54 protein-coding genes and 3 tRNA genes are annotated in these 56439 nt (G+C 71.2%); 31 read left to right on the plus strand and 26 right to left on the minus strand.

The features are described 5' to 3' along the window. Positions 1–189 precede the first annotated feature (189 nt). Complete coding sequence (locus tag FV230_RS02000) at positions 190–2037, minus strand: chloride channel protein (protein WP_147841077.1); 1848 nt, start codon at positions 2035–2037, stop codon at positions 190–192. 131 nt (positions 2038–2168) lie between these two features. On the opposite strand from FV230_RS02000, the gene FV230_RS02005 reads away from it, so the two are divergent. Continuing rightward, a tRNA-His gene (locus tag FV230_RS02005) sits at positions 2169–2245 on the plus strand. A gap of 157 nt (positions 2246–2402) precedes the next feature. Here the strand turns inward: FV230_RS02005 and FV230_RS02010 are convergent. From FV230_RS02010 to FV230_RS02020, 3 genes are all read right to left on the minus strand, one after another. Then, the gene (locus tag FV230_RS02010) at positions 2403–3449 is read right to left on the minus strand and encodes a KpsF/GutQ family sugar-phosphate isomerase (protein ID WP_147841032.1); all 1047 of its coding nucleotides are present in this window, start codon (positions 3447–3449) and stop codon (positions 2403–2405) included. A gap of 151 nt (positions 3450–3600) precedes the next feature. Further along, positions 3601–5016 (minus strand): cytochrome P450, encoded by a 1416-nt coding sequence (locus tag FV230_RS02015; protein ID WP_147841033.1) that lies wholly within the window; start codon positions 5014–5016, stop codon positions 3601–3603. 152 nt (positions 5017–5168) lie between these two features. Beyond that, entirely contained in the window at positions 5169–6419 is a 1251-nt protein-coding gene (locus FV230_RS02020) for a nucleoside transporter C-terminal domain-containing protein (RefSeq protein WP_147841034.1), read from the minus strand. Positions 6420–6630: 211 nt separating this feature from the next. Between FV230_RS02020 and FV230_RS02025 the strand changes: the two genes are divergently transcribed. The 3 genes from FV230_RS02025 to FV230_RS02035 all read left to right on the plus strand — a co-directional run bounded on the left by FV230_RS02025 (position 6631) and on the right by FV230_RS02035 (position 8279). Further along, positions 6631–7509, plus strand: a complete 879-nt coding sequence (locus FV230_RS02025) for an alpha/beta hydrolase (RefSeq protein WP_147841035.1) — start codon at positions 6631–6633, stop codon at positions 7507–7509. A gap of 120 nt (positions 7510–7629) precedes the next feature. Continuing rightward, entirely contained in the window at positions 7630–7758 is a 129-nt protein-coding gene (locus FV230_RS02030; RefSeq protein WP_147726177.1) for a TFIIS helical bundle-like domain containing protein, read from the plus strand. 89 nt (positions 7759–7847) lie between these two features. Then, a complete protein-coding gene (locus FV230_RS02035; protein ID WP_147841036.1) occupies positions 7848–8279 on the plus strand; it encodes a CsbD family protein in 432 nt (143 codons plus the stop codon). A 76-nt stretch (positions 8280–8355) separates the two neighbouring features. On the opposite strand, the gene FV230_RS02040 is transcribed toward FV230_RS02035, so the two are convergent. The 4 genes from FV230_RS02040 to pdxY form a co-directional block, all read right to left on the minus strand. Continuing rightward, positions 8356–9141, minus strand: a complete 786-nt coding sequence (locus tag FV230_RS02040) for a 3-hydroxybutyrate dehydrogenase (protein ID WP_147726179.1) — start codon at positions 9139–9141, stop codon at positions 8356–8358. An 85-nt stretch (positions 9142–9226) separates the two neighbouring features. Then, the gene (locus FV230_RS02045) at positions 9227–9982 is read right to left on the minus strand and encodes an NUDIX hydrolase (protein WP_147841037.1); all 756 of its coding nucleotides are present in this window, start codon (positions 9980–9982) and stop codon (positions 9227–9229) included. After that, complete coding sequence (locus FV230_RS02050) at positions 9975–10859, minus strand: PhzF family phenazine biosynthesis protein (RefSeq protein ID WP_147841038.1); 885 nt, start codon at positions 10857–10859, stop codon at positions 9975–9977. The genes FV230_RS02045 and FV230_RS02050 overlap by 8 nt, the downstream gene beginning before the upstream one ends. 22 nt (positions 10860–10881) lie before the next feature. Then, the gene (pdxY, locus tag FV230_RS02055) at positions 10882–11730 is read right to left on the minus strand and encodes a pyridoxal kinase PdxY (RefSeq protein ID WP_147841039.1); all 849 of its coding nucleotides are present in this window, start codon (positions 11728–11730) and stop codon (positions 10882–10884) included. 93 nt (positions 11731–11823) lie between these two features. Here pdxY and FV230_RS02060 point away from each other — a divergent pair, with 93 nt between their 5' ends. The 6 genes from FV230_RS02060 (at position 11824) to FV230_RS02085 (ending at position 16463) form a co-directional block, all read left to right on the plus strand. Continuing rightward, complete coding sequence (locus FV230_RS02060; protein WP_147841040.1) at positions 11824–12345, plus strand: DedA family protein; 522 nt, start codon at positions 11824–11826, stop codon at positions 12343–12345. Then, positions 12345–13133, plus strand: a complete 789-nt coding sequence (locus FV230_RS02065; protein WP_147841041.1) for a cobalamin-binding protein — start codon at positions 12345–12347, stop codon at positions 13131–13133. The genes FV230_RS02060 and FV230_RS02065 overlap by 1 nt, the downstream gene beginning before the upstream one ends. Before the next feature lie 83 nt (positions 13134–13216). Beyond that, a complete protein-coding gene (locus FV230_RS02070) occupies positions 13217–13744 on the plus strand; it encodes an MmcB family DNA repair protein (protein WP_147841042.1) in 528 nt (175 codons plus the stop codon). Positions 13745–13887: 143 nt separating this feature from the next. Beyond that, positions 13888–14994: a branched-chain amino acid ABC transporter substrate-binding protein gene (locus FV230_RS02075; RefSeq protein ID WP_147841043.1), complete on the plus strand. Its 1107-nt coding sequence runs from the start codon at positions 13888–13890 to the stop codon at positions 14992–14994. A 235-nt stretch (positions 14995–15229) separates the two neighbouring features. Further along, positions 15230–15505: a translation initiation factor IF-1 gene (gene infA, locus FV230_RS02080; protein WP_147025743.1), complete on the plus strand. Its 276-nt coding sequence runs from the start codon at positions 15230–15232 to the stop codon at positions 15503–15505. A gap of 55 nt (positions 15506–15560) precedes the next feature. Further along, the gene (locus tag FV230_RS02085; protein WP_348642118.1) at positions 15561–16463 is read left to right on the plus strand and encodes a DMT family transporter; all 903 of its coding nucleotides are present in this window, start codon (positions 15561–15563) and stop codon (positions 16461–16463) included. 37 nt (positions 16464–16500) lie between these two features. On the opposite strand, the gene FV230_RS02090 is transcribed toward FV230_RS02085, so the two are convergent. Both FV230_RS02090 and FV230_RS02095 read right to left on the minus strand, forming a co-directional pair. After that, complete coding sequence (locus FV230_RS02090; protein WP_147841045.1) at positions 16501–16803, minus strand: hypothetical protein; 303 nt, start codon at positions 16801–16803, stop codon at positions 16501–16503. A gap of 174 nt (positions 16804–16977) precedes the next feature. After that, complete coding sequence (locus FV230_RS02095) at positions 16978–17727, minus strand: class I SAM-dependent methyltransferase (RefSeq protein ID WP_147841046.1); 750 nt, start codon at positions 17725–17727, stop codon at positions 16978–16980. Positions 17728–17855: 128 nt separating this feature from the next. Here FV230_RS02095 and FV230_RS02100 point away from each other — a divergent pair, with 128 nt between their 5' ends. Together FV230_RS02100 and FV230_RS02105 are read left to right on the plus strand one after the other, a co-directional pair. Next, positions 17856–18461 (plus strand): sulfite oxidase-like oxidoreductase, encoded by a 606-nt coding sequence (locus tag FV230_RS02100; protein ID WP_147841047.1) that lies wholly within the window; start codon positions 17856–17858, stop codon positions 18459–18461. Further along, positions 18454–19170 carry an FAD-binding oxidoreductase gene (locus FV230_RS02105; RefSeq protein WP_147841048.1) on the plus strand — a complete coding sequence of 239 codons (717 nt, stop codon included), beginning with the start codon at positions 18454–18456 and terminating at the stop codon, positions 19168–19170. Before FV230_RS02100 ends, FV230_RS02105 begins: the two co-directional genes overlap by 8 nt. 63 nt (positions 19171–19233) lie before the next feature. On the opposite strand, the gene FV230_RS02110 is transcribed toward FV230_RS02105, so the two are convergent. Further along, the gene (locus FV230_RS02110; protein ID WP_147841049.1) at positions 19234–20316 is read right to left on the minus strand and encodes a phytanoyl-CoA dioxygenase family protein; all 1083 of its coding nucleotides are present in this window, start codon (positions 20314–20316) and stop codon (positions 19234–19236) included. 240 nt (positions 20317–20556) lie between these two features. Continuing rightward, entirely contained in the window at positions 20557–21663 is a 1107-nt protein-coding gene (locus tag FV230_RS02115; RefSeq protein WP_246694689.1) for a calcium:proton antiporter, read from the minus strand. A 231-nt stretch (positions 21664–21894) separates the two neighbouring features. Here FV230_RS02115 and FV230_RS02120 point away from each other — a divergent pair, with 231 nt between their 5' ends. Then, complete coding sequence (locus FV230_RS02120) at positions 21895–23631, plus strand: DEAD/DEAH box helicase (RefSeq protein ID WP_147841051.1); 1737 nt, start codon at positions 21895–21897, stop codon at positions 23629–23631. Positions 23632–23679: 48 nt separating this feature from the next. Here FV230_RS02120 and FV230_RS31175 read toward each other — a convergent pair whose 3' ends face one another. Further along, positions 23680–24681, minus strand: a complete 1002-nt coding sequence (locus tag FV230_RS31175; RefSeq protein ID WP_147841052.1) for a hypothetical protein — start codon at positions 24679–24681, stop codon at positions 23680–23682. A 282-nt stretch (positions 24682–24963) separates the two neighbouring features. Then, positions 24964–25869, minus strand: a complete 906-nt coding sequence (locus FV230_RS30485; protein ID WP_246694690.1) for a hypothetical protein — start codon at positions 25867–25869, stop codon at positions 24964–24966. Positions 25870–26070: 201 nt separating this feature from the next. Here FV230_RS30485 and FV230_RS02135 point away from each other — a divergent pair, with 201 nt between their 5' ends. The 3 genes from FV230_RS02135 to FV230_RS02145 are packed head-to-tail and all read left to right on the plus strand — an operon-like array spanning position 26071 to position 28905. Then, entirely contained in the window at positions 26071–27456 is a 1386-nt protein-coding gene (locus FV230_RS02135) for an ATP-binding protein (protein ID WP_246694692.1), read from the plus strand. A gap of 46 nt (positions 27457–27502) precedes the next feature. Next, positions 27503–28177, plus strand: a complete 675-nt coding sequence (locus FV230_RS02140; protein WP_147726003.1) for a response regulator transcription factor — start codon at positions 27503–27505, stop codon at positions 28175–28177. Between the two features lie 47 nt (positions 28178–28224). Then, positions 28225–28905, plus strand: coding sequence for a TenA family protein (locus FV230_RS02145; protein WP_147841055.1), 681 nt, complete (start codon positions 28225–28227; stop codon positions 28903–28905). A 140-nt stretch (positions 28906–29045) separates the two neighbouring features. On the opposite strand, the gene FV230_RS02150 is transcribed toward FV230_RS02145, so the two are convergent. After that, a tRNA-Gly gene (locus FV230_RS02150) sits at positions 29046–29119 on the minus strand. A 289-nt stretch (positions 29120–29408) separates the two neighbouring features. Between FV230_RS02150 and FV230_RS02155 the strand changes: the two genes are divergently transcribed. The 3 genes from FV230_RS02155 (at position 29409) to FV230_RS02165 (ending at position 30427) form a co-directional block, all read left to right on the plus strand. Next, on the plus strand, positions 29409–30062 hold the full coding sequence (locus FV230_RS02155) for a Maf-like protein (RefSeq protein ID WP_147841056.1): 654 nt from the start codon (positions 29409–29411) through the stop codon (positions 30060–30062). After that, complete coding sequence (gene yacG / locus FV230_RS02160) at positions 30059–30253, plus strand: DNA gyrase inhibitor YacG (protein ID WP_147841057.1); 195 nt, start codon at positions 30059–30061, stop codon at positions 30251–30253. Before FV230_RS02155 ends, yacG begins: the two co-directional genes overlap by 4 nt. Before the next feature lie 98 nt (positions 30254–30351). Continuing rightward, positions 30352–30427, plus strand: a tRNA-Phe gene (locus FV230_RS02165). 72 nt (positions 30428–30499) lie between these two features. Here the strand turns inward: FV230_RS02165 and mobA are convergent. Together mobA and FV230_RS02175 are read right to left on the minus strand one after the other, a co-directional pair. Then, positions 30500–31126, minus strand: a complete 627-nt coding sequence (mobA, locus tag FV230_RS02170) for a molybdenum cofactor guanylyltransferase MobA (RefSeq protein WP_147841058.1) — start codon at positions 31124–31126, stop codon at positions 30500–30502. An 8-nt stretch (positions 31127–31134) separates the two neighbouring features. Next, positions 31135–32274, minus strand: coding sequence for an Mrp/NBP35 family ATP-binding protein (locus FV230_RS02175; RefSeq protein WP_147841059.1), 1140 nt, complete (start codon positions 32272–32274; stop codon positions 31135–31137). Positions 32275–32498: 224 nt separating this feature from the next. Here FV230_RS02175 and FV230_RS02180 point away from each other — a divergent pair, with 224 nt between their 5' ends. The 8 genes from FV230_RS02180 (at position 32499) to FV230_RS02215 (ending at position 42863) form a co-directional block, all read left to right on the plus strand. Next, complete coding sequence (locus tag FV230_RS02180; RefSeq protein WP_147841060.1) at positions 32499–33002, plus strand: pyridoxamine 5'-phosphate oxidase family protein; 504 nt, start codon at positions 32499–32501, stop codon at positions 33000–33002. A gap of 153 nt (positions 33003–33155) precedes the next feature. Beyond that, on the plus strand, positions 33156–34451 hold the full coding sequence (locus tag FV230_RS02185) for a nicotinate phosphoribosyltransferase (RefSeq protein ID WP_147841061.1): 1296 nt from the start codon (positions 33156–33158) through the stop codon (positions 34449–34451). Positions 34452–34629: 178 nt separating this feature from the next. Next, on the plus strand, positions 34630–36087 hold the full coding sequence (locus tag FV230_RS02190; RefSeq protein WP_147841062.1) for an MmgE/PrpD family protein: 1458 nt from the start codon (positions 34630–34632) through the stop codon (positions 36085–36087). 123 nt (positions 36088–36210) lie between these two features. After that, entirely contained in the window at positions 36211–38181 is a 1971-nt protein-coding gene (locus tag FV230_RS02195) for an AI-2E family transporter (protein ID WP_147841063.1), read from the plus strand. Between the two features lie 58 nt (positions 38182–38239). Continuing rightward, positions 38240–39028 carry a histidinol-phosphatase gene (hisN, locus tag FV230_RS02200; protein ID WP_147841064.1) on the plus strand — a complete coding sequence of 263 codons (789 nt, stop codon included), beginning with the start codon at positions 38240–38242 and terminating at the stop codon, positions 39026–39028. A gap of 103 nt (positions 39029–39131) precedes the next feature. Further along, a complete protein-coding gene (locus FV230_RS02205; RefSeq protein WP_147841065.1) occupies positions 39132–40253 on the plus strand; it encodes a hypothetical protein in 1122 nt (373 codons plus the stop codon). Between the two features lie 98 nt (positions 40254–40351). Next, positions 40352–41797 (plus strand): YcjX family protein, encoded by a 1446-nt coding sequence (locus FV230_RS02210; RefSeq protein ID WP_147841066.1) that lies wholly within the window; start codon positions 40352–40354, stop codon positions 41795–41797. Between the two features lie 34 nt (positions 41798–41831). Then, positions 41832–42863, plus strand: a complete 1032-nt coding sequence (locus tag FV230_RS02215; protein ID WP_147841067.1) for a TIGR01620 family protein — start codon at positions 41832–41834, stop codon at positions 42861–42863. A gap of 3 nt (positions 42864–42866) precedes the next feature. Here the strand turns inward: FV230_RS02215 and FV230_RS02220 are convergent, their stop codons facing one another. The 6 genes from FV230_RS02220 to FV230_RS02245 all read right to left on the minus strand — a co-directional run bounded on the left by FV230_RS02220 (position 42867) and on the right by FV230_RS02245 (position 45982). Next, positions 42867–43109: a hypothetical protein gene (locus FV230_RS02220; RefSeq protein ID WP_147841068.1), complete on the minus strand. Its 243-nt coding sequence runs from the start codon at positions 43107–43109 to the stop codon at positions 42867–42869. Positions 43110–43209: 100 nt separating this feature from the next. Next, positions 43210–43761, minus strand: coding sequence for an alpha/beta hydrolase (locus FV230_RS02225; RefSeq protein ID WP_147727462.1), 552 nt, complete (start codon positions 43759–43761; stop codon positions 43210–43212). Between the two features lie 95 nt (positions 43762–43856). Continuing rightward, positions 43857–44627, minus strand: a complete 771-nt coding sequence (locus FV230_RS02230; RefSeq protein WP_147841069.1) for a hypothetical protein — start codon at positions 44625–44627, stop codon at positions 43857–43859. A gap of 55 nt (positions 44628–44682) precedes the next feature. Continuing rightward, positions 44683–45054 (minus strand): DUF3618 domain-containing protein, encoded by a 372-nt coding sequence (locus FV230_RS02235; RefSeq protein ID WP_147727464.1) that lies wholly within the window; start codon positions 45052–45054, stop codon positions 44683–44685. Between the two features lie 5 nt (positions 45055–45059). Further along, entirely contained in the window at positions 45060–45491 is a 432-nt protein-coding gene (locus FV230_RS02240; RefSeq protein WP_147841070.1) for a phage holin family protein, read from the minus strand. Between the two features lie 11 nt (positions 45492–45502). Continuing rightward, positions 45503–45982 (minus strand): hypothetical protein, encoded by a 480-nt coding sequence (locus FV230_RS02245; RefSeq protein WP_147841071.1) that lies wholly within the window; start codon positions 45980–45982, stop codon positions 45503–45505. A 348-nt stretch (positions 45983–46330) separates the two neighbouring features. Here FV230_RS02245 and FV230_RS02250 point away from each other — a divergent pair, with 348 nt between their 5' ends. The 4 genes from FV230_RS02250 (at position 46331) to FV230_RS02265 (ending at position 52555) form a co-directional block, all read left to right on the plus strand. Next, a complete protein-coding gene (locus FV230_RS02250) occupies positions 46331–47752 on the plus strand; it encodes a trehalose-6-phosphate synthase (protein WP_147841072.1) in 1422 nt (473 codons plus the stop codon). A gap of 118 nt (positions 47753–47870) precedes the next feature. After that, positions 47871–49991: a glycogen debranching protein GlgX gene (gene glgX, locus FV230_RS02255; RefSeq protein WP_147841078.1), complete on the plus strand. Its 2121-nt coding sequence runs from the start codon at positions 47871–47873 to the stop codon at positions 49989–49991. 73 nt (positions 49992–50064) lie between these two features. Then, complete coding sequence (locus FV230_RS02260) at positions 50065–51375, plus strand: glycosyltransferase family 2 protein (RefSeq protein WP_246694691.1); 1311 nt, start codon at positions 50065–50067, stop codon at positions 51373–51375. 31 nt (positions 51376–51406) lie between these two features. After that, positions 51407–52555, plus strand: coding sequence for a glycosyltransferase family 4 protein (locus tag FV230_RS02265; protein ID WP_147841073.1), 1149 nt, complete (start codon positions 51407–51409; stop codon positions 52553–52555). A 10-nt stretch (positions 52556–52565) separates the two neighbouring features. Here FV230_RS02265 and FV230_RS02270 read toward each other — a convergent pair whose 3' ends face one another. The 3 genes from FV230_RS02270 to FV230_RS02280 form a co-directional block, all read right to left on the minus strand. Beyond that, on the minus strand, positions 52566–53420 hold the full coding sequence (locus FV230_RS02270; protein ID WP_147841074.1) for a class I SAM-dependent methyltransferase: 855 nt from the start codon (positions 53418–53420) through the stop codon (positions 52566–52568). Between the two features lie 145 nt (positions 53421–53565). Then, positions 53566–55308, minus strand: coding sequence for a hypothetical protein (locus tag FV230_RS02275; RefSeq protein ID WP_147841075.1), 1743 nt, complete (start codon positions 55306–55308; stop codon positions 53566–53568). Positions 55309–55406: 98 nt separating this feature from the next. After that, entirely contained in the window at positions 55407–56003 is a 597-nt protein-coding gene (locus FV230_RS02280) for an urease accessory protein UreE (RefSeq protein ID WP_147841076.1), read from the minus strand. Positions 56004–56439: the final 436 nt, after the last annotated feature.

Genomic DNA, 56439 nt, shown 5'->3' on the forward strand with positions numbered 1-56439 from the left:
GTGCGCACGATGACCCTGCCCGACAGCTATCAGGACCACGACAGCCCGGACAAGATGTACGCCGAGGCCGGCCTCGACGCCGCCAGCATCGTCCGGAAGGTCGAGGACATCCTCCCCGAGCGGAAGGCCCGCCCGAGCAACGTCGTCAGCGTCGGGCGCCGCCCGCGCTGAGCGCCGGTCGGCCGTCGATCAGTCCGTCTCGCCCTGCATCGCGCGGCGCTGGCGGTCGAGCTCGTCGCTGTAGCGCTTCAAGGTGTGGCTCTCCGTGAGCATGCCGATGACCTGCCGGTCGCGGATCGAGTCGACCACGGCGAGCGCCTCGCTCTCGGTGCGGTCGAAGGCCGCCGAGGCTTCCTTGGCGTTCAGCTCGGGCGTCAGGATGTCGTCGGGGTGGTGCAGCACGTCGGCGAGCGTCGCCGGCGTCTCGCTCGCGTCGCGCGCGGCGGCATGGGCCTCGGGCACCAGGACGATGCCGGCGTAGCGGCCTGCCTCGTCCACCACGATCACCCGCGAGGGCGATCCGAGCGGGTGCGCCCGCAGGAAGGTCGCCATCGGCGTATCGAGGGGGATGGTGCGCACGTCCTTGCGCATCAGCCGACCGACCGTCAGGCTGCGGATCCAGCCGACGTCGTGGGCGCTGCGGATGCTCTCGCCGCGCAGGTGGAAGCGCCAGGTGGCGAAGGAGTAGCCGAAGGTCTTCCGCACGGTGAGCGACGAGGCGATCACCGCGACGAGGACGAGGCCGGTGATCGGCAGGCTGCCGGTCACTTCCAGCGCCAGGAACGTCATGGTGAGCGGGCCGCCGATGACGGCGACCGCGAGTGCGCTCATGCCGATCACCGCATAGGCGAGCGGCGTCAGCCCGAAGGCGGCGAGCCCCGGAATCACCGCCGGCGCGACCATCGCGAACAGCTTGCCGGCGAGCGCACCGAGGAACAGCGAGGCGAAGAACAGGCCTCCGCGGAACCCCGACCCGATCGAGATCGCCGAGGCCGTCGCCTTGCCGACGAACAGCAGAACGAGCGCCGCCGTGCCGTAGCCCTCGGCCCCGTCCGCGAAGTGGACGTGGAGAGCGCCGTGCCCGCCGGACAGCACCTGCGGGCCGATCGCGAGCGCCAGCGCGCCGACGCAAAGGCCCCCGAGCGCGGGTCCGGCCACCCGCGGGATCCGCGTCGCCGCCACGCCCTGCTCGACCAGCGTGACGCCGCGCATGATCAGGATGCCGAGGCCGGCGCAGAACAGGCCGAGGACGAGGCTCGGCAGGGTGTCGGCGCCGGTCACCGCGGCCGTCGTCACCGCCTGGACGTTGTCGAGGGCGACCAGAGGCTGGGCCGCGACCAGGCTCCGCGAGACCAGGCTGCCGCACAAGGCGGCCACCACCACCGGCGTCAGCGTCGCGATCGAGTAGGTGCCGATGATCAGCTCGAAGGCGTAGAACGCGCCGGTCAGCGGCGCCCCGAAGGCGGCGGCGATCGCCGCGGCCGATCCGCAGCCGACCAGCGTGCGCAGGTCGTTGCGCCGCATCTCGAAGGCGATGCCGAGGCGCGAGGCGAGGCCGCCGCAGATCTGCGTATAGCCCGCCTCGAGCCCGACCGAGGCGCCGCTTCCGTTCGAGATGACGTTCTGCACGGCGACGTAGACGCTGTCGCGCAGCGACATCCGGCCGCCATGGAGCGCGTTGGCCTCGATCGGATCGATCACCGGCCGCCTCCGCCGCCCGCGGATCGCGTTGGCTGCGAGGATCACGAGGCCGAGCAGGATGCCGCCGAGGCAGGGGCCGACGAGCAGGGCGAGCGGCGTCACGGCGTCGGCCGCGCTGAGGCGGGTCCCGTGCGGCAGGCGGTACAGCGCCTCGCGAAGGCCCTGCGTCGCGACGTTCATCCCCGCCACCGCCGCGCCGGCGACGCATCCGGTCAGGCCGGAGAGCACCACGAGCCCGACCTCGCTGCGGCGGACGAGGACGCGGAGCCGGCCGGGCGCCTGGACCAGGGTCGCGCGGTCCCAGCGGCGGCGCGGGGTCTCGGCGGTCTGGCTCATCGCGGCGCGGGCGTGGGACGACAGGTCACGCCCGATCCTTACGGGTTCGCGCACGCCTCAGTCCACAGGCGCAGGCGTGGTGTCGAACCCGCTTGAAATGCCGCCGCCGCCACGATACACCCCGCCGCAGTGCCGCCGTAGCTCAGTTGGTTAGAGCGCTTGATTGTGGATCAAGAGGTCCCCCGTTCGAGCCGGGGCGGTGGTACCATCGATTTCGACGGGCGATGCGAGGGGTTGGCGAAGCGCCGGCCCCTTTTTCGTTTGTGGATGATCGGGTCCGCATTCCCCCCGCCCCTTGCTCAAGCCCGACTGCGCTTTCGCAGACGAAGCTTCGAGCCGCATCCGCGAGGGTGCGGCCGCGGGGGTCACACCACGCCGGCGCGGAGCAGGTCGTGGATGTGCAGGATGCCGGCGGGGCGGCCGGCTTCGACCACGAAGATCGCCGTGATGCGCTTGCGGTTCATCACCTCCAGGGCGGCGCTCGCCAGGAGGTCGGCCTCGACCACCACCGGGGCGGCCGTCATCACCTGCTGAACGGTGGTGTCGAGGATCGCCGGGCCCATGTGGCGGCGCAAGTCGCCGTCGGTGACGATGCCGATCAGGTGCCCGTCCGCGTCGACGACGCCGACGCAACCGTAGCGGCGCCGGGTGATCTCGATCAGGACGTCGGACATCACCATCGTGTCGGGCACGAGCGGCACCTCGTCGCCGGTGTGCATGAGCTGGCGCACGGTCTTCAGGTGTGCGGCGAGGGTGCCGCCGGGATGGAGCGTCTTGAAGCGCGCCGAGGTGAAGCCGCGCTGCTCGACGAGCGCCACCGCGAGGGCGTCGCCGAGCGCCAGCTGGATCAGGCTCGAGGTGGTGGGCGCGAGGTCGTGGGGGCAGGATTCGCGCACCTTCGGCAGGGCGAGCAGCACGTCCGCCGCGCGGCCGAGCGTGCTGTCGGCGTTGCAGGTGATCGCGATCAGGGGGATCGAGAAGCGGCGCGAGAAGCTGACGAGGTCGCCGAGCTCCACCGTCTCGCCCGACCACGACAGTGCGACGATCACGTCGTCGGCGGCGATCATGCCCAGGTCGCCGTGGCTCGCCTCGGTGGGGTGGACGAAGAAGGCGTGCGTGCCGGTGGAGGCCAGCGTCGCGGCGAGCTTGCGCCCGACATGGCCGCTCTTGCCGATGCCGCAGACGATGACGCGGCCCTTCACCGATAGGATGGTCTCGACCGCCCGCTCGAACGCGACGCCGAGGTCGCCGTCCAGAAGCGCGATGACCTCATCGAGCGCCGACATGCCGAGGCGGAGGCTGCGCACCGCGATGGCGCGCGGATCGCCCTCGCCTGCGGCGACCGCATGAAGGCGCGGCGACGCCGCTTTGGAGGGCTTCTGCGCGATCGGGAACGCGGTGACGTGCGACATGGGGCATCCGCATAGGATCCCGGCATCGAGAACGCGCACCGGGCAGGCTGGAACGGCATCGTGCCCGGTCGTCGGGCGACGCTACGCCTAGGTTCGGGCCGTGGTTTAAATGTGACGGCGCGATGTCGCAGCGGGCCGGCACGGGGGGCCGTCAGCGCGGCACCAGGTGGAAGTCCGGTGCGTGCTCGGGCTGGGTCGTCACGACGGCCGCCGGCAGCACCGGGCGGGTATCGGCGAGCGAGATCCTGAACCGGCCGACGATGCGGGCGAGCGCCAGCACCGCCTCGGTGAGGGCGAAATGCGCGCCGATGCAGACCCGCGGGCCGACGCCGAAGGGGAGATAGGCGTAGCGCGGGATCGCCGGGGCGCCGGGCAGGAAGCGGCCCGGATCGAAGGCGTGCGGGTCGTCCCAGAGGCGGCGGTGCCGGTGCAGCACCCAGGGCGAGATCATCACGATGTCGCCGGCCGCGATCTCCACGCCGGCGACGCGGTCGGCTTCGAGCGCGCGTCGCACGATGACGAAGGCCGGCGGATAGAGCCGCATCGTCTCGTCGATCACCGCGCGGGTCAGCGGCAGGCGCCCGTCCTGCGCGCAGCCGGCCGGGGCGGCGAGGTCCGCGCCCTGCACCTCGCGCGCCACCTGCTCCTGCAGCTCGGGCGCCAGCGCCAGCATGTAGGCGGCCCAGAACAGGAGCACCGCGGTGGTCTCGTGCCCGGCCAGGATCATGGTCGCGACCTGGTCGCGGACCTCGGCGTAGCTGAAGGCCGCCCCGGTCTCGGGATTGCGGGCGGCCATCAGCAGGTCGAGCAGGTCGCGATGGGTGCGCGGGGTCCCGTCGGCGGCCCGCGCTTCGATGATCTGGCCGAGGAAGGGCGTCCAGCGCTTCCGGAACCGGGCGCGCGGAAAGTCGAGGGGCGCCCGCCAGGTCGGCGGCATCAGGATGTCGAGGAGGTGGGGCCGGCCGAGGCGCTCGGAATACTCGGCGATGAAGCCGCGCAGCGCGTCCCCGTGCCGATCCATCGCTACCGAGAACATGCTGCGCCCGGCGATCTCGAGGGCCAGCCGGTGAAGGGCGGCGAACAGGGCGACGGGGCCGCGCGCGGCGGCGACGTCGAACTCGCCGAGCGCGTCGCCGATCGCGCGGTCGATCAGCGGGACGAGACCGTCGATCGCCTTCGGGGTGAAGGCCGGCGCCAGCGAGCGCCGCTGATGGCGCCAGGACGCGCCCTCGCTGATCAGGACGCCGTCGCCGAGGATCGGGCGCAGGATCCGCACGGAGCCGGCGGTGCGGGCATAGTTCGCCTGGTTGTCGACGAGCACCCGGCGGATCGCATCCGGATCGCTCAGGGTGAAGCTCGACCGCCCGAGCAGGCTGCGGCGGGTGATCAGATCGTCGTAGGCCCGGCGCGGCCAGCCGACGAGGGCGTTGGTGCGCAGCGCGCCGAGATAGGAGAGGATCGGCGGCTCGCGCTCCGGCGGAACCCGGAACGGCGGCACGATCCGCGGCGTCGCGGCGCGCGCGCCATCGGAGGCCTGCGCCGCCGTAGGGTCGAGAACCGTCGTCATGTCCGTCCTCCGCCGATGGCGACGCGCCCCGGTCCACCGTCCGCGACCCGTTCGCCGGGGCCGATCCCGCGCGAGGGACCGGTCGCCGACGTCGGGTCTTCGGGCGCCGTTCTACACGTTCGCGGCCGCCGGCGTGAGGCCGGCAAACCGCCTCACGCGGCGATGAACAGGCCGGCGATGGCCGCGCTCGTCAGGTTCGACAGGGTGCCCGCGAGGATGGCGCGCAGGCCGTAGCGGGCGATCTCGGACCGGCGCTCGGGCACGAGGCTGGAGAAGCTCGCGAGCTGGATCGCGATCGACGACAGGTTGGCGAAGCCGCAGAGCGCGAAGCAGACGATCGCCTGGCTGCGTGAATCGATGGCGCCGCCCTTCAGCACCGGCGAAAGGTTGGCGTAGGCGAAGAACTCGTTGAAGGCGAGCTTCTGCCCGATCGCGCCGCCGACCAGCGTCGCGTGCTCCCACGGCACGCCGAGGAGCCAGGCGAGCGGTGCCAGCGCGAACCCGAGGATGCCCTGGATCGAGGCCGCCGGATATCCGGCGAGGCCGCCCAGGTAGCCGACGATGCCGTCGGCGAGCGCGATCAGGCCGACGAAGGCGATCAGCATCGCGCCGACCGCGACGGCGACGGCGAGCCCCTTCTGCGTGCCGTCGGCCGCGGCCTCGATCAGGTTGGCCGCGCGCGTCTTGCCGAACTCGACCCGGGTGGTGGCGATCCGCGTCGGCTCGGTCGAGGGCACCAGCAGCTTGGCGAAGAGCAGCCCGCCGGGGATCGCCATCAGCGAGGCGGCGAGCAGGTAGGTCATCGGCACGCCGAGCGCCGCGTAGCCGGCCAGGATCGAGCCCGCGGTGGAGGCGGCGCCGCTCGTCATCACTGCGAACAGCTCGGCCCCGGTCAGGAGCGCGAGGAACGGGCGCAGCGCCACCGCGATCTCGCTCTGCCCGATGGCGATGGTGATCACCGCCGAGAACGACTCGATCGGGCTGGTGCCGACCAGCCTGCGCAGGCCGGCGCCGACGATGCGGGCGGCGGCCTGCATGATCCCGACGTGATACAGCACGCCGATCAGCGCCGAGACGTAGAGGATCTGCGGCAGCACCCGAAGCGCCAGGATGAAGCCGCTGCCGCCGAACAGCTCGAACATCCGCGGCTCGACGAGGCCGCCGAACAGGAATGCGGTGCCGCGGTCGCCGTAACCGAGCACGGTCTGGACGAAGCCGGCCGCGGCAGAGAGGCCGGACTGGCCGGACGGGACGAACAGGATCAGCGCGCCGAGGCCGACCTGTAGACCGAGCGCGGCGAGCACCACGCGGGGCCGGATCGCACGCCGGTTCGTCGAGAGTAGGACGGCGACGGCGAGCAGCAGAAGGATGCTGAGGCCGGCATGCAGGAGGCGGTCGAACATCGGATCTCGGAACTCGGCTGGCTGATCGGGACGGCCATGGAAGCTTCGGGCCAAGCTTTTCCCGGCGCGATCGACACGCGGTCGTTTCCCCGCGGGTGCTGGATCGATCCCGGATCGGAACGTGACCCCGGCTGTTCATCGCCGGGGCCCGGACCATATCGTGCCGGGCGCCGTCCCGTGGCCCAATCGAAGATCCGGAGCAGACGACATCATGGCGAGCCTGCGTGCGCATCTCGCGTCCTACATGGTCAGGCGCAACGTCCGGAACCGCCTCGGCGCGATGGACGACGTGGGCAAGATCCGGGCGGTCTTCGGCGGCCGGACGTTCCCGGATCCGTCCGGCGCGACCTACGAGGCCGGCGCCGTCGGCGGGATACCCGGCGAATGGGTCAGGCCGGTCCGCCCCGAGGGACCGGAGCGGCGGCTGCTCTACCTGCACGGCGGCGGCTTCGTCGCCTGCTCGCCGAAATCGCATCGCCCGGTGACGGGCGCGCTGGCCGAGCGCGGCTTCACGATCTTCGCCGCCGATTACCGGCTCGCACCGGAGCACCCGTTTCCGGCCGGCGTCGAGGATGCGTGCGCGGCCTGGAACGCCCTCGCCGCGCTCGGGCCGGCGGCGATCGCCGGCGATTCCGCCGGCGGCAACCTGGCGCTCGTCGCGATGCTGGCGGCCCGCGACCGCGGGCTGCCTCTTCCGACGGCCGCCGCCCTGTTCTCGCCGGTCACCGACTTCCTCGCCGAGGACGGCTCGCGCGTCAGCAATGCCCGGCGCGACGCGATGTTCGACCCGCGGGCGCTGATCAACCTCGGGCCGATGTATCTCGGCGGGGCCGATCCCGCCGACCCGCGGATCTCGCCGCTCTTCGCGGATCTCGCCGGCCTGCCGCCGCTGCTGTTCCACGTCGGCGAGCGGGAGGTGCTGCGCGACGATTCGGTGCGGATGGCCGAGAAGGCGCGGGCGGCCAGCGTCACCGTGTCCCTGACGGTGTTCCCGGTGGTCGCCCATGTCTGGCAGTTCGCGCACAGCATGTTGCCGGAGGCGCGCCGCTCCCTCGATGCGGCGGCGGAGTTCCTGCAAAGCCACCAGTAGCTCCAGCAAGACGCCGGTCCGCGCCGCGACCGCCTCCGTTGCGACGGAACGGGCTGCGGCGATCGGCCGTTGAGAGGTCAAGCTGCGCCGCCCGGCGGCGCCCATCGCGCGGAGAGAACCATGAGCCTGATCGGACGCATCGTCACGAAGCTTCTCGGGAACGAGGATCGCCAGGTCGTTCGCGACGACCGCAACGCGAGCTCCGCCTCGCCGATCGGGCGCCTCGTGACCAAGATCCTCGGCAAGTAGCCGGCACCCCGCTCGGGCGGGCACGGATCGACGGGCGGCGTGGGTCACGCCGCCATCAAACGCGCAGAACTGACGGGTAGGAGATGACCATGGTCGATACGGATCGCATCGTCGGCGGTGCCAAGGAGCTTGGCGGCAAGATTCAGGGTGCGGCCGGCGACTTCGTCGGGTCCAACCGCGACTCGGCGGAAGGCCGCCTTCGCGAGGCCGGCGGCAAGACGCAGGAGGCCTACGGTCAGGCCAAGGACACCGTGCGCAACGTCGCCGACGAGGCCGGCGACCGCGCCCAGGAGGCCTACGGGCAGGCCAAGGACGCCTACGGGCAGGCACGCAGCAAGCTGCGCGACGTCGCCGACAACGTCACGGACTACGCCTCGGACGCCTACGACCGCCGCGGCGACTACCTGCGCGACGGCCGCCAGGCGGTCAGCTCGCGGGTCGAGGAGAATCCGCTGATCGCGCTGGTGCTCGCCGGCGCCGTCGGTTACGGCCTTGCCCTGCTGCTGCACGGGCGTCGCTAAACGCAGCCCGCGTTGCAAAATCCTGCGCCATCGAAGCACCCCGCCGGTTGACCGGCGGGGTGCTTTCGCCTGCGGGCTACTGCGCTGTCCAGCCGCCATCCATGGCGATGTTGGTGCCGGTGATCTGGCTGGCGGCGTCCGAGCACAGGAACAGGGCGAGCGCGGCGACCTGGTCGACGGTGACGAACTCCTTCGTCGGTTGCGCCTTCAGCAGCACCTCGTCAATCACCTGCTCCTTGGTCAGCCCACGCGCCTTCATCGTATCGGGGATCTGCGCCTCGACGAGCGGCGTCCAGACGTAGCCGGGCGAGATGCAGTTCACCGTGATCTTGTGCGTGGCAAGCTCCAGCCCCGCGGTCTTGGTCAGGCCGGCGATGCCGTGCTTGGCCGCGACGTAGGCCGACTTGTACGGCGAGGCGACCAGCGAGTGGGCCGAGGCGGTGTTGATGATCCGCCCCCAGCCGCGCGCCTTCATCCCCGGGATCGCCGCCTGCATCGCGTAGAAGGCCGAGGACAGGTTGATCGCGATGATCTGCTCCCACTTCGCGCCCGGGAACTCCTCGATCGCCGACACGAACTGGATGCCGGCGTTGTTGACGAGCACGTCGACGGAGCCGAAGCGGGCTTCCGCCTCGCGCACCATCTCGCCGATCTCGGTCGGCTTCGTCATGTCGGCGGCCGAATGATGCGCCCGCACGCCGAACTCGGATTCGATCCCGGCGCGCGCCGTCTCGATCGCGTCGGCCTCCCCGAAACCGTTCAGCACCACGTTTGCCCCGTCCCGCGCCAGGGCTCGCGCGATGCACAGCCCGATCCCGCTGGTCGAGCCGGTGACGATCGCGGTCTTGGATTTCAGGGTCATGCGGAACTCCGGGATGGCGACGAAACGGCTAAGAAAGCCTGCCCGATGCACCGCCGGTTGTCGACGCATCCGGGTCACGGACGGATCAGGGCGTCACCTCGGCGGCGCCGGTCTCGGCCTCGAAGGCGCTGGCGAGGTAGGCGCGCACGAAGCCGGGCATCGCCGCCTCGATGTCGGCGGCCTCGCGCACCGCCACGATCCCGGCGAGCTCGGGCTCGTCCTCGCCCAGCGCGTGGATCTCCATGCGTTCGATCAGGGCGGCGGCGTCCTCGGCGAAGCGGACGGGCCGCAGGAAGGCGAGCTGGCCCTCGCCGCGCAGGCAGACCCAGTCCTCGGTCGCCCCGTCGGGCACCCGGAGGCCGGTCTCCTCCAGAAGCTCGCGCGCGGCGCTCCCCGAGAAGTCGACCGCCTCGCCGCGCACGTCGTCGAGGTCCGGCGTGCCGCAGGGAAAGTAGATCTGCCCGGCATTGGCCGTATGCACGCCCATCCGCCCGAGCAGGACCGCGCCGTCGGCGCTCCACGGCACGATCGCCGCGAAGGCGTTGGCGACGTGCCCGTCCGGCGATCCGCCGTCGCGATAGGCCAGGAAGCGCGAATACGGCGTCTCGAACAGGTCCAGGCGGCAGCTGTCGCCGTCGATCGCGCAGCCGCAGGCCACCAGCACCGGCCCGTCGAACAGGGCGGGCTGCGCCGCCCGCCGCCGCATCCAGTTCTGCTCGATGCGCTCGGCGTTGTCGCGCGCCCAGGCCCAATCGTAGGTCACCAGCCGGGCTTCGAGGCGCGCGAGGCGGACGACCTCGAAACCGTACGGCCGTGAGTCCGGCGTCGCCGCATCAGACATGGAGCACGCCTTCCGACACGATCACCGCCGCCCCGCCGATCTCGACCGAGCGCAGGCCGCCGGCCTCGACCACGACCTGCAGCGCGATCGCGCTCGGGCGGCCCATCGCGACCCCTTGCGTGATCGCGACGTCGTGCGTGCCGTCGCCGAGCGGCTCGAACTGCATCAGCACGCCGGCGAAGGCGGCGGCCGCGGAGCCCGTCGCCGGGTCCTCGGCCACGCCGAGGGCGGGGGCGAACATCCGGGCCTGGAAGGCGAGACCGGTCTCCGCCGTGTCCGGCGCGTAGAGCAGGAAGCCGTCCGAAGTGCCGGCCAGCGTGCCCGGTCGCGCCGCGTCGAGACGGTCCGGTGAGGCGACCGGAACGAAGGTGAAGCTCGGGCCGACGCCGTGCCGGCTCGGCCGGTGCCGCCCGAAGCCGATATCGTCGGGCGCCAGCCCGAACGCGGCCGCGAGAGCGGCGGCGTCGGCAGCCTCGCCGAGGTAGTCCGGCAGGATCGGGAGCCTGAAGCGGGCGCGGCCCCCTCCGTCGCCTGTTTCGACCACGCAGGGGATCGTGCCCACCGCCTCTTCCAGACCGAACGCGACGGCGTCGGCCCCCTCGGGCCGCGCCTCGCGCAGGGCCAGCAGGATTGCGGTGCCGATGGTCGGATGCCCGGCGAAGGGCAGCTCGCGAGTCGGCGTGAAGATCCGGAGCCTCGCCCGGTGCCGCGGCTCGTCCGGCGGCATCACGAACACCGTCTCCGACAGGTTGAACTCCCGGGCGATCGCCTGCATCGCCCCGTCGTCGAGCCCGTCGGCCTCAAGCACCACGGCGAGCGGGTTGCCGGCCAGGGCCTGCGTCGTGAACACATCCAGGGTGACGAAGCGGCGCGGCATCCAGAGGTTCCTTCTCTCGCTCTCAGACCGTCTCCACCGGAAACGTCTCGGTCGGCGCCACGAACTCGTCCTGCGCCGCCACGGTGAGGATCTCGCGCGAGCCTTCCGCCAGCGTGCGCCGCAGGACGCCGTAGACCGAGGCCGCCGCCATGCCGAGCGCCAGCGCCGCCGAGCCGGTGCGGGCGTAGTGGACGAGGAACAGCGCGGCGATGCAATCGCCTGCTCCGTTCACCGACAGGTCGAGGCGGGGCGTGCGCACCCGCCAGAACGTGCCGCCCTCCCCGGCCAGCAGGTCGATGGCGTCGGGCGGGGTCGCGTCGGTGACGAGCGAGGTGACGAGCACCACCCGCGGTCCGCGTTCCTGCAGGGCGGCGACCGCGCGCTTGGCCTGCGCCAACGTGCCGGTCGGCAGGCCGGTGAGCAGGTCGAGCTCGAACTGGTTCGGCGTCACGATGTCGGCGGCGGGCACCGCGCGCTCGGCCATGAACTCGGCGATGCCGGGGCGGACGTAGACGCCGCGGCCGGTGTCGCCGATCACTGGGTCGCAGGCGTAAAGCGCCCGGGCGTTCTCGGTCCGCACCGCATCGACCGCGCCGAGGATCGCGGTGCCGATGTCGGCCGAGCCCATGTATCCGGACAGGACGCCGTCGCAGGTGCCGAGCACCCCGCGCTCGCGGATGCCGGCCACCAGATCCTCGACCGCCGGTCCGTCGAAGACGCGTCCGCGCCAGGCCCCGTAGCCGGTGTGGTTGGAGAACTGCACCGTGTGGATCGGCCAGACCTCGACCCCGAGCCGCTGCATCGGAAACACCGCGGAGGCGTTGCCGACATGGCCGTAGGCGACGTGGGACTGGATCGACAGGATGTTCATCGCGATCTCCCCGGCACGCGTGGCCTCCGCGGCGTGTTACCGGCTTTCGGCATCCCGCGCACCCGGCACCCCCCATCCTCGACAAGGCGGACCATGGATTTCGAATCGCTGCGCGCCTCCGCCCTCGCCTTCGTCGAGGCGCACCGGGCGTGGACGCCGCTGATCGTCGGCGCGTTGGCCTTCTGCGAATCCATCGCCTTTCTGTCGCTGCTGGTGCCGGCCACCGTGATCCTGATCGGCATCGGCGCGATGATCGGGGCGACCGACATCGCGTTCTGGCCGGTGGTGGCCGCGGCGGCCGTCGGCGCAGCCCTCGGCGATTGGCTCTCCTACGAGTTCGGCCGGTCCTACGGCGAGGGCGCCAAGCGCCTGTGGCCGATGCGGCGCTACCCCGAGATGGTCGCCAAGGGCGAGGTCTTCCTGAAGCGCTGGGGCGCGGCGGCGGTGGCGCTTGGGCGGTTCTTCGGGCCCGCCCGCGCGGTGGTGCCGCTGATCGCCGGCATGTTCGGGGTCGCCCGGCTGCCGTTCCAGGTGGCCAACGTCCTCTCGGCCCTCGTCTGGGCCTTCGTGCTCCTGGCACCGGGTGCCGGGCTGCTGGCGTGGTTCCAGGGCTGATGCGCCGGTTTCCACCCGAGCGCATCATCTGCCTCACCGAGGAGACCGTCGAGACGCTGTACCTGCTCGGCCAGGAGCGCCGCATCGTCGGGGTGTCGGGCTATGCCGTGCGTCCGCCGCGGGTCCGGCGCGAGAAGCCGCGCGTGTCGGCCTTCACCAGCGCGGATCTGCCGAAGATCCTCGCGCTCGAGCCGGATCTCGTCCTCGCCTTCTCCGATCTCCAGGCGAACATCGCCGCCGACCTCGCCCGGGCCGGGATCGCCGTGCACCTGTTCAACCAGCGCGACGTCGCCGGCTGCCTCGCGATGATCCGCACGCTCGGCGCCCTCGTCGGCGTGCCGGACCGGGCCGACGCCCTGGCGCAGGGTTATGCCGACGCGTTGGCACGGGCGGCCGCCGAGGTCGCGGGCCGTCGGCGGCCCCGCGTCTATTTCGAGGAATGGGACGAGCCGATGATCTCCGGCATCGGCTGGGTCTCGGAGCTGATCGGCCTCGCCGGCGGCGACGACGTGTTTCCCGACCGCGCCCGGATGGCCGCCGCCGTCGACCGGATCGTCGCGCCCGAGGCCGTGATCGCGGCGGCGCCCGACGTCATCCTGGCCTCGTGGTGCGGGAAGAAGGTCAACGTCGCGCGCATCGCATCCCGCCCGGGATGGGCGGCGATCCCGGCGGTGCGGGACGGCCGCATCCACGAGATCAAGTCGCCGCTGATCCTGCAGCCCGGCCCGGCCGTGCTCACGGACGGATTCGCCGCGATCCGCGCGGCGCTGGCAGGATCGCTCGCGTGATCTCCGGCCGCAGGTGACAAGCGCGGTCCGGGCTTGGCAAGATGCGCCGTCCCGATTCGGCACAGGCCGCCACACGAGAGACGATGTCGTCAGCCCTCGCTCATGCTCTTCCGGCCGAAGCCCGCACGGTCGACGCCGCGCCGGACCTGATCCTGCCGCCCGACCGGCGCCAGTCGCCGACGGCGCTGAAGATCCAGCGCGGGGTGCGCCGCCTGTTCTCCGAGATGGGCTGCGCCACCCTGCCCGAGTTCTCGCTGGTCAACGGGCGGCGCGCCGACGTGATCGCCCTGTGCGGCGCCGGGCGCCTGACCATCGTCGAGATCAAGTCGAGCGTGGCGGACTTCCGCGCCGACCGGAAATGGCCCGACTACCGCGACTTCTGCGACCGCTTCTTCTTCGCGATCCCGGACACGGTGCCGGAATCGCTGATCCCGGACGAATGCGGCCTGATCGTCGCCGACGCCTTCGGCGGGCTGGTGATCCGCGAGGCGCCCGAGCACCCGCTCTCCGGCCCGCGCCGCAAGGCCGTGACGCTGCGCTTCGCCCACAGCGCCGCCCGGGTCCTGCACAGCCTCGCCGATCCGGGCGCGATCCGCGACGGCGCGCTCTGAAAGCCTGGTCGTCATGCCCGGAAGCACGGCGTGCTGATCGACCGTCGGACCGGCGCCGCTTCGCTTTCGCCAGCGCGGCGCGGCGGCTAAGCTGTCCCGAGGTCATCGCGGCCGCCGCTCCGGCCGCTGCGGTATGGGTTTCGATGCGCGCACTGATCGGGATCGTCACGGCACTTCTGCTCGCTGCGCCGGCCGCGGCTCAGACGGTCACCAAGATCGGAATGTCGGCGCCGCTCACCGGGCCGGACGCCGCCTTCGGCCAGGGCATGCGGCTCGGCGCCGAGCAGGCCGTCGCCGACCTCAACCGCGCGGCCGGCGCGTCCGGCCGCAAGCTCGCGCTGGTGGTCGCGGACGATGCCGGCGACGCGAAGCAGGGCGTCGCGGTCGCCAGGCGCTTCGCCGCGGACGGCATCCGCCTCGTGGTCGGGCCGCTCGAATCCTCGGTCGCGGCCGCCACCGCCGCGATCTACGACGATGCCGGCATCGTCGTGGTCACGCCGGGCGCGTCCTGGGCCGCGCTGACGCGCCGGGGCCACGCGACCCTGTTCCGCATCGTCGCCGGCGACGCGCAGCAGGGCGAGGCCGCCGGCCGCTACCTGCTCGCGCACGAAGCCGGGCGCCGCGTCGCCATCGTCCACGACCGAACCACCTTCGGCCGCGGCCTCGCGGACGCGGTCTCCGCGACGCTCAAGGCCGCCGGCAGGCCCGAGGTCGCGTTCGAGAGCCTGCCGCGCGGCAGCCGGGACGCTGCGGACCTCGCCGCGACGCTGAAGGCCGCCCGCGTCGACACGGTCTACTTCGGCGGGCTGGCGCCGGAGGCGGCGACGCTCGCGCACGCGATGCGCGACGCCGGGTCGACCGCCCGGCTGGTGGCGAGCGACGGCATCCTCGACCGGGACTTCGCGACGCTCGCGTCGGCCGCCGGCGAGGGGACGGTGATGACCGTCCCGGCCGAGCCGGCGCGGCTTCCCGAGGTCAGGGGCCGCCCGCCCCGCACCGCGGAGGCCGATGCGCTCGCCGGGCCGACCTATGCGGCGGTCGAGGTGCTGGCGCAGGCGGTCGACCGGGCGAAGTCTCGGGACGGGCGCACGGTTGCCGCAGCACTCCGGGGGGCGCCCTTCCGCACGATCCAGGGCGAAATCGCCTTCGATGCGCAGGGCGACCCCAGCTCGGGTGCCGTAGCCCTCAGAGTCTGGAAGCGTGCGCCGGACGGCCGGCTCGATTACGCGGGCAACGAGACAGCGCCGTAGGATCAACCGTTTCGCACAGGAATCGTCCGGGAACGGCGCTTTTTGTGTCGACGCCGCCGTGGTCGCGAGGCGGCGAAGCTTGCTTGCGTGGCGGGAGGCCCCTACATCGTGCCCGACGCTCGATGGCTTGGCGCCTCCGGATACGGACCCGCCGCCGCCGCGTTCATCGAATTGCCGTGACGAAAGATCGTGCGCCGGAACGCCTGCTTCCAGACGGTCCGACTGGAGAGGGTGAATGGCGAAAGAAGAATTGATGCAGTTCGACGGTCTCGTTCTCGAGATCCTGCCGGATGCGCGCTACCGGGTGCAGCTCGACCAGGGCCACGAGATCGTCGCCTACACTGCCGGCAAGATGAAGAAGAACCGCATCAAAACGCTGGCCGGCGACCGCGTCACCGTCGAGATGTCGCCCTACGACCTCGAGAAGGGCCGCCTCGTGTTCCGTCACAAGGACGAGCGCTCGGCCGGCCCGCGTCCGCCGGTGCGCGGCGGCCAGTTCCGCCGCCGCTGAGCGGCCGGCGATTCCCACGCCTCCCCGGACCGTCGCGGCCTATCCCCTCCTGACGTTGACCGCCCTGCTCTGGGCGGGCAACGCGGTGGCGGGGAAGTGGGCGCCGGGCCACGTCTCGCCGCAAGCGATCACGTCGCTGCGCTGGGCCGTGGTCTGCGTTGTGCTGTGGCTGTTCGCCCGGCGCCGCATCGCGGCCGATTGGCCGGGCATGCGTGGCCATTGGCGGCTCGTCCTTCTGATGGGCGGCCTTGGCTACACGGCGTTCAACAGCCTGTTCTACGCCGCCGGGGCCTACACCAGCGCGATCAACCTCGCCCTGTTCCAGGGCTCGATCCCCGTTCTGGTGATTCTGATGAACTTCGGTCTCTATCGGACCCGGGTCACGTCCGGCCAAGCGATCGGCGTGCTCGTGACCCTCCTCGGCGCGGCGGTGGCCGCGACGCACGGCGACTGGCACGTGCTCGCCACCCTCGGCTTCAATCGCGGCGACGTGCTGATCTTCATCGCCTGCCTGTTCTATGCCGGCTACACCATCGCCCTGCCGCACCGCCCGGCCATTTCCGGGCTGAGCTTCTTCGCGGCGATGGCGCTGATGGCCTTCGTCACCTCCCTGCCGCTTCTGGCGATCGAGGCGGCGTCCGGCCGGGTGATCTGGCCAGGGATCGAGGGCTGGGCGATCGTGGTGTTCGTCGCGCTCGGGCCGTCGCTGGCCGCGCAGCTGTTCTTCATGCGCGGTGTCGAGCTGATCGGGCCGAACCGGGCCGGCCTGTTCGTCAATCTCGTGCCGATCTTCGGCGCCGGGCTCGCCGTGCTCGTGGTCGGCGAGCCCTTCGGCACCAATGAGGCCGTCGCGCTGGCCCTGGTGCTCGGCGGCATCTTCTGCGCGGAACGGCTCGGGCGCGGCCCAGGCCCGGCCATCGTCGAGCCCGCCGCGCCGCGGGACCGGCCGAGACCTTGAGCGCGGCCGGTGCTGCCACCGGCCGCGGATCGATCGCTTATTCGCAGACGCGGACGCGGCGGATGAACACGTCGCCGTAGGCGTCGATCGTCCGGCGGCGCTCGAAGTGGCAGACCGGGCCGTAATCTTCCTCGACGTAGACCGGGCGCGGGGCGCGGTAGACCGGCTGGCCGGGATAGTAGCCGTTCTGCGAGGAGGCGATCGCGCCGCCGACGGCGAGGCCGCCGAGCACGCCGAGCGCGGCTGCGCCGCCGGCGCCGATGCCGTCACGGGCTTCAGCCGCGGGTGCTGCGGCGACGAGGCTCCCGGCGAGGAGAGCAACGGAAAGAGTTCGGATCATGGTTCGTCCCCTCGGGATCTGTCGTGGTCGCAATGTCCGGCCAGTTCGTAAACGAAATGCGAACGCCGCAGGCTTCGAAGCCCATCGCACGATCACGTTCGTGTTGGGCCGCGGATCGCAACACAGATCAGCGTGCTTTGAGGCAAATCTTCGACGTCCGATCGACGCTGCCGCTCACAGCCGCGCGAGACGCAACGCCAGCGGCCAGCGTACGGTGCGGCGGTGCTCGGCCGGCCCCCACGACGCGGCGAGCGCATCCTGGAACGCGTCGACCGGCGCCCGGCCGACCGCCGTCTCGAGCCCCCGCAGCGCCGACCATGTCTCGACGTAGCCCACAAGGTCGGAAAGACGCCACGCGACGGTGATCGCGAGGTCCGGCGCGACGAACTCCGCGAAGGGGAACGGCAGCGAGCGGTATCCCGCCTCGACATGCCTGCGCTCCGGCGGCCAGTACGGTCCGGCGACGTTGCGGTAGAAATGTTGCACCACCGCGTCGGGTGCGTCCTCGACGTGGAGGATGCCGTAGCTGACGAGCGCCAGCACGGCGCCCGGGCAGGCGACGCGGCGGACCTCCGCGTAGAAGGCGTCGAGGTCGAGCCAATGGGCGGCCTGCGCCACGGTGATCAGATCGACGCTCGCCGCCGGCAGGCCGCTCCGCTCGGCCGCCCCGATCCGGTACGCGACGCGGGGATGCGGCGTCGCGTTCGCGATCTGCGCGGCGCTGGCATCGGTGGCGACGACGGCGTCGAAATGCTCGGCGAGCGGCGTCGAGAGTTGGCCGGTGCCGCAGGCGCAATCGAGCGCGCGGTCTCGACCGGGCGCGCATTCGGCGAGGAACGCGGCGAGCGCCGGCGGATAGGTCGGCCTGTGCGCGGCGTAGCCGGCCGCATGGGACGAGAAATGATCCTTGAAGGCCGGGTCCATCGTCGTCGCCCTGTCGATTGCGTGCCGCGGGGCGAGCGTAGCGCCGCCGTTGCGTTCGCTGAAGCCGGTGCTTGACGGCGCCGGCCATTCCGGCTGCAACCGGCGCAAGCAGCATCGGAGCGATACGAATGGCGACACGAGGCTTCGTCGGCCGGCGCAGTCCGGAAGAGACGCAGAAGCGGCTGCCTCCCGGGCAGCATCGCGTCGAGGATTTCCCGATCCTCCAGATCGGGCCGAACCCGGTGATCGATCTCGCCACCTGGCGCTTCACGCTGCGGGACGGCGCGAAGCCGCTGAAATCCTGGGACTGGGACGCGTTCCAGGCGTTGCCCCGCACCACGTGGCAGGGCGACATCCACTGCGTCACCAAGTGGTCGAAGTTCGACACCGGCTGGGAGGGCGTGAGTTTCGACGACCTCCTCGCCGATGCCGGCATCGCGGCCCCGACCGATTTCCTGCTCGCCGAGGGCTACGACGACTATTCGACCAACGTCCCCGTCGCCGACCTCGTCGGCGGGCGCGCGATGATCGCGACGCATTACGAGGGGGCGCCGATCGAGCCGGACCATGGCGGCCCGGCCCGCCTGCTCGTGCCGCACCTCTACCTGTGGAAGAGCGCGAAGTGGGTGAAGGGCCTGCGCTTCACCAAGAAGGACGAGGCCGGTTTCTGGGAGATGCGCGGCTACCACATGTACGGCGACCCGTGGCGCGAGCAGCGCTACACCGGTGACTGAGGCCGCCGATCTCCGCTGGCGCGAGGGCGTGATCACGGCGATCGCGCCGGTCACCGCGCGAGTGAAGAGCTTTCGCCTGCGCACCAAGATCGCCGACGCCTACCGGCCGGGCCAGCACGTCGACGTGCGCCTCACCGCCGAGGATGGCTACCGGGCGCAGCGCAGCTACTCGATCGCCTCGGCGCCGGACGGCTCGGGGACGATCGAGCTGATGATCGAGGGGCTGGAGGGCGGCGAGGTCTCGAGCTTCTTCCACGAGATCGCCGAGGTCGGCGACGCGATCGAGCTGCGCGGGCCGATCGGCGGCTCGTTTTCCTGGGGGCCGGCCGATGGCGGGCCGCTGCTGCTCGTCGGCGGCGGCTCCGGCGTGGTGCCGCTGCTCGCCATGCTGCGCCACCGCGCGGTCGCCGCGCCCGAGATCCCGGCGCTGCTGCTCTATTCGGCCCGGACGCGGAGCGACGCCGTCGCGCTCGCCGAGATCGAGGCGCGTGCCGGCGCCGAGCCGGGCCTGTCGCTGACATTCACCGCGACGCGTGAAGGCGGACGCCGGATCGACGCGGCGAGGGTCGCCGAAGCCCTCGACAGGCTCGGCCAGCCGGCCCGGGTCTTCGTCTGCGGCGCCACGCCGTTCGTCCGCACGGCCGCGACGCTGCTTGTCGAGGCGGGCGTTGCGCCGGGCCTGATCCGCACGGAGCGGTTCGGCGGCTAGGGTCTTTTGCGCAGTGGCGGCCGGTGCGCGCGAGACGGATGCGACCTCGCGATGCTCCGGGATTCAGGAGCGGACGATCTGGCTGCGCCGCTTGATGTCGGGGCTCGATGCGCCGCAGGTCGGCAGGCTCTCCACCGGGCCGTGCACCGCCGAGGTCGTCGCCGAGAGGTCGTGGTAGCACACGCAGCCCTCGGCGAAGTAGTGGTGCACCAGCGCCTTGCGCGACCGGCTCACGTCGTTGCGCGGCGAGCCGCCGTGCAGAAGGTTGGCGTGCCAGAACAGCACGTCGCCCTTCTTCGCGAGGAAGCGCTGCGGCGCGATACCGTGCTCGGCGATCGTGTGCTTGATCGCCGGCTGGTAGCGCTCGGCGTAGGCCGCGTAGCCCTTCTCGCGGAAATCCTCCGTCGAGATGCCGACATCGTGGCTGAACACGTAAGGCAGGCGGTGGCTGCCGGGATAATAGACCAGCGGACCCGAATCCGCGTGGATGTCCTCCATCGCGACCCAGCAGGCGGCGAGGTAGCCGAGCGGGTAGGTCGTCATGTGGATCGAATCCGAGTGCTCGGATTGCTGGCTGCCCTTGTGCGAGGCGATGGTCTGGAACGGGATCGCCCGCCGTCCGAGCACCATGCTGCTGAAGTTGAACAGCACCGGATGCTCGAGCAGGTGATCGAGTTCCTCGACCTTCAAGTGCGGGTTGAGGTAGCGGCCGGGATGGGGGTCGTCGTCGGTCGCCTTCTCCGGCGCGAGCGTGATGTCGCCTCGCGCGATCGCGTCCTCGTAGGCGGCCCAGGCCGCGTCGATCGTGTCGGGATCGACCGCGCCGCGGGCGACGTAATACCCGTTCTCGACCCAGAAACGGCACATCTCGGCCTGCTTCGGGGTCAGCTCCCCGCGCGCCAGCCGCCGCTCGATCGTCTCGGCGGCATCGGGCTGGTCGAGCCACGGGGTCGGCCCGGATTCGGGAAAGTTCTCCGAACGGAACACCTTGATGCAGCCGATGTCGACCGGGATGTCGGCATCGACGACGTTGGGCGCTCCCGGCCGCGAGACGGGAAGGAGCGCGGTTTTTTCCCGTCCGAGCGCGAGGCCTCGGGCCGCGTTCGCCCAGGTCTTCACCGTGTCCGCTACGCCCGCACGCGCCATCGCTCCGCTCCGCCGTTAAAAAACCACTCGCCCCGACGTGCAATCCGACATCCGATTCGGGCCATGCTGAGGCCGTCGGCCGACGGATATCGTCCATTGTCGCCCGGGGAAAGCGGCTTGGAGGAACGGCAATCCTGCCTTCATCGGTCGATCGACGAAGCCGGGACGCCGGACGCCCCGGCTGCGATCCGTCGGCACGATTCCATCGCCCCGCGCGACGACATGGTCGGGGCGGGAGGTTCAGGGACTGAAGATCAGGACGAGATAAACGAAGAACACGATCAGGTGCACCGCGCCCTCGAGCACCGTGGTGCGCAGGCCCGAGAAGGTCAGCGTGCTCAGGATCAGGGTCACGGCGAGCAGGGTCATCTCGGTCGGCTTGAGCCCGAGGACCACGGTCTGCCCGGTGATCAGGCCGACCGCGAGCACGGCCGGCACGGTCAGGCCGATGGTCGAGGTCGCGGCGCCGAGGCAGAGATTGATCGCGCGCTGCAACTCGTTGCGGGCGATCGCCTTCAATGCCGAGATCGCCTCGGGCGTGAACACGATCGCCGCGATCAGCACGCCCGAGAGGGCGGACGGGGCGCCGAGGGCGGCGATGCCGTGGTCGAGGATGGTCGCGAGGCTCTTCGACAGGAGCACGATCGGCAGGATGTTGGCGATCAGCAGGATCGTGTGCCGGACGATGCTCCCGGCGGATGCCGTTTCGCCCTCGGGCCCCTCGCGTTCCGCTCTGGCGGCTCGGCCCCGCGCCGCGTGGCCCTCCTCCTGGAAGAAATCGCTGTGCCGCCCGGTCTGGATCAGCAGGAACACCCCGTAGAGTGCGAGGGTGAAGCCCGAGAAGGTCACCGCCTGAAGCGTCGTCAGGGTCCCGTCGCGGGTGGAGGTGGTGAAGTTCGGGATGATCAGCGCGAGGGTCGAGAGCGGGATGATCACCGACAGGAAGGCCGACGCCCCTTGCAGGTTGTAGCTTTGCTGGTGATGCCTGAGCCCGCCGACCAGCAGGCCGAGCCCGACGACGCCGTTCAGCACGATCATCAGCACCGCGAACATCGTGTCGCGCCCGAGCGTCGGCGCATCCTTGGCACCGAGCATCACCGCGGAGACCAGGGCCACCTCGATCACGACGATGGAGAGCGTGAGCACCAGGGTGCCGAGCGGCTCGCCGAGCAGGTCGGCAAGCTCCTCCGCCTCGTGCACCACGCCGAAGGCGCACCAGAAGATCGCGACGAGCAGCCAGGCGAACAGGGCCAGGGCCCAGAGCGGCCGGTCGAGGTCGCCGAGCCAGTCCTTGCCGAACCATGCGAAGGCGCCGACCGTCGCCCACGCCACCGCCAACCGCGCCATGCCCATCCGCCGTCCGACCCGCCCGGATGCCCCACGCACCCGAAAGACCTTTAGGCGATCGGGAAGGCTTGCGCACACGCAACCGCCCCATGCGGGCCGGGACGTGGCGGAACCGCCGCGAAGCCGCTAGAGGATAGGGCTTCGCAACCCGAGTCGAGACCGGTGAGCCTGATAGAGAACCGCGCCCTGCGCCGGTTCCGACGGGACGGACGGTCGTGAAAGCCCCGCACCGTGCCGTTTCCGACCCTTCCCGCCCCGTTCGCGCGGGCGCTCGCCGACCATGACTACGCCGAACCCACACCGGTGCAGAGCGCCGTCCTCGAAGCGGCCGCCGACGGCAGAGACCTTTTGGTCTCGGCGCAGACCGGTTCTGGCAAGACCGTGGCCTACGGCCTCGCCATGGCCGGCCTGCTGCTCGACGGTGCCGAGATGCTGGCGCCGGCCGGTGCCCCGCTGGCGCTGGTCATCGCGCCGACGCGCGAGCTGGCGCTGCAGGTTCAGCGCGAGCTGATGTGGCTCTACGGCCCGGCCGGCGGCCGCGTCACGGCCTGCGTCGGCGGCATGGACCCGCGCCGCGAGGCGCGCGCGCTCAACGAGGGCACGCACATCGTCGTCGGCACGCCCGGGCGCCTGCGCGACCACCTCGAGCGCCGCACCCTCGTTACCGACCAGATGAGGGCCGTCGTGCTCGACGAGGCCGACGAGATGCTCGACCTCGGCTTCCGCGAGGACATCGAGTTCATCCTCTCGGCGACGCCGAACGAGCGCAGCACCTTCCTGTTCTCGGCGACGCTGCCGAAGGCGATCGACAGCCTCGCCGCCCGCTACCAGCGCGACGCGCTGCGCCTCGCGGTGAAGAGCGAGACCCGCGGTCACGCCGACATCGCCTACCGGGCGATTCGCGTGGTGCCGCGCGAGATCGAGCACGTCGTGCTCAACCTGCTGCGCGCCGCCGACGCGCCGACGGCGATCGTGTTCTGCAACACCCGCAACGCGGTGCGTCACCTCCAGGCGAGCCTGACCGAGCGCGGCTTCTCCACCGTGGCCCTGTCGGGGGAACTCGGCCAGGGCGAGCGCAATGCCGCGCTCCAGGCGCTGCGCGACGGCCGCGCGAAGGTCTGCGTCGCGACCGACGTCGCCGCCCGCGGCATCGACCTGCCGGGCCTGTCGCTCGTCATCCACGCCGACCTGCCGCACGACGCCGAGGTGCTGCAGCACCGCAGCGGCCGCACGGGCCGCGCCGGCAAGAAGGGCACCAGCATCCTGCTGGTGCCGAACGCCCGCCGCCGCCGGGCCGAGCAGATGTTCCAGCTCGCCAAGATCAGCCCCGAATGGGGCGGTCCCCCGTCGGCCGACGAGATCCGGCGCCTCGACGGCGAACGCATGCTGGAAGACCCGCTGTTCACCGAGGCGCCCGGCGAGGAGGATCTCGCCCTCGCCGAGACGCTGGTCACCGGCCGCACCCCGCTCGAGCTCGCCGCCGCCCTCGCCCGCGTCTACCGCACCCGCCTGCCGGCGCCGGAAGAGGTCACCGATCCGGGCGACCAGTCCGGCCGCGGCTCCGCGAGCCGGCCGCCCTACGATCCGATGGACCCCGAGCGCATCGCGGCGATGGGCCCGGCGGTGTGGTTCCGGCTCAACCTCGGCCGGCGCGACAACGCCGACCCGCGGCGCCTGCTGCCGATGCTGACCCGCCGCGGCGGGATCGACCGCCAGGAGATCGGCGCGATCCGCATCTTCGACCGCGAGACCAAGTTCGAGGTACGCGGCAACGCCGCCTCGCGCTTCGCGCAGGCCTTCGCCCGCAACGGCTCGCCGGAGATTCAGGTCGAGGCCTTGGTCGGCGATGCCCCGGTCGCCGAGCGCAAGGGGCCGGCCGGCTTCAAGAGCCCGCGCGCGGCCAAGCACGAGCGCCACATCGGCAAGCCAGAGGCGGCGAAGCCTTACGCCCGCAAGCCGCGCGCCTGAGCGCGGCGTCGGCCCGCGGCCGACGTTGCCTCGCAGCGACCCGACCGGTCAGAACCGGTCGGGAATGCCCTTCACCGCATCGCCGAGCGCCTCGACGCTCTCGCGCAGCTTGCGCCCGGCCGGCGCCAGGGACGGCACCTTGATGCCGAACACCTCGGTGTCCTCGTCCTGCGCTTCCGCAGGCACCGCCTTGGCTTCGACCGCCGCGGGCTTGCGGGCGGCCGGCTTTTCCGCGACCGCCTTGCTCGCCGCTGGTGCCGCCGTGGCGGCGGGAGGCTTTGCGTGCGCCTCGATCCGCGGCTTCGCCTTGGAAGGCTCGGGCTTCGCGGCCTCGCGCTTCGCCAGCTCAGGTTTGGCCGCTTCGATCTTGGCCGCTTCGATCTTGGCCGTTTCGTCCACCGCCGATGCCGGACGGGTCGCGACCGCCTTCGGGGGCTCCGGCGGCAGGGCCGCGTAGGTCGCGGTCTCGGTCTTGGCGCGCACGGTCTCGGCCGCCAGCGGCGCGATGCCGGGCACGGTGCGAGCCGGCGCGACCAGGGTCGCCTGACGGGCCGGGCCGATCACCGGCACCTCGACGAGCGCCGGGACCGGTTTCGGCGCGGGTGCCGGCGTCGCGAGCTTGCTCGCGGCGACGGGCGGGTTCGGGGTGATGGCGGGCGTCGCCGGTGTCGGTACGGCGTCGGTGGCGACGGAGCCCGCGCGCAGCATCGGATCGATCCGCGCTTCGACGACCGGGGGCTCAGCCGGCTCGGGCGGCAGGATCTCGCGGATCTTCGGGATCGACGAGGGGCTGCCCGTCGCCAGCGCCGGCAGCCCGTCCTTCAGATCGGGCCAGTCGGCGGCCTGCCGGCTTGTCACGATCGGCTTGGCGCGCTGCGGTCCGGCGAGGCCTGAGAGGTAGGTGCTGGCCGCGGCGGCGAAGGCCCCGGTCCCGGCCACCCCGATCACGCCGAACAGCGCGATGCGGGCCCAGGGGCGTCGTGCGGCCGGACGCGGCACCGTCTTCGGCGATTGCCGGGTCTCGGACGGGTCGAGGGCGAGATCATTCATCGGGGGGCGATCATGGCAGGAGGTTGCATCGGGCACGCGAGGCGGATGCACCGATCTCCCCATCACGGCCGCATCGCCTCCGAAGATGTTCCGCACGCGGAACTCGAGTGTGGATCAAGAACCGGCAATACGGCGCAACGATGTCGCCCCGCTTCGCGGCGCCGAGCCCCGGGCTTCGACCTGTCGCATCTTCTGTGGAGAAGTCGTCGTCGCGCCGAGGTCTTGCGTAGACGGTGTGTGCTTAAGAACTCGTATCGGCGGGCGTCCTGCCCCGGTTGAGCCTCAGGGCCAACCTGCGAGGTGCACGGCCTGCGCCCGTGCCACGCGCTCGACCGCGCGGGTCCATCGGCTCGCCGGCCGAACGGGCGACGATGCGCCGGCCGCGACGGCCGCCTTCAGCGTCAAGCCGTCCCGATCGCCCCAGCGCGCGAGCAGAACCTGGAACGCGTCGTGCCGCGCACGCTCGAAGGGGATCGGCCGCAAAGCGGAATCGCGACAGGGATGGGGCGGGTAGAGATGGGCCACCGGCACCAGGCCGGCCGGGATCGGCGCCGTGGCCACGTGGGTGCGGCGGCGGCGCAGGATCTTCGGCACGACGTAGGCCCGCGGCCCGAACGGATCGCCGGCGCCGGACGACACCTCGATCCGCCCGAGCGGTCCCACGACGACCAAGTCTGCCCCGCCGCCCAACGCCTCCGTCCGGATCGCGCCATCGAAATCCGGCGGTGCGGCGCCGAGATGCGCGCGGAGCCGCGCGAGCGGTCCCGGCCGATCGGTCCTGACCCGGACGGAGACCTGCGCCGAGCCGAGACCGAGATCGAAGCTCACGGCCGCCCGCCGAGCCGGATCGAGCGCTTCGCGATCGGGGCCGAGCTCGGTGAACCGCGAGCAGGCGACGGCGCCGAAATCCGCAGCCGGCAGGCACAGCGCGACCGCGTGGCTCCATCCGTCGCCCACCGGCATTTCGTAGGCGATCGGTCGCACCGCATCCGTCAGCGTCAGCGCGATGCCGCCCGTGGCGGTCCGCAGGCCAATCCGGCCCTCCCCGAGGATCCGGAACGGTTCGTCCGGCCGCCGGCGGAACTCGGCGGCCGCCCCGAACGCGCCGAGGTTCCACGCGCTCGCGGGATCGGCGAGCGCGGCGCAGAGGATGTCGCGATCGGTCGCGTCGAGGGCCATGGTGGGCACGGCTACGCCGGTCGTCGCGGAGGCTCAAGCGCCGTCTGCAAACGAAGGCTGCGATGTGGACCGCATGCCGAGCGCGCCTGCGCGGCATGGACTTCGCCGCGCGTCGCCGCCACCCTGCGCGGCGTGAGCACCAGACCGATCTCCCTCTCGACACCGCCGGACGACGCGCCCGGCACCGCCTCCCCTGTTCCACCGCAGGCGATCCCGGCGGCCGGGTTCTGGAGCGGCTGGTCGACCCGCGCGCGGCTGATCGCCGTCGTCCTCGCCATCGACGTCGTCGCGGCCCTGGTCTCCTGCGGCGTCATCGTGATCAACGCGCGCACGGCGGTGAAGGTCGAGACGCGGGCATCGCTCTCCACCGTGGAATCGCTCGTTGCCGACACGATCCGCCTCCTCGACGCGGCTCCGCCCGAACGCCTGCTCCAGACCCTCGACCTGCGCTTCCAGATCCTGCGCCACGTCCGCGTCACGGTGCGCGACGCCGCCGGCGCGACGGTGGGCGCGCCGATCGGCCAGCCGCGTCAGGAGAAGACGGCGCCGGCCTGGTTCGCAGACCTGATCATGCCGAAGATCGAGCAGCACGAGCTGCCGATCGTCACCGCCGGCCGCACGATCGGCACCGCGCGGATCACCACGCAGCCGATGGACGAGATCGACGAGATCTGGGTCTATGCGCGCGCCCTGTCGCTGACGACGTTCTGCATCAACGCGGCGATGCTGGCAGCCCTCTACCTTGCGCTCGGGCGCGTGCTGGCGCCGCTGGGCCGCCTCGCCGACGGCCTGACCCAGCTCGAGCGACACGACTACACCGCGCGGCTCGAAAACCCGGCGACCCACGAGTTCGCGGTGATCGCCACGCGCTTCAACCAGGTCGCGGAAGCGCTGAGTGCCGTCCGGGCCGCCAACGGCCGCCTGAAGCGGCAACTGCTGACCGCGCAGGACGACGAGCGCCGCAGCACGGCACTGGAACTGCACGACGAGTTCGGCCCCTGCCTGTTCGCCCTGGAAGCCAACGCGGCTTCCGTGAAGCGGCTCGCGACCGGCACGGCCGAGCCCGACCGGGACAAGCTCCTGGCGCGCGCCTCCGAGATCGCGGCGATCGTCGGTCAGGTGCAGAGCCGCAACCGCGACCTGCTCAACCGTCTGCGTCCGCACGCGCTCGGCCAGGTTCCGCTCGCCGACTGCCTCGACCTGCTGTTGCGCGATTTCGCCCGCCGGCACCCCGAGACCCGATTCACCGGGCGGTTCCAAGGGCTCGCCCGCGGCTACGGCGATCTCGCCGACCTCACCGTGTTCCGTTGCATCCAGGAGAGCATGACCAACGCCGTGCGTCACGGCCACGCCGCGACGGTCACCGCCGAGGCGCGCGAGGGGAACGGCTCGCTGGTCGTGTCGATCGCCGACGACGGCACCGGGTTCGCGCCCGATCACGGCACCGGCCTCGGGCTCTCGGGCATGCGCGAGCGCGTCGAAGCGCTCGACGGAACGTTTGTTCTTGACAAGCACCCCCCGGGCGCCGTTGTCCGCATTATCATTCCCGTGGATGCGCAAAGGGGCGACGATGCCGACCCGGTGCGATCCGCCTGAGCGGCCTCGCTATCCCGAGCGATCCCCCGATGAAGTTCCCGGCTCGATGAACGCCTTTGCCATGAAGCCCGTTGCCGTCGAGACCCGGATGCCGGTCCTCGTGATCGACGATCATCCGATCGTGCTCCAGGGCTGCCGCCGGGTGCTGGAGGATGCCGGCATCGAGACGGTGGCCGAGGCGACCACCGTGGTCGACGGCTACCGGGCGTTCCACCGCCTGCGCCCGCCGATCGTGATCTGCGACCTGACGTTCCAGGGCAGCGGCCTGGCCGGCCTCGGCCTGATCCGCCGCATGTGCGCGGTCGAGCCCAAGACCCGCATCCTCGTGTTCAGCATGCACAACGATCCGGTGATCGTGGCACGCGCGCTCGAGGCCGGCGCGCTCGGCTACGTGCTCAAGGACCACGCCTCGGCCGAGCTGTTCGAGGCCTTCGAGAAGGTCCGGGCGGGGCAGGTCTACCTCGACCGGCGCCTCGCCACCGAGGTCGCGATGCTGCGCACCGACGCCCGCCGCACCCCCGAATCCCAGCTGACGCCGCGCGAGCAGCAGATCCTCGCGCGCCTCGCGCAGGGCAAGTCCTACGGCGCGATCGCGACCGACCTGTCGGTGAGCTACAAGACCGTGACCAACGCCTGCTCGCAGATGCGCCAGAAGCTCGGCGTGCGGACGCTGGCCGAGCTGATCCACGTCGCCGTCACCGAAGCCCAGCGTCAGGGTTGACCGATCCGGCGGCGACCGCGCCGCGCGACACGACGAGAGGCCGAACCATGGGCGATGCGAAAACCGGCACGTTCTCGCAAGCCGCGTGGGCGCGCAACGCCGCGCTCTACGAGACCATCCGCACGATGCCGTTCAACGCCGAGCTGGCGGCCGGCACGCTCGACCGGTCGCGCTTCACGCATTACATCGTCCAGGACGCCCATTACCTCATCGGCTTCGGCCGCGCCCTGAGTCTCGCCGCCGCCAAGGCGCCGGAGCCCGACGGCATCGTCCTGTTCGCCAAGGCGGCGGAAGAGGCGATCGTCGTCGAGCGCGCGCTCCACGGCGGCTTCTTCCGCGACTACGGCATCGGCGCGGAGGCCTTCGCGGCGACGCCGCTGACGCCGGCCTGCGATCACTACGTAGCGTATCTCATGGCGACGGCCTACGCCGAGCCGTTCGAGGTGCTGCTCGGGGCGCTGCTGCCGTGCTTCTGGATCTACGCCGAGGTCGGGCGGGACATCCTGGCGCGCGAGAGCGCCGGCAATCCCTATCGCGCCTGGATCGACACCTATTCCGGAACGGACTTCCAGGACGCCGTGGCCCGGATGATCGCGGCGACGGACGAAGCCGCCCGCGGGGCGTCGCCCACCCTGCGCGAGCGGATGCACAAGGCCTTCACCCACGCGACTAGGCTCGAATGGATGTTCTGGGACAGCGCCTACCGCGAAGCCGCCTGGCCGGTGTGACGGCGGGTCTCGTGCGGCCGATCCAGCGCTCTAAGCACCGGCATCGGTAAGGACCGTTTCGACCGGACCTGCGTGCGTCGCGCCTCCTCGAGGGGAGAGGGGGACACACCACCGATTCGGAAAGGGCGGAACGATCGGATTGGAGCGGGCGACGGGAATCGAACCCGTATATTCAGCTTGGGAAGCTGACGTTCTACCACTGAACTACGCCCGCGCCGGGCCGCGTTTCGGCAGCGCAGCTGGACCATAGCAGAGCCGCCGACGTTGTCCACGGGGTCGATGGTCCTACGGTCGTGGACGGTCTCTGCGAGACATCTTCTTCGCGCGGCAGCCCGGTACGCGATGCTCCGGTAGGGGCCACACGATCGCCGCGCGCAGGCCATCGCCGCCGTATCCGTTCCCATGGCGACGCCGTTCCACTATCACCCGTCGGACCTGCACCCACGATGCGTGCGGCGTCCGCCTCCGGCGGGCGGCGCCGGCCGAGGACCGATCCGAGATCCATGGACGCCCCTTCCCCCCTGGCCGCGCCCGCGAACAATCCCGCGCGGCTGATCCTCGCTTCGGCCTCGCCGCGCCGGCTCGCGCTCCTGCAGCAGATCGGCATCGAGCCGGACGCCCTGCTTCCCGCCGACGTTGACGAGACGCCGCTGAAGTCCGAATCGCCACGCGAGCTCGCCCGGCGGCTCGCGCGGCTGAAGCTCTCCGCGGCGCAAGGGGCGCTCCACCTCCACGAGCACGGCGGGAAGAGCTGGGTGCTGGCGGCCGACACCGTGGTCGCGGTCGGCCGCCGCGTGCTGCCCAAGGCCGAGGTGCCCGACGAGGCCGCCGACTGCCTGCGCCTGCTTTCCGGGCGGCAGCACCGCGTGTTCACGGCGATCTGCCTGCTCTCGCCCAAGGGCGCGCGGCGCGAGCGCATCGTCGAGAGCCGGGTGCGGTTCAAGCGCCTGTCCCAGCGCGAGATGAGCAGCTACCTCGCCTCGGGCGAATGGCGCGGCAAGGCCGGCGGCTACGCGATCCAGGGGCTGGCCGGCGCCTTCGTCGTCAAGCTCGTCGGCTCGCACTCGGCCGTCGTCGGCCTGCCGCTCTACGAGACGATGGCGCTCCTCGACGGCGAGGGGTTCCCGGTGCGGGCCGGCTGGGGCGCGATGGCATGACGACGGTCGCGAAGCTGCCCCCCTGCCCGATCTGCGGCAAGCCGGCCGATCCGAAGCTGAAGCCGTTCTGCTCGGAGCGCTGCTCGGACATCGACCTCGGCCGCTGGCTCAGCGACCGCTACGTGATCCCGGCCGCCGATGACGAGGACGAGGACGCGTTGCCGGCCGCCCGGAAACCCGACCACGAATAGCGGAAAATCATCCGGCCGATGTGCCGGATCAGGCTGGACAGGCCCGGAGGCACTGACTATACCCCCGCCCTGTCGAGCCGCCACGCGGATCGGCGAAGGCCCAGGTAGCTCAGTTGGTAGAGCATGCGACTGAAAATCGCAGTGTCGGCGGTTCGACTCCGTCCCTGGGCACCATCCCTCCCCAGCGTCTGAACTGTATTCGCAGCCGCGGCTGTTGGACTCGTTCGTGCCTGCGCGGACGCCCTCTCAGGTGGCGCTCGATCCCTCGACGATCTCGGCCAGCCTCTCCGCCGTTTCAAGATCCTCCGGCGTGTTGACGTTGAGGAACGGGTCGATCGGCTCGATCGGCCAGCGCACCACCGCGGCGCCGTGACGGCCGATGAAGCCGCCGACGCGGCGGTCGCCGCGCTCGACGAGCGCGGCACGCAACTCTGCCCGCAGATGGATCGGCCAGAGCGCCACGGTGTAGTGCTCGCGATCGCCCGAGGCGGCGACCGGGATCGCAGCCGGCTCTCGGGCTGCGGCGAGGCGGGCGACGAGGTCGAGCGGCAGGAACGGCGCGTCGCAGGAGACGCTGACGACGGCGTCCACGTCGGCGTGGAACGCGGCCGCATGGTCCAGCCCGGCCAGGATGCCGGCGAGTGGGCCGGGATGGCCGGCGACGCCGTCGGGCAGGACCGGCCCCGGAAAGCCGGAGAACCGCGTCGGGTCGCCGTTGGCGCTGAGCATCAGCCCGGCCGGGCATTGCGGCGCCAAGCGCCGGGTCACCCGCTCCAGCAGCGTCCGGCCGCCGAGGGTGCGCAGCACCTTGTCGCCGCCGCCCATGCGGCGGGCGAGACCGCCGGCCAGGATCAGGCCCAGGACCGGCGCCATCGTCGTGCCTATTCGAAGACGATCTTGGGCGCCGCCCGGCCGGCCGGTGCCGCGGTCAGGTTGTCCCAGAGCTTGCGCGCGATCTCGCGGTAGACCTGGGCCTGCGGCCCGTCGGGGGCGACGGCGACGACCGGCTGGCCGGCATCGGACGATTCCCGGATCGTCATGTTCAGCGGCACCTCGCCGAGGAACGGCACGCCGAGGCGCTGCGCCTCGATCCGCGCGCCGCCATGGCCGAAGATGTGCGATTCGTGGTTGCAGTTCGGGCAGATGAAGGTCGCCATGTTCTCGATCACGCCGAGGATCGGCACCGCGACCTTCTTGAACATCGTCACGCCGCGCCGCGCGTCGATCAGCGCGAGGTCTTGCGGCGTCGAGACGATCACGGCGCCGGAGAGCGGTGTCGCCTGAGCCATGGTGAGCTGCGCGTCGCCGGTGCCCGGCGGCATGTCGACGATCAGCACGTCGAGCTCGCCCCAGAGCACGTCGCGCAGCATCTGCGTCAGCGCCGACTGCACCATCGGGCCGCGCCAGATCATCGCCGTCTCGGGCTCGATCAGGAAGCCGATCGACATCACCTTGAGGCCGTAGCCCTCCATCGGGTCCATGCTGCGGTTGTCGACCACCTTCGGCTTGCCGGAGAGGCCGAACAGCTTCGGCACCGAGGGACCGTAGATGTCGGCATCGAGCAGGCCGACCTTCAGGCCCTGCGCCTTCAGGGCGAGGGCGAGGTTGCAGGCGGTGGTCGACTTGCCGACGCCGCCCTTGCCCGAGGCCACCGCCACGATGTGGCGGACTCCCGGCAGGGCCGGCCCCTGGCCGGGAGGCGCGCCGGGACGCGGCGGCGCGGCATTCACCGGAACCGGGGCGGCCTTGCTCTGCTCCGGCATGGTGGGGCCGCGCTCGGAGGTGAGGCTCGCGAACACGCCCGAGACGCCGGGCATCGACAGCACCTTGCCCTCGGCCGACCGGCGGATCGGCTCGAAGCGCGCCGCCTCGCTGGCGTCGATCAGGATCGAGAACATCACGCGGTTGGTCGGGTCGACGACCACCTGCGACAGGCGGCCGGACGCCGGCAGGGTGGTGCCGGCGGTATCGATGGTCACGCTTTGCAGTGCGCGCAGCACGTCGTCTCGGGTGATCGCCACGGTCGGCCTCCTTCGCCGCGTCCGGCGTCTCTGGATCTCGAAAGGGATGGTTCCGGCCCATGTAAACAGCCGTGCCGGAAACGCCAGCCGAAGCGGGCCTACCACCATGCGGCGCCTGTGCGCAGGCGATCGAACCAACCGATGCGTCATCCGTTGTGACACGACCGCCGGCGCGGGCGGCAGGGAGAGCCGGTGCGCCGTCACCATCTGGAGAGACCTACGCGATGCATCAGGGCAATCACCGCGACCACGAGGGCGCGAAGAAGCTGTTCGAGCTGGTCAAGGACGTCAAAGTGGCGATGATGACCACCGCCGACGCCGACGGCACGCTCAACAGCCGTCCGATGTGGAACAACGACATCGACGAGAACGGCGACCTGTGGTTCTTCACCAAGCTGCACTCGCCCAAGACCGCCGAGATCGGCCGGGACAACCAGATCAACCTGTCGTACTCCGACCCGTCGAGCCAGACCTACGTCTCCATCGCCGGCAAGGCGGAGATCGTCAGCGACCAGGCGATCATCGACGCCAAGTGGACCGAGAGCCTCAAGACCTGGTTCCCGAACGGCAAGGACGACCCCGAGGTGGCGCTGCTCCGCATCCACCCCGAGCAGGGCGAGTACTGGGACAGCCCGAACAGCAAGATGCTGCACCTGTTCGGCTACGTGAAGGCCTCGCTCACCGGCGAGAGCCCGAAGACCGAGACCAAGAAGGTCGACCTCGCCTGATCGCGGCGGCCTGAGCCGCCTTCGCGACGACAGGCGGCGTGCCCGGTGCGGCGCGCCGCCTTTTTCGTGCCCGCGCCGCCGCCTCCGTTGACACAGGGCTGCCGGTTATGCGCCCTCGGGGCTCCGTGACGCCCGCCCCGAGGTTCCAAAGACATGCTCGATCTCGCGCGGCGGGTGCACGACCACAATTTCGGCATCGACCCGATCGTGCGGTCGCTGCTCGACACCGACTTCTACAAGCTGCTGATGGCGCAGACGATCCTGCGCCGACACCGCGACGTGGCGGTGACCTTCGGCATCAACAACCGCACGACCCGCATCCGCATCGCCGACGAGGTCGACGCCGGCGCGCTGCGCGAGCAGCTCGATCACGCCCGCTCCCTGCGCCTGTCGCGTGGCGAGGCGACCTGGCTGCGCGGCAACGCCTTCTACGGGCGCCGCCGCATCCTGTCGGCCGACTTCATCGCCTGGTTCGAGGGGTTTCGGCTGCCCGAATACCAGCTCGAGGCGCGGGACGGGCAGTACGAGCTCACCTTCCACGGACCGTGGGTCGAGACCACGATGTGGGAGGTGCCGGCGCTCGCCATCCTGAACGAGCTGCGCTCGCGCGCCGTGCTGCGCGACCTCGGCAAGCTCGACCTGCAGGTGCTGTACGCACGGGCGATGACGCGGGTCTGGGAGAAGATCGAGCGCCTGCGCAAGCTGCCCGACCTGTCGATCGCCGATTTCGGCACCCGTCGCCGGCACGGCTTCCTGTGGCAGGACTGGTGCGTGCAGGCGATGGACGAGGGCTTGGGCTCCAAGCGCTTCCTCGGGACCTCGAACTGCCTGATCGCGCTCCGCCGCGAGGTCGAGGCGGTCGGCACCAACGCGCACGAGCTGCCGATGGTCTACGCGGCCCTGGCGGAGGACGATGCGGCGCTCGCCCGCGCGCCCTACGACGTTCTGCGCGACTGGCAGGAGGATTACGAGGGCAACCTTCTCGTCGTGCTGCCCGACACCTACGGCACCACCGGATTCCTCGCCGGCGCGCCCGACTGGCTCGGCGACTGGACCGGCATCCGTATCGATTCGAAGGACCCGATCGAGGGCGGCGAGGAGGCGATCGCGTTCTGGCGCTCCCGCGGCGCCGACCCGCGCGAAAAGCTCGCGATCTTCTCCGACGGGCTCGACATCGACACGATCGAGCGGATCCACGCGCATTTCTACGGGCGCCTGCGGATCGGTTACGGCTGGGGCACCCTGCTTACCAACGATTTTCGCGGGCTGGTGCCGGAGGGCCGGCTCGATCCGATCTCGATCGTCTGCAAGGTGACCCATGCCAACGGGCGCCCGACGGTGAAGATCTCCGACAACCCGACCAAGGCGCAGGGGCCGGCGGACGCCGTTGCGCGCTACAAGCGGGTGTTCGGCGTCGGCGCGCAGGATGCGATGGCGGTGGTGGTCTGAGCCGGCCGATCGCGCCGGCCCCCGGCGCAGCTTCTATCAAGACTGTGTCACAGACCCAAGATTGAAATCACGTGGTCTCCGTTCGCGGTCGGCGTGCGCTATGTCTCGCCCCGACACCGGCGTGTCGCCTCCCCAGGAGGCGCGCGAACCAAGCCGGAACAGCAGGGACGCGGATGCCATGTCACGGATCGATCGACGCGCGCTGATTGGAGCAGCGGGTCTGGCGCTCGCAGGCCCCACACTCGGGGGTTCGGCACATGCCGCGGATGCTCCTGCACCGAAGCCAGCCGAGGCGAAGGACGTCACCCGCACGCTGGCGCGCTGGGTCGTGAACGCCCGGTTCGAGGATCTGCCCGAGGCGGTGCGCCGGGAGGCGACGCGAACCTTCCTGAACTGGGTCGGTGTCGCCATCGGCGGCTCGCATCACGAGACGCTGGACGTGGCGGTCTCCGCGCTCGCGCCGTTCTCGGGGCCGCCCCAGGCCGGCCTGTTCGGCCGCACCGAGCGCTTCGACATCATGAACGCGGCGTTCCTCAACGGCGTGTCGAGCCACATCTTCGATTACGACGACACCCACCTGAAGACCGTCATCCACCCGGCCGGCCCGGTCGCCTCGGCGATCCTCGCCTATGCCGAGATGCACCCGGTCTCGGGGCGCGACTTCCTCGACGCGCTGGTGCTCGGGATCGAGACCGAGTGCCGGATCGGCAACGCGGTCTATCCCAACCACTACGACGTCGGCTGGCACATCACCGGCACCGCCGGCGTGTTCGGGGCGGCGGCCGCCGCCGGCAAGCTGATGGGCCTCACCGAGCAGCAGATGGTGTTCGCCCTGGGGCTGGCCGCCTCGCAGCCGGTGGGCTTACGCGAATCGTTCGGCTCGATGAACAAGAGCTTCAACCCCGGCCGCGCCGCGGCCAACGGCCTGTTCGCCGCGATCCTCGCGGCCAAGGGCTTCACCTCGTCGGACGGCATGATCGAGGCCAAGCGTGGCTGGGCCAACACCGTCTCGACCAAGCAGGATTATCGCGAGATCACCGAGGGGCTCGGCACGCGGTACGAGAGCCTGCTCAACACCTACAAGCCGTTCGCCTGCGGCATCGTCATGCATCCGGCGATCGACGCCGCGATCCAGCTTCGCGACGAGGAGCACCTGAAGCCCGAGCAGATCGCGCGCGTCGACCTGAAGGTGCATCCCCTCGTGCTCGAGCTTACCGGCAAGACCGCCCCGCAGGCGGGATTGGAAGGCAAGTTCAGCATCTACCACGCGGTCGCCGTCGCGCTGGTCGAAGGCGCGGCCGGCGAGAAGCAGTTCAGCGACCGCGCCGTTCGCGATCCCGTCGTCGTCGCGTTGCGCGACAAGGTCGTGCCGGTTGTCACGCCGGGGATCGCGGCGGCACAGGTCGACATGACCGTCACGCTCGCCGACGGGCGCACGCTGCACCGCCGCATCGAGCACGCGATCGGCAGCGTCGAGCGTCCAATGAGCGACGCCGCCCTGGAGCGCAAGTTCACCGATCTCGCCGACGGCGTGCTGCCCGCGGCGCAGGCCCGCCGGGTGATGAGCCTGTGCTGGTCGCTCGATACGCTCAAGGATGTCGGCGACGTGATTCGCGCAGGGGTTGCGCAAGCCTGACGATCACGAGCCCGTGAAAACCCGCCGCAACGGGAGGGATCGTTTCGCGGCGCCGTGCCGTTCCCCGTTCGCACCGGCGAGAGCACGGGCGTTGCGGGCGTGAGCGTACGGTTCGGTGGCGGCATGGCGACGAAGACAGACGACCCTCCCATCCCGGTGCCGTCTCCCACCCGGATCGCAGCCGCCGAGACGCCGAAATCGGCGCTGGTCTCACCGGTCCTCGTCAGCGCGATCATCATCGCGGCGCTCTATGTCGGGCGCGAGATCTTCATCCCGATCGTCATCGCGGTTCTGTTGTCCTTCGTGCTCGGGCCGCTGGTCGCGCTCCTGCGCCGCTGGCACCTGCCCCGCGTCGTCGCGGTCGGCTCCGCGGTGGTGTTCACCCTCGGCATCGTCGCCGCCCTGGCGACGCTGATCGGCGTCCAGGTCGCGGGCCTCGTCGGCGACGCGCCGCGCTACCGCTCGACGATCGAGCGCAAGATCGAGGGCCTGCGCGACAGCCCGGTCGCGCATCTCACCGATTACGTCGCCAATATCGGCCGGGCGATCCACGATGCCGGCAACACCGAGAAGGCGCCGAAGCCCGAGGCGGAGGCGAAGCCCGGCCCCGAAACCAAGCCGGCGCGGCCGGCCTGGGAACCGGCCCCCGTCCTCGTCGAGATGCGCCAGACGCCGCCCGGCCCGCTGGAGACGGCGAGCACCCTGCTCTCCCCGGTGATGCAGCCGCTGGCCACCACCGGCATCGTCTTCGTCGTGCTGCTGTTCGTCCTGATGCAGCGCGAGGACCTGCGCGACCGGATGATCCGCCTCGCCGGATCGAGCGACCTGCACCGTACCACCGTCGCGATGGACGACGCCGCGCGGCGGCTCAGCCGCTACTTCGTGGTGCAGCTGGCGCTCAACACCGCCTTCGGGCTGGTGGTCGGCATCGGCCTCTACGTCATCGGCGTGCCCAACCCGGTGCTTTGGGGCATCGTCTCGGCGATGATGCGGTTCGTGCCGTATATCGGCGCCTTCCTCTCGGCCCTGCTGCCGCTCCTGCTGGCGGCGGCCGTCGATCCGGGCTGGGACATGGTGATCGCCACCGCGATCCTGTTCCTGGTGCTGGAGCCGCTGACGGGCCAGATCGTCGAGCCGATGCTCTACGGCCATTCCACCGGCCTCTCGCCGTTCGCGGTGCTGATCTCGGCGCTGTTCTGGACTTGGCTGTGGGGGCCGGTCGGGCTTCTGCTCTCGACGCCGCTGACGGTCTGCCTCGTCGTGCTGGGGCGGCACATCGACAAGCTCGAGTTCCTCGACGTGCTGTTCGGCAACCGTGCGGCCCTGACGCCGGTCGAGAACTTCTACCAGCGCATCCTCGCCGACGACCCGGAAGAGGCGCAGGAGCATGCCGAGCTGATCCTTCAGACCTGCTCGCTGTCGGCCTATTACGACGACGTGGTTCTGAAGGGCCTCGAGCTCGCCGCCCGCGACGCCGCCCGCGGCGTGCTGACCCTCGAGCAGAAGACCGACATCCGGGCCTCCGTCAGCGAGCTCGTCGACGCGCTCGCCGAGCGCGACGACCGGGTTCCGGCCGCGCCTGCGGCCGATGCCGACGACGGTGCCGAGGGGGATGCGAAGGCCGATCCCGAAGCGGCGCGGCCAAGCCGGGAGGCGATCCCGCCGGCGTGGTCTCGCGAGGGCGCGGTGCTGTGCGTCGCGGGGCGGGGCTTCCTCGACACGCCGGCGGCCGCGATCCTTGCACAGCTCCTCGCCAAGCGCGGGCTCGGGACGCGGATCGTACCGTTCGGCGACGTGTCGCGCGCGAAGATCGCCGATTTCGACCCCGGCGAGGCGCAGATGACCTGCATCGTCTCCCTGGCGATCAGCGGAGAGCCGGGGCACCTGCGACGGCTCGTCGATCGCCTTCGGCGCCGGATGCCCGACGTCCCGATCGTCGTCGGGCTGTGGCAGGCGGACGACGATGCCGCCGGCCGCGGCAGCATCCCGGCGGCCGAGCACGTCTCGTCGCTCGGCAGCGCCGTCGACACGGTGCTGGCCCATGTGCACGCCGAGCCGGAGCCGTCCCCCATGCCGGTGGCTGCGCAGGCTTGACGGAAACGGCCGAAACCCGCCTTCCTGCCGCGATGCAGGATCGAACGGGGAAAAGCCGATGAGCGTCGTCGAACTCGGCCGGTTCATGGACGATCTCGCCGACGCGTCGGGCCAGGCGATCCTGCCGTTCTTCCGTGCTCAGTATGCGCTGACCGACAAGGCGGCGGGCACGGCCGCGTTCGATCCCGTGACCGAGGCCGACCGCGCCGCCGAGCTGGTCCTGCGCAACATGATCCGCGGGCGGTTTCCCGCCCACGGCATCCTCGGCGAGGAGTTCGGCTCGGAGCGGCTCGACGCGGAATGCGTCTGGGTGCTCGACCCGATCGACGGCACCCGTGCCTTCATCACCGGCATCCCGACCTGGGGAACCCTGATCGGCCTGACCCGGAACGGGAGCGCCGTGCGCGGCTTGATGCACCAGCCCTATCTCGGCGAGCGCTTCACCGGCGATGGACGCACGGCACGCCTGCGAAGCTCGCGCGGCGAGCGCACGCTCCATACCCGCCGCTGCTCCGACCTGTCGGCGGCGATGCTCGCCACCACCGATCCGCGGTTGTTCACGGACGGCGCGGAAGCCGATCGGTTCCGGGCCATCGAGGGTCGCGTGCGCATGTCGCGCTACGGCACCGACTGCTACGCCTATTGCATGCTGGCTTCGGGCCAGATCGACCTCGTCGTCGAGGCCGGCCTGAAGCCCTACGACATTGTCGCGCTGATCCCGATCGTCGAGGGTGCGGGCGGCGTCATCAGCGCCTGGGACGGCGGTCCCGCGACCGGCGGCGGCCGGATCGTCGCCGCCGGCGATCCGCGCATGCACGCAGCGGCGCTGGCGATTCTGAACCCGTAACCGGTCGGCGCCCGAAACCGCATTGCGACCCATCTCGACGAACTGAACCGTCCATGCGCCCCGGCCGTTCCTGGTCGTCCGCAACGCTTCCTCCCGGCCGCCCGTGCTCCTCGCCGCACTCCTTCTCCTGACGACGCTGCCGCCGCTGGCCGAAGGGTCTGTCGACGCGCTCCGGGCGCACGCGGTCGGCCTGCAGACGCCGTCGGTCGAGGCGGCACCGTATTATCAGCACGTCGCGCGGGCGGTCTCGAACTGGCGGGCCCAGGCCGGTACCGAGCTTCGGCCGGTCTCGCTCGCCCTGGTCGCGCAGGTGGCACCCACCGAGCCGGCCTACGTCGCGCGCTGCGCCAAGCTCAACAATTACTGGTGCATCAAGAGCGCGCGCTGGTCGGGCGAGGTCGGTGCCGACGCCGAGGGGCATACCGGCTTCGCCACCGCGGCGGACGGCGCCGACGCCGCGGCCGGGCTGCTCCGGCGATACTACCGGAATTATGGACGCCGCACGGCCCTGGCGATCGTGCGCCGCTGGGCGCCGGCCTCCTGCGGCGTCTCCACCGCTCCGCTTGCGGCCAGGGCCAAGGCGACCGCCCTCGCGCCGCGCGGGATCGGGGGCACGCTTCGGGCCCGCTTCCTGGCGCGCCACCTTCCCGGCGGCGCCCGGCGCGGCGTATCGCGGGCGCCGCGCACCGCCCTGCGGGTGCAGCCCTGGTCGCCGCTCGCCCGGATGAGCGGCCATCCGGCCCGGCGCCCGTCGATCCAGGCCAGGGCGATGCAGAAACCCGTCGCGGATATCGCGACCGGCCTCGCCGACAGGCCGACTCCGACCGTACGGTTTCCGGCCCCGCGCGGGGCGGACGATCCCGCCGCGCTCCTCGACCGCAAGGTGCCGTCGCCGGATCGCCTCGTGGCCGATTCGGCCCTGTTGCCGATGATGGTCTCCGGCCTGGCGATGGGGGATCTGCGTGCACCGGCCCCGCTCTGCGGCAACGACGAGGTCCGGATCGGCAACTACGCGGCCGCCATCGCCAGGAGCGTGGGCCTGCGCGCCACGGACGACCTCGCGCTGTTCTCGCCCGACGGCAGCCCGCTGCCGAACCTCGCCCCCGTCATGCGCGCGATGTCGGGGGTCGAGCTCGGCGCGTTGCACGCGGGTCCGCCCCTCGTGGAGGCGGCGATCGCCCGGCTCGGTCCGACCCCCGCGGCGACGGCCGATGCGGCCAAGTAGCCTTCACCGAGCCTTGTCGCGGCCCCCTCCCCGCGCCACCTGAGCGGCGACGGCCGACCGGCTGGCCCTTCGCGTTTCCCGAGCCCCCGAGCCCGCCCTTGCCCATCCAGAGTTTCGCCGCGCGTGCCGGCTCCGCGGTCAAGGCCTTCGCGGAAGCTTCGAGCGACTTCCTGATCCAGCCGACTCTGCGGCTCGGCGTCACCGGGCTCGCCCGCTCGGGCAAGACCGTGTTCACAACCGCCCTCATCCACCATCTCGTCGAGAGCCATGCGCTCCCCGCCTTCGCCCCGGCGCAGGAGGGACGCCTGCGCCGCGCCCGCCTCGTGCCGCAGCCGGACGACGACGTTCCGCGCTTTCCCTTCGAGGAGCATTTCTCGGCGCTGACGGAGTCCCGCCTCTGGCCGCGTTCCACCGATCGGATCAGCCAGTTCCGGCTTGCGATCGAGTACGAGCGCGCCGGCGGCTGGCGCTCCGGCCCGGGCACGCTGATGCTCGATGTCGTCGACTATCCCGGCGAATGGCTGCTCGATCTCGCGCTCCTGGAGCAGAGCTACACAGCGTGGTCGCGGGCGACCATCGCCGGGACCCGGCGCGCCGGCCGCGGCGAGATGGCCGCGCCGTGGCTCGCGATGCTGAGGGGGCTCGATCCGGCGGGGCCTCTGGACGAGGTGGTGGCCGAGCGGGCGAGCGCCGCCTTCACCGCCTATCTCGCGGCTCTCCGCGCCGGCCCGGAGATGGTGGCGACGACGCCGCCGGGCCGGTTCCTGATGCCGGGCGACCTCGCCGGCTCGCCGGCCCTGACCTTCGCCCCGCTCGACGAGCTGCCCGAGACGATCGCGCCGGGCACGCTCGCCGGGCTGATGGAGCGGCGCTTCGAGGCCTACAAGGCCAAGGTCGTCGTGCCGTTCTTCCGCGATCACTTTCAGCGCGTCGACCGACAGATCGTGCTGGTCGACGTGCTGGCCGCCGTCGATGCCGGGCCGGCGGCGCTGGCGGAGCTGGAGGAGGCACTGGATTCCGTCCTGCTCAGCCTGAACATCGGCCGCAACACGCTGCTCTCGCGGCTGTTCGCGCCGCGGGCCGACCGGATCATGTTCGCCGCGACGAAGGCCGACCACCTGCACCAGACCAGCCACGATCGGCTCGAAGCGCTGCTGCGCCTGCTGGTGTCGCGCGCCATGCGCCGGACGGAGGCCGCCGGCGCCCGTGTCGGCACCGTGGCCCTGGCGTCGGTCCGCGCCACCCGCGAGACCACGATCCACGACGGCGACGCCGTGCTGCGCGCCGTCGCCGGGACGCCGGAGGCCGGCGAGACGGTCGGCGACGAGGTGTTCGACGGGACGGCCGAGGCCGCGGTGTTCCCAGGCCATCTCCCCGCCCGCCCGGAGGCGGTGCTCGAAGGCGCGGTCGAGCCCGGCTCGCTGCGGTTCCCGCGATTCCGCCCGCCATCGATCAAGCCCGACGCGCTGGGGCGTCCGGGCCACCTGCCGCAGATCCGCCTCGACCGGGCCATGCAGTTTTTGATCGGCGACAGGCTGACGTGATGGCGGCTCTGACGAGAACCCCGAGGACGATGCCGTGAGCTCGACCCAGCGCCCGCGCGCCTTCCGCATCTCCAGCGCCGATGCGCCCCCGGCCGTCGAGGGAATCCCTTCGATGCCGCCCGCCCCGACCGGCGTCCGCATCGTCGAAGATCCGGTCGAGATCCTCGACGCCGCCGACGGCACGCCCGTGCCGGTGGCGAAGTCGCGCGGCGTGCCTTGGGGCGGCCTGCTGCTGTCGGCCGCGGGCGGCCTCGTCTCCCTCGGGGTCGGCTTGTCGGTCGAGCGGCTGATCGCCGATCTGTTCCAGGCGGCGCCCTGGCTCGGCGGCGTCGCGCTGGCGCTCCTGGCGCTCGCCGGCCTCGCTCTCCTGGCGATCGTCGTGCGCGAAGTGCGCGGGCTGTGGCGGGAGCGCAAGATCGAGCACCTGCGCCAGGCCGCCGTCACGGCGATCGCGACCCGCGATCACAGTGCGGCGCAGGGGGTGGTTCGGGATCTCGCCGCCTTCTATGCGGATCGAACGGCGTTGGCGGCGGGCCGGCAGCGGCTCGAGGCTTCCGCCGACGCGATCCTCGACGTCGACGATCGCATCGGCCTCGCCGAGCACGAGCTGTTGAGCCCGCTGGACCGGCAGGCGCGCAATGCCATCGCCACCGCCGCCAAGCAGGTCTCGGGCGTGACCGCGCTCAGCCCGCGGGCGATCGTGGACGTGGCGTTCGTGATCTATTCCGCCGTGCGGCTGCTGCGCCGGATCGCGGCGATCTACGGCGGACGCCCGGGCTTCCTCGGCTTGCTGCGCCTGGCCAGAGCCGCCTTCGCCCACCTGACCGTCACCGGCGGAATGGCGGTCGGCGAGAGCATGATTCAGCAGGTGCTCGGCCTCGGCATCGCGGCGCGGGTCTCGGCCAAGCTCGGCGAGGGCGTGCTCAACGGCCTGATGACCGCGCGCTTCGGCCTCGCGGCCCTCGCGGTCTGCCGCCCGCTGCCGTTCGTGCGCGAGGCTCCGCCGCGCCTGTCGGACGTCGCCGGCGAGCTTCTCCGCCCGGCCGAGCCGGAGCCGAAGCCGTGATGCTCAGGACTGCGCGCGCTTCTGCACCGCCTCGGCGTTGCGGCGGTTCGCGATGCGGGTGAACATGTTGCCGGTGTAGTCGGCGACCTTCGGCTTCTCCACGGCCACGAGCTGGGCCTCGAACGCCTCGATGCGCTTGAGCAGCGCGGCGTCGCCGAAGATCGAGCTGTTGAAGGAGGTGTGGGCGCGCTCGCCCAGCGCCGTCTGCACGGCGTCCAGTCGCACCAGAAGCTCTTTTCGCGTCACGTCGATCTCCCGCGGGCCGGATCGCCCGTGATCCGGCACCCATCAGCGCGGGCTTGGGTAAACGAGAGGTTAACCGCCGGGCGCGATCGAGCCGACGGGCTCAAAGATCCTTCATGAACCCGGCCAGCCGCATCAGCCCCTCGGGCCACGGCCCATGGCCGCTCGCGACGTTGACGTGGCCGGATTCGCCGGCGTCGACCAGGGCCGATCCCCAGGCCGCGGCGAAATCCTCCGCGCGCTCGTAGCGGCAGTACGGATCGGTTCGGCTCGCCACCAAGAGCGACGGGAACGGCAGCGGCGCGCGCGGCAGCGGCGCGAAGGCGCGCACGCTGTCGGGCAGGTTCGGCGTCTCCTCGACATCCGGCAGCGCCACGAACAGCGCCCCGACGACGCGTCCTTCGGCAAGCTTCGGCACCGCCTCGACGCAGGCGACGACGCCGAGGCTGTGGGCGATGAGGATGACGGGCCGTATCGCGGCCGCGACCGCCTCGACGACGCGGCCGCACCAGGCCTCGGGCTCGGGCGCATGCCAGGACTGCTGCTCGACCACGCGGGCGGTCGACATGCGGCCGGCCCAGCGCGCCTGCCAGTGGCCCTCTTCCGAGCCGCCCAGGCCCGGAACGATCAGGATGTCGCAATCGGCGGTCTTCATGGTCGCGTGCCTACCGTCTCTCGGCGCGAGGGTCGAGAACGAAGAAAGGCGGCACCTCGCGGTGCCGCCTCTCGGATCGGGTCGATCGCGCCGGCTCAGAGCCGGTGCGCGGTACGGTCTTCGCCCTCATACGTGGGCTCGGTCTTGAGGCTGGCCTTCTGCGCCGCGGTCTGGATGTTGTCCGGGTCAAGGGCGGTCTCGACGAACTCGCGGCCACGGCTGGTGAACTCGCGGGCGTAGCGCAGGCCCTGGTCGCGGACCTCGTCGGCATAGGGACCGATGTTGCGGTCCTCCTGGCGCGTACGCGGGAGCAACGCGCCGAGAAGCAGGCCCGCGGCGACGCCGACGACGCCGACCAGCAGCGGGTTCTCGGTCACGAACTGCTCGACGGCGGTGCGACCGCGATCGAGCCGGTCGCTGCCGCGCACCACCGCGTCGTCGATCCGGCGCATGTGGTCGCGATGGACGCCGGAGACCCAGTTGCGGGCCTCGTCGGCCGCACCGCCGAGGCGATCGCGGACGTCGTCGGCCAAGTCGGCAGCACGATCGCGCGTGCGATCGGCGAAGTCCGCGGCCCGATCCGCCGCATCGCCCGCCGCCGCGCGAGCCTGACCGGCGACGCTGCCGACATCGGGTCCGGGACCGGCCTGGTGATCGTGCGGCGACGCGTCGGGCCGTCCGATCGGATCGCGGAGGCCCGTGGGATCGGCCCGCAGGGTGTGGTCGGCCGCCTTCGCATGCGGGTCGAGGTGGACCGGGTCCAGGCCGGCGGCGTGCAGGCCCTGGTCGACCTTCGCGGCGGCGGCCCGGGCGAGGTCGTCCGGCAGGTGGTTGTCGGTCGTGGCCGACTTGCTCGTATCGCTCATGGCGTGATCCTTCAGAACTCGTACGCGGCTGGCAATGTCCGCAGGTGGCGGCCCGTCAGGCGCGGGTTTCGTCCATCAGCGAGGGTTTCGGCTGGCGGGTGGGCAGATCCGGATCGTAGACCCGGGCCGCCCCGTCGTTGAGCACCGGGACGCGCTCGGCCGAAGCCTGCGTCCGGCGGCGCGTCGCGTCCTGGGACATCCGATGCAGCAGCCAGCCGACGCCGGCGGCGATCAGCAGGACGGGAACCGGATTGCGGCGGACCGCCTCGAGCGCTCCGTCGTAGGCACCGCTGACGGCGGGTGCGCGGCGGGCGTTGCCGAGCATCTCGTCGACGAGGCTGGACACCGAGAGGCGGCCCTGGATGCGGTCGATGGTCTCGTCGAGGCGCGCGCGGCTCTCCTCGATGTCCCGCTCCATCTCGTTCATCGAACTCATCCGGACACTCTCTCGGAAAGGGCGCGGGCGTGCTGGCGGACCTGCCGGCCGGTACGGGTGGGCGTGAGCGTCGAGAACGAAAGGGCGCTGCGTCCCCACAGCGCCATCCCAATCGCGACAACCAGGAGGACGCCGCCGACGATGAGGGCCGAGAGCCATTCCGAGCCGACGATCGTCGCCAGCCACTTCACGAAGGCACCGATCAGCACGAGCAGGGCGACGACGGAGAAGACCGCCGAAGCCATGAGGCAGACGATGCCGATGATCAGCGAGCGGACGTTCCGCGCCATCTCGGCGCGGAACAGGGCGATCTCCTTGCGGGCGAGGTCGTTCGTCTCGCGCAGCGCGTCGCCGATGAGGCTCTGGATGCTGCCGGCGGGCGACGCACCGGAGGAGCCGGGGGGTGGGGTCTGCGATCCGGTCGACATGGCCGGGCCGCTCACGCGCGGAAGCTGTCGCGGGCGTCGCCTTCCGGCGGCAGGCTCGACGACTTGATGAAGCGCGCGGCGATGAAGCCGGCGACGAACGTTCCGACCGCGACCGCGACCGGTGCACGGCGGGCGAAGGCCTCGGCCTCGCCGTAGAAGTCGGCGAAGCTACGCGACTCGATCGAGCCGCCGAGCTGGCTCAGGCCATCGGCGGCGCTGTCGAAGAAGGCCTTGATGTTCGGGCGATCCTCGAAGTCCTTGCTTGAATCGCGCAGGGTCTTGGCGAGATCGTGGACCGACTGCGCCGCGTCGTTCTTGCGGCCCTCGACGAAGGTCTGCGCCTGAACCCGGGCTGCATCCATCAGGCCGCGCCCGCGCTCGGCCGCGACGTCGGCCAACCCCTCGACGTCGCCCTTCAGGCCGCGCCACTCGGCCTGCTCGCTGGCTGCGGCCTTGGCCGGATCGGGGTGGGGGATCTCGGACGCGGCCATGAGGGGACTCCTTCGAACACGGGGTCTTAGCGGGGCGATGTTCGCCTGAGTAACATCGTCCACGTCCGGGGGTTCCGGGGACGACGGCACATCCGCGGCTCAGCCTCCGTTCAGGGGCGATCGGCCAAGGTTCGCTACTGCCTCCGCCGCCCCGCGCGGCGGGGACGGATGCGGGGACAGGCCCCGGATTTCGTCGTGACGGCCGCAAACGATCGCTTGACCCGCGGCAGTCATTCGCGCTTGGCTAACGCTACGGATCGCGCCGACCTCTCGCGCGTTCACGATGGCAAGAAACGTTGACGTTGCGCGTTCCACGCCGGCGCGCTTGAGGATCCGGAGCCCACCTGAGTGGCACGCCTTGTGATCGTATCGAACCGCGTTGCGGTTCCGGAAGAAGGCGGCAAGGCGGTCGCCGCCGGCGGCCTCGCCGTCGCCGTGAAGGAGGCCTTCACCGCCTACGAAGGTCTCTGGTTCGGGTGGAGCGGCAACATCAGCGAGGAGCCCTCCGAGGAACCGACGCTGATCGATCGGGACCGCGTCCAGTACGCCGTGGTCGACCTCTCGCCGCAGGATCACAAGGAATACTACGCCGGCTTCGCCAACCGGGCGCTGTGGCCGATCATGCATTACCGGCTCGGTCTCGGGGCGTTCTCGCGCTCGGACTATGCCGGCTATTGCCGCGTCAACCGCATCTTTGCGCGGGCGCTCGCCAAGCTCGTCGAGCCCGACGACATCATCTGGGTCCACGACTACCACCTGCTGCCGATGGCCGCCGAGCTTCGCGGCCTCGGCCTCGCCAACCCGATCGGCTACTTCCACCACATTCCGTGGCCGGCCGCCGACGTGTTCAACACGCTGCCGGCGAGCAACCACCTGCTCCGCGCCATCGCCGACTACGACCTGATCGGGCTGCAGACCGACCCGGACGTGCAGAACCTGTCCCGCAACCTGATCGACACCCTGCGGGCGATCCCGCTCGGCGGCGGCTCGCTGATGGTCGACGGGCGCCGGACCCGGATCCGCAGCTTCCCGATCGGCATCGACGTCGCCGGCTTCAAGGACGCGGCGGAGAAGGCGGGCTCGAACAAGGTGGTGCGCGAGACGATGGCGGGCCTGCGCACCCGCAAGCTGCTGATCGGCGTCGACCGGCTCGACTATTCCAAGGGCGTGCCCGAGCGGATGGAGGCGGTGGAGCGCTTCTTCGCCTCGAACCCCGACCAGCGCGGCAACGTCACCTACATCCAGATCACGCCGAAGTCCCGCAGCGAGGTGCCGGAATACGAGCAGCTCTCGCGCACCGTCAACGAGACGGTCGGCGAGATCAACGGCGCGCTCGGCGACCCGGCGTGGACGCCGATCCAGTACGTCACCAAGGCCTATCCGCGCCCGGTTCTGGCCGGGCTGTATCGCGCCGCCCGCGTCGGCCTCGTGACGCCGATGCGCGACGGCATGAATCTCGTGGCGAAGGAATACGTCGTCGCCCAAAGCGAGGACGATCCCGGCGTGCTCGTGCTCTCAAAATTCGCCGGTGCGGCACGGCAGTTGCCCGAAGCGCTGATGGTGAACCCCTACGACCGCTTCGAGGTCGCGGAGGCGATCCGGACGGCCCTGTACATGCCGCGCAGCGAGCGCCTGGAGCGCTGGAAGCCGATGGTCGAGCGCATGACCCGCGAGGATGTCGATTGGTGGGCGCGCAATTTCCTCTCCGAGCTCGAGAACTTCCGCACCGTCGAGCGCGAGCCGCCGACGACGGCCGCCGCGGCGGAGTGATCTCGGGGCGGACGTCGTCGTTCTCCACGGCCCATGTGGCCCGGTGGCTTGATCCGGGATTGCGGATGCGTCCACACCGGCTCCGGGCCCGGGGGACCATTCCGTGTCACAGTCACGCATGATCGCCGTCGACGACGGCGTGCCGGCGCCTCTGGGCGCCCATTTCGACGGGCGCGGCGTCAACTTCGCGCTCTTCTCCGAGCACGCGACGGTGGTCGACCTTTGCCTGTTCGAGCCGGGCGAGCGCCACGAGAGCCGCACGATCCGCCTGCCCTGCCGCAGCGACGACATCTGGCACGGCTACCTCCGCGGCGTCCTGCCGGGCCAGCTCTACGGCTACCGGGTGCACGGGCCGTGGGAGCCGGCGCGCGGCCACCGCTTCAATCCGTCGAAGCTCGTCCTCGACCCTTATGCCCGCGAGATCCGCGGACGGATCCGCTGGCACGACGCCCTGTACGGCCACCGCCGCGGGCTGCAGCGCGAGGATCAGATCGACCGGCGCGACAGCGCGGTTTACATGCCGAAATCGGTCGTCACCGCGCCGGAGGTTCCGAACCTCGCGCTGCAGCCGATCCGCCGCCCGCTCTCCGAGACGGTGATCTACGAGGCGCACGTCAAGGCGCTGACCATGACCCATCCGGCCGTGCCGGAAGCCGAGCGCGGCACCTACGCGGCGCTGGCCCATCCGGCGATCGTCGAGCACCTGTGGAAGCTCGGCGTCACCGCGCTCGAGCTGCTGCCGATCCAAGCCTTCGCCGACGACCGCTTCCTGGTCGACAAGGGGCTGGTGAACTTCTGGGGCTACTCGCCGCTCGGCTACTTCGCGCCCGATCCGCGCTATCTCGGCGACGGCGGCCTCGGCGGCCTGAAGGCGGCGATCCGCGAGCTGAACGCCGCCGGCATCGAGACGATCCTCGACGTGGTCTACAACCACACCGCCGAAGCCGGCCATACTGGGCCGACCTTGTCGTTCCGTGGCATCGACAACGCCAGCTACTACAAGCTCGACCCCGACAATCCCCGCCGCGACGTCGATTGCACCGGCTGCGGCAACACCCTGGACGTCGCTCACCCGCGGGTGATGCAGATGGTGCTGGATTCGCTGCGCCACTGGGCGACCGCCTACGGCATCGCCGGCTTCCGCTTCGACCTCGCCACCAGCCTTGGCCGGGCGCCCTCCGCATTCTCGGCCGAGGCCGCATTCTTCCAGGCGGTGGCGCAGGACCCGGTGCTGGCGCGGGTGAAGATGATCGCCGAACCCTGGGACCTCGGCGAGAATGGCTATCGCCTCGGCGGCTATCCGCGCGGCTGGAGCGAGTGGAACGACCAGTTCCGCGACGCCGCCCGTGGCTTCTGGCGCGGCGATGCCGGCCAGCTGGCCAAGCTGACCCAGGGGCTGACCGGCTCGCGCGAGGTGTTCGCGCCGTCGGGCCGCTCGCCGCTCGCCAGCATCAACTTCGCTGCGACCCATGACGGCTACACGCTCGCCGACGTGGTCGCCTACGAGGAGAAGCACAACGCCGAGAACGGCGAGGACAACCGCGACGGCCACGGCCACAACGTCTCGCGCAACTACGGCGTCGAGGGGCCGACCGACGACCCGGCGATCCTCGCCATCCGTGCCCGCCAGAAGCGCAACCTGCTCGCCACCGTGATGCTGGCGCAGGGCGTGCCGATGCTGCTGATGGGCGATGAGCGCTCGCGCACGCAGCGCGGCAACAACAACGCCTATTGCCAGGACAACCCGACGAGCTGGATGGACTGGTCGACCGATCCCGACCCGGATCTCGGCGCCTTCGTCTCGAACCTCACGCGCCTGCGTCGGGAGAGGCCGGCCCTTCGCCGTCGGCAGTTCTTCGACGGCACGCCGATCGCCCCCGGGAGCACCCTGCGCGACGTGCATTGGCTCTCGCCCTGCGGCGCGGAGATGAATTCCGACGCCTGGGCCGACGAGAGCCGTCGCGCCTTCGGGATGCAGATCGGCAACGACCTCGATCACGGCCGCATCCTGATCCTGATCAATGCCGATCCCGAGCCCTGCGACTTCCGCCTCGCCGCGGTGATCGGCGGGCCGTGGCAGACGGTCCTCGACACCACCGCCGCGACCGGCGCGGTCGCACCGGACGCCGCCGCGCACGCGGCGGAGGCGATCGTGCCGCTGCCCGGCCGCGCGGTCCTGGTGCTGGCCGAGGCCGATGCCCGACCCGCGCGAGCGTCGGGCCGCTTCGTCAGCGCCTGAGCGGCCGCCGAAACCGAATCGCAACGCTTTGCAAACCATCCTGCCGCCCGGGCGAGACGCGGGTGGAAGCGGCATGGGCGGGCAGGACCGGGGCGGGCAGAACCGGGAGATCGCCGCCGACGCGGCGGCGGCCACGATCGACGTCTCGATCGTGATGCCGTGCCTCGACGAGGTGCGTGCCCTGCCGACCGCGATCGCCAGCGCGCGCGCCGCCCTCGAGACCCTCGCCGCCAAAGGCTTGGCCGGGGAGATCGTCATCGCCGACAACGGCAGCACAGACGGCAGCCAAGCTTTGGCCGAAAGCCTCGACGCGCGGGTGGTGCCGGTCGCGGAGCGCGGCTACGGCGCGGCCCTCGCCGGCGGCTTCCAGGCGGCGCGCGGGCGCTACCTGGTGATGGGCGACGCCGACGGCTCCTACGAATTCCGCGACTCCGTCGCGATGGTCGAGGCTCTGCAGGGAGGCGCCGACCTGTGCATGGGCTCGCGCTTCCGCGGCGGGATCGCGCCCGGCGCGATGCCGTGGAAGAACCGCTACATCGGCAACCCGGTGCTCACCAGCATCCTTAACCTGCTGTTCCGCACCGGCGTCGACGACGCGCATTGCGGCCTGCGGGCGCTGACCAAGGGCTGCGTCAAGCGTTTGGCGCTGCGCGGCAGCGGCATGGAGTTCGCCAGCGAGATGGTGATCAAAGCGGCGCTGAAGGGCGAGCGCATCGCCGAGGTGCCGGCCACGCTCTCGCGCGACGTGCGCGGCCGCCCGCCGCACCTGCGCCCCTGGCGCGACGGCTGGCGCCACCTGCGCTACCTGCTGATGCTGAGCCCGACCTGGGCGTTCGCGGTCCCGGCAGGCGTGATGGGCGGTGCGGGCCTGCTCATCCTGCTGGCCGCTGGGATCAGCCTGTTCGTCGCGGAGCCGACCCAGATCCTGTTCGGCAACTATTGGGTCATCCTCGCCGGCGCCCTCGTCGGCCTCGGCCATAGCACGGCGCTGCTGGCCGCGGCGACGCACTTGTACGGGGTGCGCGCCGGGTATCGCCGGCCAGCGGCTTCGCTCGTTCGGTGGTCGCGCTGGGTGTCCCTCGAGACGATGCTCGCCGGGGGCACCGCCTGCTTCGCTGCGGGGCTGGCAGTCCTTCTTGGCGTCGTCGGCTATTGGTCACACAACGGCTACGGCCCAATCGGAACGATGCTGCCCGCCGTTGTCGGCACCTCGCTGCTGGTCGTCGGAACGCAGACCGGGCTCGGTGGCTTCCTCCTCGCCGTCATTGGTGGCAACGAGGCGGCGTTTCTCGCTCGTGACAAGTCTTCCAACTTGATCGAAGGCGCCTCGAACGAGGTTGATCCCGATCGGATCGGCAAGCGTAGCTTGCGCCGTGCGGCTTAGGCGCGTGGCGACCGCTCAGACAAAGCGGCACGTGTGCCTCGTCTACGATTGCCTCTACCCGCACACGATCGGCGGCGCCGAGCGCTGGTACCGCAATCTCGGCGACGCTCTGGCGGCGGCGGGGCACCGCGTCACCTATCTCACGCTGCGTCAATGGCCCGAGGGGGAGACTGCGCAGGTCCCGAACGTGGACGTCGTTGCGGTCGGCCCGCGGATGGCCCTCTACGGGGCCGGAGGCAACCGCAGGGTATTGCCGCCTATCGTCTTCGGCCTCGGCGTTTTATGGCATCTGCTCCGCCACGGGCGACGCTACGACGCGATCCATACCGCGTCTTTCCCGTATTTCTCCTTACTCGCCATCGGCCTCCTGCAGCCGATCCATCATTATCGCGTATCGGTGGATTGGTTCGAATTCTGGTCGTTCTCCTATTGGACGCGCTACCTCGGCCGGCTGGGCGGTCGCATCGGGTGGCTCGTTCAGGGACTCTGCCTGCGCTTGCCCCAGAATGCCTTCTGCTTCTCCATCCTCGTCGCGCGACGCCTGACGGCGCAGGGGCTGCGGGCTCGGCCGGAGATCCTTCGTGGGCTCTGCGCGCAGTTGCCGACGTCTCGGGAGCCGTCCCGCGCGGATCCCATCGTCCTGTTCGCTGGCCGCCATATTCCTGAGAAGCGGGCTGCCGCGATCGTCCCGGCGCTCGCCCTGGCCGTCGCGAAGCGGCCGGACCTGCGTGCCCTCATCCTCGGCGACGGACCGGCACGGGGCGAGGTGCTCGACGCTGTCGATCGGGAGGGTCTCGGGGATCGCATCGACGTGCCGGGCTTCGTGTCCGCCGAGACGATGACCGAACATCTCGCGCGCGCGCTCTGCCTCATTCATCCGTCCGAGCGGGAGGGATACGGCCTCGTAGTGGTCGAGGCAGCCGCCCTCGGCACGCCGAGCATCCTCGTCCGGGGAGCGGACAACGCTGCGACGGAACTGGTGGAGGATGGCGTCAACGGGTTCGTCGCCGATAGCGCATCGCCCGAAGCCTTGGCCGAGGCGATCCTGCGCGTCGCGGCGGCCGGTCATACGCTTCGCTTGTCAACGGCCGCCTGGTTCGGGTGCCACGCGTCCAGCCTGTCGCTGGCATCGTCCCTCGATCGGGTGGTCGCTTCCTACCGTGCGGACCCGGCCGGGTAGATCCGACCTGTCATGCCCGCGTTCCGAAGACGAGAAGGCATGCCGCTGCATCGGGAGCGAGCGGCTGGTCACGCGGCGGCGCGAGATCGATGCCGAAGGCGGCAATATTGCCGAGGAGGCTCGCGATCGGGGCCGGCCACTGGCGGGGTCGTGTCGGGTCACGCAGTCCAAGGTCGCGCTGGATCTCGATCGGCCGGCTACGTTCGCCCAGAATCGTATAGAGCAGGCCACCGGTCATCCGCGACAGGTTCTCCCAGCGTCGGACCTGCCGGCCCTCGAGATACGTCTCGCAAGCTTCCACATCGAGGCCGTGGGCCGAGCACGTTTTCGTCCAAGCCGGCCCATCGAGATAATTTCGGTGCGCGATCCGCCGGTCGAGGGTCGCCAGATAGGTTTCGCGATCCGCACCGGGAAGCACGCTCCCGGCGAGAAGGTCGCGAAAGGCCGGAGCCGGCACCGTGAACAAGAAGCGTCCCTTGGGTTTCAGGACACGCGCGATCTCGGCCAAGGCTGCATCGAGGTCGTCGACGTGTTCCAGCACCGAGTTCGAGAGGGCGAAGTCAAGGCTGCCGTCCGGCTCCGGAACCGATCCGTCAGGGCTGTGGTGCAGTCGTTCGTAGAACGGGAATCGCCGTGCGGCGGCGATCTCCAGCGGATCGATATCGATGCCGATCAGGGGCCGCGAGCCGGCATGTCGAAGCAAGATGTCCGTCAGAATGCCGTCGCCGCATCCGAAGTCCAGGCCTGTCCCCTCGGGCAGGCCGTGCCGAACAAGGGCGCCGATCTCGATCGCACGCCAGAACGCGGTCGCCGGCTGTGCGGGGTAGGCCGCCATGAAGTCGCGAAGGAGCGTGCGTTCGGTCACGGGATGGGCAACTCCGAAGGGAACCGGAAATTAGGTCGCCTTGGTTAACGATACCGCCCGAAACGGCGTAAGGGGCTTTCCCGGGGGGCCGTCGCCTTGACGACCGGCGGCACTCGGAACGCGAGCCGGCGCCTGCCTCGCGCCTTTAGGGGACGGGCACGGCAGCCACCGAGCAGGGTATGGCCGGGACCGCGGGCGCCGTAAGTTCCTGCGCGAGGGCGATGCCGAACCGAGCGCCTTCGGTCTGTCCGAACAGCGCGATCGTCCGAGTGGCGCAGAGTTCGGCGAGCTTCTCCGTCGACAGCCGGCGCAGGAGAAACACGGTCGGGCGTTCACGCAGGTACGGGTCGTTGCGGACGAGATCCATGCCGTAGACGAGGTTCGCATCGTCGACGAGGACGATGTCGGCCGGCGACCGGGCGATGGCCTCGACGGCTTTCGCATAGGGTGCGGCGAAGCGGTTCGCTTCGAGGGCGCGGCCGGGCACCAGGATCAGCACGGCAGCGATCCAGCCGAGGCCGAGGATGGCGGCGGCCACGCTTCGCCGGTGCGGGGCCGGTGTCCCGGTGATGCGGATCCACCCGTGGGCCGCGAGCAGGCTCGCATTGCCGATCAGCCCGTGGAGGTAGCGGTAGCCCCATCCGTGCCCCTGGTAGGGAAGCAGGACGAACATCGCTCCGACCGTGATGAAGAGGCCCGCCGCGAGCGGGCGGGCGAGACCTTCGCCGCGACGGATCGCCGGCCAGGCCAAAGCGGTCAGCGGCAGGAGGAGCGGGCTCTGCCATGCGGCGAAGCGGACGACGTTCATCGCCATGGTCTCCAGGCCGCGCCACTCGAAATCCTGCAGCAGCATGGCGACGCGCTCGACCATGAAGCCGCCGCCGACCGCCTCGCCCTGCCCGGCGTAGCCCGTCGCGACCAGGAGGCCGTGCCAGTACAGCGTCCAGAAGGCCCCGATGGCGGCATAGGCGGCGAGATAGAGGGCGGCGAGGCGCCAGCGCCGGCCGGTGATGAGCCCGACCAGGAACGGCAGCGCGAAGAGCGGATGGAAGATCACCTGATGCAGGCCGCAGGCGAGGAATCCGGTCGCGATCGCGCCGCCATGCCCGAGGCGTCCGCCGCGCAGGAAGAGCTGCAGCCAGACGAGGTTGAGCGCCAGATGCGCGGTCATCGCGTAGGGCGTCATTGCCGCTATGAGCACCTGCGGGCTCGTGGCCAGCATCAAGACCGCGACGAGGGCGGCGTCCGGCCGATCGGGCCACAGGCGGCGTGCGATCCCGGCGAGCGCGAGAACGGCGACCGCGAGGAGAACCGGGCCGGTGAGCGTCGGCGATGCGAACAGGGCGAAGGCAGCGCGGAAAACCGCGTTGACCGGCAGGTAGGCGGAGACCCAGGCCGCATCGTTCGGCACCGGCAGCACGAAGCTCGTCGCCAGCGCCGGCACGCTGTGCCGCCATTCAGGCGCGATCGGCGCGATCGGGTGCCCGGCGAGGAACACCGTCGCATCGAAGTCGGCCATCACCTCGTCGTAGGACAACGGAACGCCGTGGAACACGACGAACGTTCCGATTAGCGTGACGAGCACGACGAGGAACGCGACGATCCCGATGCTGCGTGCCGGCGCCTGCGCGAGGCGCACCCAGCGCCCGAGGCCTTCCGGGATCGTGACGGTCGCCCCCAGCGCGAGGATGACGGCGATGCCGGTGAGCCACAACGCGTCGGTGACGAAAAAGTAGCTGGTGATCGTCGGCGGGAGCGCGAGAACCTGCGGCAGGCCGAGCGCGGCCGCCAGCATCACGGCCGTACAAGCGAGGAGGGTGCGCCGAAGCGGGTCCGAGCCCGCGATCCGGTCGCGCAGCGACGTCGACGGCGCTTGCGCTGGTTTCACGTCCCGACCTCAATTCCTCGTCGCCGCATCAGGATCGCAGGCGAGGCTTGCGATCCCGTGAAGCGGCGTCGGCCGGCGCGGTCGGCGGCGGGAGCGTGTCAGTGATCGTGGCTGCAGCCGGGGCCGTGCACGTGGGGCGCGTGATCGTGCGCGTGGTGATCGTGGCCACGATCGTCCGCGTGCGTGTGGTCGTGGCCATGGTCGTGATCGGCGTGCGCCGCGTGCGCGTGATGATCGTGGGAATGGTCGTGGCCGCAGGTGCTGTGGTCGTGCGCCATGCGCTCGGGCCGGAAGGCGCGGTCGACCGGGCTCGCGGTGCAGCCCTGGCCGCGGACGAGCTCGGCCGTGGCCGGCGAGGCCGGGACGTGGAGCACGTCGGCGCCGATCTCGGCCGGGACGTGATTGCCGCCGAGCTGCCAGGCGAGGCGGATCAGGCGGGCCGGATTCTCGGCGCGGATCTCCAGCAGCGCCTCCGGGGCGGCCTTAACCGCGACCAGGCGGCCGTCGTCGAGGCGCAGGGCGTCGCCGTCCTCCAGCCCAGCGGCCTTGGTCAGGGCGAGATCGATGTGCAGGCCGCCGGCGCTGTGGAGGTGCCCCTGCTGCGCCTGGCGCCCGGCGTGATCGAGGCTGATCGTGTCGACGACCGCGTCGGGGCGGACAGCGGCCTTGCGGACGATCGTGGTGGCTCTCGGCATGGCACCCTCTCTCAGGCGGTGATCGGAACGTAGGAGGCTCGGGCCTCGCGGAACCCGCATCCGCAAGCTCTTACCCCGCACGATGCGCCGTGCCGAGGCCCATTCGCGCGCGGCCGGCCACGGGAACCGCGGCGCGGCGGGTCATCGCGGTCGTCGGCGCGAGGCCGGGCCGAGCCCGGCTTTCCGGCGCCCGTCGCCGATCTCGACGGAACCTTGGCCGTGGCAAGTGCATTTCATGGCCGATAAGGCTAAGCTCGGACCGCACCATCACCACGGCGAAATGCCGGACCGGATGCACAAGGGAGTCACGGACTCATGAAGAAGCTCATCGCCGTCGCCCTCGCAGGCACCCTCGCCCTCTCGGTCGGCGCCTGCAACACGCCGCAGGACCGCGCCCTCGGCGGCGCCGGTCTCGGAGCCCTCGCCGGTGCCGCGA

Source organism: Methylobacterium sp. WL6 (assembly GCF_008040095.1).
Classification (GTDB): Bacteria; Pseudomonadota; Alphaproteobacteria; order Rhizobiales; family Beijerinckiaceae; genus Methylobacterium.

Bases quoted from the DNA above. Each gene is read 5' to 3' on its own strand.
- FV230_RS02000 (WP_147841077.1), bottom strand. From the start codon at position 2,037: ATGAGCCAGACCGCCGAGACCCCGCGCCGCCGCTGGGACCGCGCGACC.
- FV230_RS02010 (WP_147841032.1), bottom strand. From the start codon at position 3,449: ATGTCGCACGTCACCGCGTTCCCGATCGCGCAGAAGCCCTCCAAAGCG.
- FV230_RS02015 (WP_147841033.1), bottom strand. From the start codon at position 5,016: ATGACGACGGTTCTCGACCCTACGGCGGCGCAGGCCTCCGATGGCGCG.
- FV230_RS02020 (WP_147841034.1), bottom strand. From the start codon at position 6,419: ATGTTCGACCGCCTCCTGCATGCCGGCCTCAGCATCCTTCTGCTGCTC.
- FV230_RS02025 (WP_147841035.1), top strand. From the start codon at position 6,631: ATGGCGAGCCTGCGTGCGCATCTCGCGTCCTACATGGTCAGGCGCAAC.
- FV230_RS02030 (WP_147726177.1), top strand. From the start codon at position 7,630: ATGAGCCTGATCGGACGCATCGTCACGAAGCTTCTCGGGAACGAGGAT.
- FV230_RS02035 (WP_147841036.1), top strand. From the start codon at position 7,848: ATGGTCGATACGGATCGCATCGTCGGCGGTGCCAAGGAGCTTGGCGGC.
- FV230_RS02040 (WP_147726179.1), bottom strand. From the start codon at position 9,141: ATGACCCTGAAATCCAAGACCGCGATCGTCACCGGCTCGACCAGCGGG.
- FV230_RS02045 (WP_147841037.1), bottom strand. From the start codon at position 9,982: ATGTCTGATGCGGCGACGCCGGACTCACGGCCGTACGGTTTCGAGGTC.
- FV230_RS02050 (WP_147841038.1), bottom strand. From the start codon at position 10,859: ATGCCGCGCCGCTTCGTCACCCTGGATGTGTTCACGACGCAGGCCCTG.
- pdxY (WP_147841039.1), bottom strand. From the start codon at position 11,730: ATGAACATCCTGTCGATCCAGTCCCACGTCGCCTACGGCCATGTCGGC.
- FV230_RS02060 (WP_147841040.1), top strand. From the start codon at position 11,824: ATGGATTTCGAATCGCTGCGCGCCTCCGCCCTCGCCTTCGTCGAGGCG.
- FV230_RS02065 (WP_147841041.1), top strand. From the start codon at position 12,345: ATGCGCCGGTTTCCACCCGAGCGCATCATCTGCCTCACCGAGGAGACC.
- FV230_RS02070 (WP_147841042.1), top strand. From the start codon at position 13,217: ATGTCGTCAGCCCTCGCTCATGCTCTTCCGGCCGAAGCCCGCACGGTC.
- FV230_RS02075 (WP_147841043.1), top strand. From the start codon at position 13,888: ATGCGCGCACTGATCGGGATCGTCACGGCACTTCTGCTCGCTGCGCCG.
- infA (WP_147025743.1), top strand. From the start codon at position 15,230: ATGGCGAAAGAAGAATTGATGCAGTTCGACGGTCTCGTTCTCGAGATC.
- FV230_RS02090 (WP_147841045.1), bottom strand. From the start codon at position 16,803: ATGATCCGAACTCTTTCCGTTGCTCTCCTCGCCGGGAGCCTCGTCGCC.
- FV230_RS02095 (WP_147841046.1), bottom strand. From the start codon at position 17,727: ATGGACCCGGCCTTCAAGGATCATTTCTCGTCCCATGCGGCCGGCTAC.
- FV230_RS02100 (WP_147841047.1), top strand. From the start codon at position 17,856: ATGGCGACACGAGGCTTCGTCGGCCGGCGCAGTCCGGAAGAGACGCAG.
- FV230_RS02110 (WP_147841049.1), bottom strand. From the start codon at position 20,316: ATGGCGCGTGCGGGCGTAGCGGACACGGTGAAGACCTGGGCGAACGCG.
- FV230_RS02115 (WP_246694689.1), bottom strand. From the start codon at position 21,663: ATGGCGCGGTTGGCGGTGGCGTGGGCGACGGTCGGCGCCTTCGCATGG.
- FV230_RS31175 (WP_147841052.1), bottom strand. From the start codon at position 24,681: ATGAATGATCTCGCCCTCGACCCGTCCGAGACCCGGCAATCGCCGAAG.
- FV230_RS02140 (WP_147726003.1), top strand. From the start codon at position 27,503: ATGAACGCCTTTGCCATGAAGCCCGTTGCCGTCGAGACCCGGATGCCG.
- FV230_RS02145 (WP_147841055.1), top strand. From the start codon at position 28,225: ATGGGCGATGCGAAAACCGGCACGTTCTCGCAAGCCGCGTGGGCGCGC.
- FV230_RS02155 (WP_147841056.1), top strand. From the start codon at position 29,409: ATGGACGCCCCTTCCCCCCTGGCCGCGCCCGCGAACAATCCCGCGCGG.
- yacG (WP_147841057.1), top strand. From the start codon at position 30,059: ATGACGACGGTCGCGAAGCTGCCCCCCTGCCCGATCTGCGGCAAGCCG.
- mobA (WP_147841058.1), bottom strand. From the start codon at position 31,126: ATGGCGCCGGTCCTGGGCCTGATCCTGGCCGGCGGTCTCGCCCGCCGC.
- FV230_RS02180 (WP_147841060.1), top strand. From the start codon at position 32,499: ATGCATCAGGGCAATCACCGCGACCACGAGGGCGCGAAGAAGCTGTTC.
- FV230_RS02185 (WP_147841061.1), top strand. From the start codon at position 33,156: ATGCTCGATCTCGCGCGGCGGGTGCACGACCACAATTTCGGCATCGAC.
- FV230_RS02190 (WP_147841062.1), top strand. From the start codon at position 34,630: ATGTCACGGATCGATCGACGCGCGCTGATTGGAGCAGCGGGTCTGGCG.
- FV230_RS02195 (WP_147841063.1), top strand. From the start codon at position 36,211: ATGGCGACGAAGACAGACGACCCTCCCATCCCGGTGCCGTCTCCCACC.
- hisN (WP_147841064.1), top strand. From the start codon at position 38,240: ATGAGCGTCGTCGAACTCGGCCGGTTCATGGACGATCTCGCCGACGCG.
- FV230_RS02225 (WP_147727462.1), bottom strand. From the start codon at position 43,761: ATGAAGACCGCCGATTGCGACATCCTGATCGTTCCGGGCCTGGGCGGC.
- FV230_RS02230 (WP_147841069.1), bottom strand. From the start codon at position 44,627: ATGAGCGATACGAGCAAGTCGGCCACGACCGACAACCACCTGCCGGAC.
- FV230_RS02235 (WP_147727464.1), bottom strand. From the start codon at position 45,054: ATGAACGAGATGGAGCGGGACATCGAGGAGAGCCGCGCGCGCCTCGAC.
- FV230_RS02240 (WP_147841070.1), bottom strand. From the start codon at position 45,491: ATGTCGACCGGATCGCAGACCCCACCCCCCGGCTCCTCCGGTGCGTCG.
- FV230_RS02245 (WP_147841071.1), bottom strand. From the start codon at position 45,982: ATGGCCGCGTCCGAGATCCCCCACCCCGATCCGGCCAAGGCCGCAGCC.
- glgX (WP_147841078.1), top strand. From the start codon at position 47,871: ATGATCGCCGTCGACGACGGCGTGCCGGCGCCTCTGGGCGCCCATTTC.
- FV230_RS02260 (WP_246694691.1), top strand. From the start codon at position 50,065: ATGGGCGGGCAGGACCGGGGCGGGCAGAACCGGGAGATCGCCGCCGAC.
- FV230_RS02280 (WP_147841076.1), bottom strand. From the start codon at position 56,003: ATGCCGAGAGCCACCACGATCGTCCGCAAGGCCGCTGTCCGCCCCGAC.